Annotated in this window: 62 protein-coding genes and 1 tRNA gene (2 of these 63 running past the window's edge); 24 read left to right on the forward strand and 39 right to left on the reverse strand. The window is 70.4% G+C overall.

The features are described 5' to 3' along the window. Positions 1-218 carry the end of a D-alanyl-D-alanine carboxypeptidase family protein gene (locus tag ABC319_RS11600; RefSeq protein ID WP_413070377.1) on the forward strand. It extends 646 nt beyond the left edge of the window, so only the last 218 of its 864 coding nucleotides appear in the window; its start codon lies off the left edge, out of view; its stop codon occupies positions 216-218. Between the two features lie 161 nt (positions 219-379). On the opposite strand, the gene ABC319_RS11605 is transcribed toward ABC319_RS11600, so the two are convergent. Beyond that, a tRNA-Ser gene (locus ABC319_RS11605) sits at positions 380-469 on the reverse strand. 135 nt (positions 470-604) lie between these two features. Here ABC319_RS11605 and ABC319_RS11610 point away from each other — a divergent pair. Further along, positions 605-1345: a DUF1134 domain-containing protein gene (locus ABC319_RS11610; protein WP_413070378.1), complete on the forward strand. Its 741-nt coding sequence runs from the start codon at positions 605-607 to the stop codon at positions 1343-1345. A 152-nt stretch (positions 1346-1497) separates the two neighbouring features. On the opposite strand, the gene pyrC is transcribed toward ABC319_RS11610, so the two are convergent. After that, a complete protein-coding gene (gene pyrC, locus ABC319_RS11615) occupies positions 1498-2535 on the reverse strand; it encodes a dihydroorotase (protein WP_413070379.1) in 1038 nt (345 codons plus the stop codon). An 84-nt stretch (positions 2536-2619) separates the two neighbouring features. Between pyrC and ygfZ the strand changes: the two genes are divergently transcribed. Beyond that, positions 2620-3327, forward strand: a complete 708-nt coding sequence (gene ygfZ, locus ABC319_RS11620) for a CAF17-like 4Fe-4S cluster assembly/insertion protein YgfZ (RefSeq protein WP_413070380.1) — start codon at positions 2620-2622, stop codon at positions 3325-3327. Positions 3328-3530: 203 nt separating this feature from the next. On the opposite strand, the gene ABC319_RS11625 is transcribed toward ygfZ, so the two are convergent. From ABC319_RS11625 to ABC319_RS11725, 21 genes are all read right to left on the reverse strand, one after another. Continuing rightward, a complete protein-coding gene (locus ABC319_RS11625) occupies positions 3531-4844 on the reverse strand; it encodes an ATP-binding protein (RefSeq protein WP_413070381.1) in 1314 nt (437 codons plus the stop codon). Next, entirely contained in the window at positions 4841-5551 is a 711-nt protein-coding gene (locus ABC319_RS11630) for a response regulator (protein WP_413070382.1), read from the reverse strand. Before ABC319_RS11630 ends, ABC319_RS11625 begins: the two co-directional genes overlap by 4 nt. 355 nt (positions 5552-5906) lie before the next feature. Continuing rightward, the gene (locus ABC319_RS11635; protein WP_413070383.1) at positions 5907-7043 is read right to left on the reverse strand and encodes an OmpA family protein; all 1137 of its coding nucleotides are present in this window, start codon (positions 7041-7043) and stop codon (positions 5907-5909) included. 109 nt (positions 7044-7152) lie between these two features. Beyond that, complete coding sequence (locus tag ABC319_RS11640; protein ID WP_413070384.1) at positions 7153-7587, reverse strand: DUF2793 domain-containing protein; 435 nt, start codon at positions 7585-7587, stop codon at positions 7153-7155. Positions 7588-7606: 19 nt separating this feature from the next. Then, the gene (locus ABC319_RS11645; RefSeq protein WP_413070385.1) at positions 7607-9727 is read right to left on the reverse strand and encodes a phage tail protein; all 2121 of its coding nucleotides are present in this window, start codon (positions 9725-9727) and stop codon (positions 7607-7609) included. Beyond that, complete coding sequence (locus ABC319_RS11650) at positions 9727-10083, reverse strand: peptidoglycan endopeptidase (protein ID WP_413070386.1); 357 nt, start codon at positions 10081-10083, stop codon at positions 9727-9729. The genes ABC319_RS11645 and ABC319_RS11650 overlap by 1 nt, the downstream gene beginning before the upstream one ends. Further along, a complete protein-coding gene (locus ABC319_RS11655; protein ID WP_413070387.1) occupies positions 10080-10889 on the reverse strand; it encodes a DUF2163 domain-containing protein in 810 nt (269 codons plus the stop codon). Before ABC319_RS11655 ends, ABC319_RS11650 begins: the two co-directional genes overlap by 4 nt. Beyond that, entirely contained in the window at positions 10886-13150 is a 2265-nt protein-coding gene (locus ABC319_RS11660; RefSeq protein ID WP_413070388.1) for a phage distal tail protein, Rcc01695 family, read from the reverse strand. The genes ABC319_RS11655 and ABC319_RS11660 overlap by 4 nt, the downstream gene beginning before the upstream one ends. A 364-nt stretch (positions 13151-13514) precedes the next feature. Continuing rightward, on the reverse strand, positions 13515-14087 hold the full coding sequence (locus ABC319_RS11665) for a tail tape measure protein (RefSeq protein WP_413070389.1): 573 nt from the start codon (positions 14085-14087) through the stop codon (positions 13515-13517). Next, a complete protein-coding gene (locus tag ABC319_RS11670; protein ID WP_413070390.1) occupies positions 14080-14283 on the reverse strand; it encodes a phage tail assembly chaperone in 204 nt (67 codons plus the stop codon). Before ABC319_RS11670 ends, ABC319_RS11665 begins: the two co-directional genes overlap by 8 nt. Then, positions 14280-14588 carry a GTA-gp10 family protein gene (locus ABC319_RS11675; RefSeq protein ID WP_413070391.1) on the reverse strand — a complete coding sequence of 103 codons (309 nt, stop codon included), beginning with the start codon at positions 14586-14588 and terminating at the stop codon, positions 14280-14282. Before ABC319_RS11675 ends, ABC319_RS11670 begins: the two co-directional genes overlap by 4 nt. After that, positions 14585-14989 (reverse strand): phage major tail protein, TP901-1 family, encoded by a 405-nt coding sequence (locus ABC319_RS11680; protein ID WP_413070392.1) that lies wholly within the window; start codon positions 14987-14989, stop codon positions 14585-14587. Before ABC319_RS11680 ends, ABC319_RS11675 begins: the two co-directional genes overlap by 4 nt. Positions 14990-15269: 280 nt before the next feature. Next, positions 15270-15656 (reverse strand): tail completion protein gp17, encoded by a 387-nt coding sequence (gp17, locus tag ABC319_RS11685; RefSeq protein WP_413070393.1) that lies wholly within the window; start codon positions 15654-15656, stop codon positions 15270-15272. Further along, on the reverse strand, positions 15653-16156 hold the full coding sequence (locus ABC319_RS11690; RefSeq protein WP_413070394.1) for a head-tail connector protein: 504 nt from the start codon (positions 16154-16156) through the stop codon (positions 15653-15655). Before ABC319_RS11690 ends, gp17 begins: the two co-directional genes overlap by 4 nt. 172 nt (positions 16157-16328) lie before the next feature. Continuing rightward, positions 16329-17330, reverse strand: coding sequence for a phage major capsid protein (locus ABC319_RS11695; RefSeq protein WP_413070395.1), 1002 nt, complete (start codon positions 17328-17330; stop codon positions 16329-16331). A gap of 30 nt (positions 17331-17360) precedes the next feature. Beyond that, positions 17361-17726, reverse strand: coding sequence for an HK97 family phage prohead protease (locus ABC319_RS11700; protein ID WP_413070396.1), 366 nt, complete (start codon positions 17724-17726; stop codon positions 17361-17363). Beyond that, a complete protein-coding gene (locus ABC319_RS11705) occupies positions 17723-18016 on the reverse strand; it encodes a DUF6127 family protein (RefSeq protein WP_413070397.1) in 294 nt (97 codons plus the stop codon). Before ABC319_RS11705 ends, ABC319_RS11700 begins: the two co-directional genes overlap by 4 nt. Next, entirely contained in the window at positions 18013-19143 is a 1131-nt protein-coding gene (locus ABC319_RS11710) for a phage portal protein (RefSeq protein ID WP_413070398.1), read from the reverse strand. Before ABC319_RS11710 ends, ABC319_RS11705 begins: the two co-directional genes overlap by 4 nt. A gap of 306 nt (positions 19144-19449) precedes the next feature. Next, the gene (locus ABC319_RS11715) at positions 19450-20790 is read right to left on the reverse strand and encodes a DNA-packaging protein (RefSeq protein WP_413070399.1); all 1341 of its coding nucleotides are present in this window, start codon (positions 20788-20790) and stop codon (positions 19450-19452) included. Continuing rightward, positions 20787-21377, reverse strand: coding sequence for a hypothetical protein (locus tag ABC319_RS11720; protein ID WP_413070400.1), 591 nt, complete (start codon positions 21375-21377; stop codon positions 20787-20789). The genes ABC319_RS11715 and ABC319_RS11720 overlap by 4 nt, the downstream gene beginning before the upstream one ends. Positions 21378-21780: 403 nt before the next feature. After that, complete coding sequence (locus tag ABC319_RS11725) at positions 21781-21978, reverse strand: hypothetical protein (protein WP_413070401.1); 198 nt, start codon at positions 21976-21978, stop codon at positions 21781-21783. 166 nt (positions 21979-22144) lie between these two features. Between ABC319_RS11725 and ABC319_RS11730 the strand changes: the two genes are divergently transcribed. Further along, positions 22145-23782, forward strand: a complete 1638-nt coding sequence (locus ABC319_RS11730) for a M28 family peptidase (protein ID WP_413070402.1) — start codon at positions 22145-22147, stop codon at positions 23780-23782. Positions 23783-23784: 2 nt separating this feature from the next. Here ABC319_RS11730 and ABC319_RS11735 read toward each other — a convergent pair whose 3' ends face one another. After that, positions 23785-24507 (reverse strand): energy transducer TonB, encoded by a 723-nt coding sequence (locus ABC319_RS11735; RefSeq protein ID WP_413070403.1) that lies wholly within the window; start codon positions 24505-24507, stop codon positions 23785-23787. 64 nt (positions 24508-24571) lie between these two features. On the opposite strand from ABC319_RS11735, the gene ABC319_RS11740 reads away from it, so the two are divergent. Then, a complete protein-coding gene (locus ABC319_RS11740; protein ID WP_413070404.1) occupies positions 24572-26431 on the forward strand; it encodes an ABC-F family ATP-binding cassette domain-containing protein in 1860 nt (619 codons plus the stop codon). 78 nt (positions 26432-26509) lie between these two features. Here ABC319_RS11740 and ABC319_RS11745 read toward each other — a convergent pair whose 3' ends face one another. Further along, positions 26510-27193: an HAD family hydrolase gene (locus ABC319_RS11745; RefSeq protein ID WP_413070405.1), complete on the reverse strand. Its 684-nt coding sequence runs from the start codon at positions 27191-27193 to the stop codon at positions 26510-26512. Continuing rightward, entirely contained in the window at positions 27190-27858 is a 669-nt protein-coding gene (locus ABC319_RS11750) for a YggS family pyridoxal phosphate-dependent enzyme (RefSeq protein WP_413070406.1), read from the reverse strand. Before ABC319_RS11750 ends, ABC319_RS11745 begins: the two co-directional genes overlap by 4 nt. Positions 27859-27879: 21 nt before the next feature. On the opposite strand from ABC319_RS11750, the gene ABC319_RS11755 reads away from it, so the two are divergent. Next, the gene (locus ABC319_RS11755; protein ID WP_413070407.1) at positions 27880-28407 is read left to right on the forward strand and encodes a thiamine phosphate synthase; all 528 of its coding nucleotides are present in this window, start codon (positions 27880-27882) and stop codon (positions 28405-28407) included. Here ABC319_RS11755 and ABC319_RS11760 read toward each other — a convergent pair. From ABC319_RS11760 to ABC319_RS11770, 3 genes are all read right to left on the reverse strand, one after another. Then, a complete protein-coding gene (locus ABC319_RS11760) occupies positions 28393-28878 on the reverse strand; it encodes a heme-degrading domain-containing protein (RefSeq protein ID WP_413070408.1) in 486 nt (161 codons plus the stop codon). The two genes, ABC319_RS11755 and ABC319_RS11760, sit on opposite strands and share 15 nt — an antisense overlap. Beyond that, positions 28875-29942, reverse strand: coding sequence for an oxidoreductase (locus ABC319_RS11765; protein ID WP_413070409.1), 1068 nt, complete (start codon positions 29940-29942; stop codon positions 28875-28877). The genes ABC319_RS11760 and ABC319_RS11765 overlap by 4 nt, the downstream gene beginning before the upstream one ends. A 109-nt stretch (positions 29943-30051) precedes the next feature. Beyond that, positions 30052-30732, reverse strand: a complete 681-nt coding sequence (locus ABC319_RS11770; RefSeq protein ID WP_413070410.1) for a hypothetical protein — start codon at positions 30730-30732, stop codon at positions 30052-30054. A gap of 227 nt (positions 30733-30959) precedes the next feature. On the opposite strand from ABC319_RS11770, the gene ABC319_RS11775 reads away from it, so the two are divergent. Genes ABC319_RS11775 through holA form a run of 4 tightly spaced genes read left to right on the forward strand, consistent with a single transcriptional unit; the run spans position 30960 to position 35504 of the window. Next, positions 30960-31394, forward strand: coding sequence for a DUF3576 domain-containing protein (locus tag ABC319_RS11775; RefSeq protein WP_413070411.1), 435 nt, complete (start codon positions 30960-30962; stop codon positions 31392-31394). 8 nt (positions 31395-31402) lie between these two features. Beyond that, positions 31403-33931: a leucine--tRNA ligase gene (gene leuS, locus ABC319_RS11780; protein WP_413070412.1), complete on the forward strand. Its 2529-nt coding sequence runs from the start codon at positions 31403-31405 to the stop codon at positions 33929-33931. Next, entirely contained in the window at positions 33928-34488 is a 561-nt protein-coding gene (gene lptE, locus ABC319_RS11785) for an LPS assembly lipoprotein LptE (protein ID WP_413070413.1), read from the forward strand. The genes leuS and lptE overlap by 4 nt, the downstream gene beginning before the upstream one ends. Continuing rightward, on the forward strand, positions 34485-35504 hold the full coding sequence (gene holA / locus ABC319_RS11790) for a DNA polymerase III subunit delta (RefSeq protein WP_413070414.1): 1020 nt from the start codon (positions 34485-34487) through the stop codon (positions 35502-35504). The genes lptE and holA overlap by 4 nt, the downstream gene beginning before the upstream one ends. A 6-nt stretch (positions 35505-35510) precedes the next feature. Here the strand turns inward: holA and ABC319_RS11795 are convergent, their stop codons facing one another. From ABC319_RS11795 to ABC319_RS11820, 6 genes are read right to left on the reverse strand one after another with little or no spacing between them, the layout of a single operon-like run. Beyond that, entirely contained in the window at positions 35511-36416 is a 906-nt protein-coding gene (locus tag ABC319_RS11795; protein ID WP_413070415.1) for a ParB/RepB/Spo0J family partition protein, read from the reverse strand. Continuing rightward, the gene (locus ABC319_RS11800; RefSeq protein ID WP_413070416.1) at positions 36413-37204 is read right to left on the reverse strand and encodes a ParA family protein; all 792 of its coding nucleotides are present in this window, start codon (positions 37202-37204) and stop codon (positions 36413-36415) included. The genes ABC319_RS11795 and ABC319_RS11800 overlap by 4 nt, the downstream gene beginning before the upstream one ends. Then, complete coding sequence (locus ABC319_RS11805; protein ID WP_413070417.1) at positions 37201-37806, reverse strand: 16S rRNA (guanine(527)-N(7))-methyltransferase RsmG; 606 nt, start codon at positions 37804-37806, stop codon at positions 37201-37203. The genes ABC319_RS11800 and ABC319_RS11805 overlap by 4 nt, the downstream gene beginning before the upstream one ends. Further along, positions 37803-39638: a tRNA uridine-5-carboxymethylaminomethyl(34) synthesis enzyme MnmG gene (gene mnmG / locus ABC319_RS11810; protein WP_413070418.1), complete on the reverse strand. Its 1836-nt coding sequence runs from the start codon at positions 39636-39638 to the stop codon at positions 37803-37805. Before mnmG ends, ABC319_RS11805 begins: the two co-directional genes overlap by 4 nt. Before the next feature lie 54 nt (positions 39639-39692). Further along, entirely contained in the window at positions 39693-40973 is a 1281-nt protein-coding gene (gene mnmE / locus ABC319_RS11815) for a tRNA uridine-5-carboxymethylaminomethyl(34) synthesis GTPase MnmE (RefSeq protein ID WP_413070419.1), read from the reverse strand. Between the two features lie 10 nt (positions 40974-40983). Next, positions 40984-41220, reverse strand: coding sequence for a DUF6489 family protein (locus ABC319_RS11820; protein WP_413070420.1), 237 nt, complete (start codon positions 41218-41220; stop codon positions 40984-40986). Between the two features lie 93 nt (positions 41221-41313). Between ABC319_RS11820 and ABC319_RS11825 the strand changes: the two genes are divergently transcribed. Together ABC319_RS11825 and ABC319_RS11830 are read left to right on the forward strand one after the other, a co-directional pair. Further along, a complete protein-coding gene (locus tag ABC319_RS11825; protein WP_413070421.1) occupies positions 41314-42015 on the forward strand; it encodes a dienelactone hydrolase family protein in 702 nt (233 codons plus the stop codon). A 79-nt stretch (positions 42016-42094) separates the two neighbouring features. Beyond that, positions 42095-42262 carry a YegP family protein gene (locus tag ABC319_RS11830; protein ID WP_413070422.1) on the forward strand — a complete coding sequence of 56 codons (168 nt, stop codon included), beginning with the start codon at positions 42095-42097 and terminating at the stop codon, positions 42260-42262. A gap of 90 nt (positions 42263-42352) precedes the next feature. On the opposite strand, the gene ABC319_RS11835 is transcribed toward ABC319_RS11830, so the two are convergent. Beyond that, positions 42353-43084 (reverse strand): TerC family protein, encoded by a 732-nt coding sequence (locus ABC319_RS11835; RefSeq protein ID WP_413070423.1) that lies wholly within the window; start codon positions 43082-43084, stop codon positions 42353-42355. Between the two features lie 265 nt (positions 43085-43349). Beyond that, positions 43350-44606: a transcription termination factor Rho gene (gene rho, locus ABC319_RS11840; protein ID WP_413070424.1), complete on the reverse strand. Its 1257-nt coding sequence runs from the start codon at positions 44604-44606 to the stop codon at positions 43350-43352. Positions 44607-44936: 330 nt separating this feature from the next. On the opposite strand from rho, the gene ABC319_RS11845 reads away from it, so the two are divergent. After that, positions 44937-45134: a hypothetical protein gene (locus tag ABC319_RS11845; protein ID WP_413070425.1), complete on the forward strand. Its 198-nt coding sequence runs from the start codon at positions 44937-44939 to the stop codon at positions 45132-45134. Between the two features lie 6 nt (positions 45135-45140). Beyond that, complete coding sequence (locus tag ABC319_RS11850) at positions 45141-45623, forward strand: hypothetical protein (protein ID WP_413070426.1); 483 nt, start codon at positions 45141-45143, stop codon at positions 45621-45623. 4 nt (positions 45624-45627) lie between these two features. On the opposite strand, the gene ABC319_RS11855 is transcribed toward ABC319_RS11850, so the two are convergent. Then, the gene (locus ABC319_RS11855) at positions 45628-46080 is read right to left on the reverse strand and encodes a CopD family protein (RefSeq protein ID WP_413070427.1); all 453 of its coding nucleotides are present in this window, start codon (positions 46078-46080) and stop codon (positions 45628-45630) included. Further along, positions 46077-47099 carry a uroporphyrinogen decarboxylase gene (hemE, locus tag ABC319_RS11860; protein ID WP_413070428.1) on the reverse strand — a complete coding sequence of 341 codons (1023 nt, stop codon included), beginning with the start codon at positions 47097-47099 and terminating at the stop codon, positions 46077-46079. Before hemE ends, ABC319_RS11855 begins: the two co-directional genes overlap by 4 nt. Positions 47100-47428: 329 nt before the next feature. Between hemE and ABC319_RS11865 the strand changes: the two genes are divergently transcribed. The 10 genes from ABC319_RS11865 to ABC319_RS11910 form a co-directional block, all read left to right on the forward strand. Then, a complete protein-coding gene (locus tag ABC319_RS11865) occupies positions 47429-48265 on the forward strand; it encodes a pyruvate, water dikinase regulatory protein (protein WP_413070429.1) in 837 nt (278 codons plus the stop codon). 11 nt (positions 48266-48276) lie between these two features. Next, positions 48277-48867 (forward strand): Maf family protein, encoded by a 591-nt coding sequence (locus ABC319_RS11870; RefSeq protein ID WP_413070430.1) that lies wholly within the window; start codon positions 48277-48279, stop codon positions 48865-48867. Between the two features lie 241 nt (positions 48868-49108). Then, a complete protein-coding gene (locus ABC319_RS11875) occupies positions 49109-49273 on the forward strand; it encodes a hypothetical protein (protein ID WP_413070431.1) in 165 nt (54 codons plus the stop codon). 6 nt (positions 49274-49279) lie between these two features. Further along, positions 49280-50092 carry a shikimate dehydrogenase family protein gene (locus tag ABC319_RS11880; protein WP_413070432.1) on the forward strand — a complete coding sequence of 271 codons (813 nt, stop codon included), beginning with the start codon at positions 49280-49282 and terminating at the stop codon, positions 50090-50092. 10 nt (positions 50093-50102) lie between these two features. After that, positions 50103-50696 carry a dephospho-CoA kinase gene (coaE, locus tag ABC319_RS11885; protein ID WP_413070433.1) on the forward strand — a complete coding sequence of 198 codons (594 nt, stop codon included), beginning with the start codon at positions 50103-50105 and terminating at the stop codon, positions 50694-50696. Between the two features lie 8 nt (positions 50697-50704). Beyond that, positions 50705-51400: a DNA polymerase III subunit epsilon gene (dnaQ, locus tag ABC319_RS11890; protein WP_413070434.1), complete on the forward strand. Its 696-nt coding sequence runs from the start codon at positions 50705-50707 to the stop codon at positions 51398-51400. Between the two features lie 48 nt (positions 51401-51448). Further along, positions 51449-52048 carry a ribosome hibernation-promoting factor, HPF/YfiA family gene (hpf, locus tag ABC319_RS11895; RefSeq protein WP_413070435.1) on the forward strand — a complete coding sequence of 200 codons (600 nt, stop codon included), beginning with the start codon at positions 51449-51451 and terminating at the stop codon, positions 52046-52048. Positions 52049-52124: 76 nt separating this feature from the next. After that, the gene (locus ABC319_RS11900; protein ID WP_413070436.1) at positions 52125-52592 is read left to right on the forward strand and encodes a PTS sugar transporter subunit IIA; all 468 of its coding nucleotides are present in this window, start codon (positions 52125-52127) and stop codon (positions 52590-52592) included. Further along, positions 52582-53034: a PaaI family thioesterase gene (locus ABC319_RS11905; protein WP_413070437.1), complete on the forward strand. Its 453-nt coding sequence runs from the start codon at positions 52582-52584 to the stop codon at positions 53032-53034. The genes ABC319_RS11900 and ABC319_RS11905 overlap by 11 nt, the downstream gene beginning before the upstream one ends. Then, positions 53031-53283 carry the 5' portion of a DUF1491 family protein gene (locus tag ABC319_RS11910; protein ID WP_413070438.1) on the forward strand. Its footprint extends 71 nt past the window's final position, so the window shows 253 of its 324 coding nt (coding positions 1-253); the start codon lies at positions 53031-53033; the stop codon falls past the right edge of the window. The genes ABC319_RS11905 and ABC319_RS11910 overlap by 4 nt, the downstream gene beginning before the upstream one ends.

Consider the following 53283-nt stretch of genomic DNA (forward strand, 5'->3'; position numbering starts at 1 on the left):
TCAAGACCGGCTACACCGTGCCGGCAGGATACAATCTGGCCGCCTCCAGCCTGCGAGGAGGAAAGCGGGTCATCGTCGTGGTGCTCGGCGCAAGAACGGCAGCAGCACGCGACCTGCTGGTATCCAACCTGCTGGAAAGCGGCTTCTCCTCGCCGGTCGTCACGAAAGGTCGCCGGGTCCCGCCCCTCAACCGGCCCGCGCGAAAGAAGAAACGCTGAGAGGAAGTTGCTGCCCGGCTGGCGGCAAAGAATGATCCGCGAGATGGCACAGGACCACGACCGGCGAAGCTCTCCGCAATACGGTTGTACCTGTTGGAAGCCGCAGAATGCCGCCATTCTCCAGCGGTTCACGGCTCAGGGTTCGCCAGTCATTGACTAGCTGGCGGAGACGGAGGGATTCGAACCCTCGGTACGGTTTCCCGTACGACGCTTTAGCAAAGCGTTGGTTTCAGCCACTCACCCACGTCTCCGGGTTGGCAGGGGGTCAGCCTATAGCCAGCGTCGCGGTTGCGATCAACTGTCGGTTGCGGCACCGTTCAGGGCACGGCAAGGCGGCGATTGCTCTATGCCGGGACAGGTCGGTGGATCGTCGAAGGGGGAATTGCATGCGCAGCGTCTGGATGAACCTGGCCCTCGCCGTGGCGGTGATGGCCGCGCCGGTCGGGGCGCAGGTGCGGACGATCGATCCCGATCGCGCGGTCGATGGCGACCTTGCCGGGCCGCCGCCGCCCTCCTCGCCCGACTATGTCCCCCCTGCCGCCGCCACGCCACCACCACCACCGGTGCGCCAGGCGCCGCCGCCCGCCACCACGGCGACGGACCAGGGCGCGCAGACCCGTGCCGAGGTGACCACCGCCGCCTCCGAGACCTATGAGCGCGACGACCTGCTCGCCGCCGGCGAGGGCGTGTTCGGCAAGGGGGCGGAGGGCCTGGCGGGCCTGCTCGAGAAGATCCTGAAGGAGCAGGGACGCCCCAACGCCTATATCGCCGGGCGCGAGGCGGCCGGCGCCTTCGTCGTCGGTGTCCGCTACGGATCGGGCATCATGACCCACAAGGTGGAAGGGCAGCAGCCCGTCTACTGGACCGGCCCGTCGGTGGGGTTCGACGTCGGCGGCGATGCGAACAAGGTCTTCGTGCTGGTCTACAATCTTTACGATACCGAGGATCTGTACCACCGCTTCCCCGGTGCGGAGGGACGCCTGTACCTGGTCGGCGGTTTCGCCGCGACCTATCTGCGGCGCGGCAACATCGTGCTGATCCCGATCCGCCTGGGCGTCGGCTGGCGTGCCGGGGTGAACGTCGGGTACATGAACTTCACCCACAAGAGCCGCTGGCTGCCGTTCTAGGTGGATGGTTCGGCCGCGCAGCCGGCCCATCCACCCGGCCGGCGGCGCTGCAGCGCCGACCGACGACGCGGGCTTTGCCCGCGGCGCTTTGAACGATCAGCCGTTGACCCTGTCTTCACAGACGAGGGTGACGATCCCCCGGTCGCGGCCGGTCAATCCACGAACCGCCACGCCACCATCTCCCCCGCCAGGAACGGCACCACCGCCGCGGCCCCCTCGCCGACCACCGCCGGCACCTCGGTCGCCACCCGCTCCAGCGTCACCGTCCCGGTGTTGAGCGGCAAGCCATAGAAGCGCGCGCCATGCTCCGCGGCGAACCCCTCGAACCGGTCGATCGCGCCCTCCTCCTCGAACACGCGCAGATATGCCTCCAGCGCGAACGGCGCGTTGAAGATGCCGGCGCACCCGCACGAGGATTCCTTGGCCCCCACCACGTGCGGCGCGCTGTCGGTGCCCAGGAAGAAACGGGCGCTGCCCGACACCGCCGCCGCGCGCACCGCCAGCCGGTGCCGCTCGCGCTTGACGACCGGCAGGCAATAGGCGTGCGGTCGCAGGCCGCCGTCGAACAGCGCGTTGCGGTTGTAGATCAGGTGCTGCGGCGTGATCGTCGCGGCGATCGGATGCGCCGCCTCGCCGACGAACGCCGCCGCCTCGGCCGTGGTGATGTGTTCCAGCACGATCTTCAGCGCCGGATGGTCGCGGGTCAGCGGCGCCAGCACCCGCTCGACGAACACCGCTTCCCGGTCGAAGATGTCGATGGCGCGATCGGTCACCTCGCCATGGATCAGCAGCGGCATGCCGATCCGCTGCATCGTCTCCAGCACCGGGCGCAGCGCCGCGATGTCGGTGACGCCGTGCGCCGAATTGGTCGTCGCATGCGCGGGGTACAGCTTGCACGCGGTGAACACCCCCTCGGCATGCCCGCGCTCGATCTCCGCCGGGGCGATCCCGTCGGTCAGGTAACAGGTCATCAGCGGGGTGAAGTCGGCCCCCGCCGGCACCGCCGCCATGATCCGCTCGCGATAGGCGCGCGCGGCGGCGACCGTGGTCACCGGCGGCGTCAGGTTCGGCATGACGATCGCCCGCGCGAACTGTCGCGCGGTATGCCCCGTCACCGCCTGCAACATCGCGCCGTCGCGCAGGTGGACATGCCAGTCGTCGGGGCGGCGGATCGTCAGGCGCTCGGTCATGGCCCCGTGTCCTATAGCCCGAACGGGGCGGTGGGAAGCGTCGCCGCGGTTGCCCCCGCGCCTCGCCGTCCCTAGCTAGGCGCCATGACCATGCTGGCGAACCGGGCGGTGCTGCGCGTGCGCGGCGAGGATGTGCGCGGCTTCCTCCAGGGCCTTGTCACCAACGACGTCACCGGGCCCGGCCCGGTCTGGGCCGGCCTGCTCACGCCGCAGGGCAAGGCGCTGTTCGATTTCGTCCTGTGGCCCGACGGCGACGATGTGCTGGTCGATGCGGAGGCCGATGCCGCCGACGCGTTGCAGCGCCGTCTGGCCATGTACCGCCTGCGCCGCGCGATCACGATCGCGCCCGAACCGGCGCTGGCGGTCCACTGGTCGCCGGCCTCAGGCGCCTCGCCCGATCCGCGACTGCCCGCGCTGGGCGATCGCTGGCTCGCCGCACCGGGCGGGGATGCGGTGGATGCGGCCTGGCGCGCGCACCGGCTGGCGCTGGGCGTCGTCGAGGGGGTGGGTGAGCTGGGCAGCGGCGAGACGCTGTGGCTGGAGTGCAATGCCCGCGAGCTGAACGGCGTCAGCTTCGCCAAGGGCTGCTATGTCGGTCAGGAGAATACCGCGCGGATGCATCACCGGGCCAAGGTGAACCGCCGGCTGGTGGTCGCGCCTTTGGGGGACACCGGAGACCGTACCCGTGCCGCCTATCCCGATCTCGGCCTGATGGTCGAGCATCGCCGGGTCGAGGCGCTGGGCGATGCCCTGCGCCCAGACTGGTTGCAGCGCGCGCTGGCGAGCGACTGAGCGGCGCTCAGCGCGTCCGCCAGACGCTGACCATCGCGAAGACGCAGAGCACCAGCAGCACCAGCAGCGCGCTCTGCAGTTCCAGCCAGTTCAGGTCGAAATTGAACGCCATCGCCACATCTCCCAACATCGATCCGGAGATATAGCGGCGTAGTTTTGCCGCATCGCACCAGCTGTGTAACATTTTGTTGCTGCTGCAACCGTCAGCCCGGCAACCTCACCTGCGCCGACAGACCGCCTTCCGCCCGGTTGGCCAGCGTCACCGTGCCGCCCTCCGCCGCGATCGCGCGCGCCACGATCGACAGCCCCAGTCCGAACCCGGTCGTGTCGCGCCGCCGCGCCGCGTCCAGCCGGACGAAGGGCTCGAACACCGTGTGCAGCGCCTCTTCGGGGATGCCGGGGCCGTCGTCCTCGATGCGGATGTCGATCCCGCCGGCGTCCACCGCCAGCCGGATCTCCACCCGCGGCGCGTGGTGGACCGCATTGTCGACCAGATTGACCAGCGCGCGCTTGAAGCCGACGGGCCGGACCGATACGTCGAGATGGTCGGGCCCGGCATAGCGCACGTCATGCCCGTGATCCTGCGCGTCGTCCGCGATCGTCGCGCACACGACGGCGAGATCGACCAGGCTCGGCACCTCCGCATCGTCCTCGCCGCCCAGAAAGGCGAGCAGCGACGACACCATCACCTCCATCTCGCTGACCTCCTCGCGCATCGACCAGCGCAGCTCGGCGTCCGCGATCGCATCCATCCGCAGCCGCAGCCGCGCCAGCGGCGTGCGCAGGTCGTGGCCAACCGCCGCCAGCGCCCGCGTCCGCTCGTCGATCAGGCGGACGATCCGCTGCTGCATGCTGTTGAACGACTGGGTCAGCCGCCGGACGTCGCCCGCCCCGCGTTCCGGCACCGGCGCCGGATGCGCGCGGCCGATCCGCTCGGCCGCGTCGATCAACTGGCGCAAGGGGCGCAGCGTGCGCCGGATCAGGATGACGCCGATCGTGGTCAGCGCCAGTGCCGGCACCAGCGCCAGCAGGATCCGGCTCAGCGCCAGGTTCAGCGTCCGCACCGCCTCCCGCGTGCGAAACTGCATCCAGCTGCCGTCCTGCAACCGGATATGCCCCGCCACCACCGATCGCGATCCCGGCGTCGCGAAGCGCAGCCGCAGTCCGTCGTCGCCCAGCGACGGTTCCCACGCGACGATCTGGTCGTACATCCCGTCGAGCGCCGGCGCGACCGGCGGCAGCAGCGGCGGACGCGGGCTCCACCGCACGATATAGCGGCTGGTGGTCAGCTCGTCGGCGGTCGCGATCCGCTCGGGCGGCGGCCGTTCGGACAGGATGCGGCGCGCGATCACCAGATGCTCCGCCAGCCGCCGCGCCTCGTCGTCGCGGACCGAGAAGGCGCTCGCCTGCTCGTACAGGATCGCGCTCACCCCGAATTCGATGGCGCTGGTCAGCAGCAGGATCGCGATGATCTGGCCCAGCAGGCTGCGGGGCAGGTGCAGCGATCGCCGCGTCACGCGCGCTCGACCGGCACGTTCAGCATGTAACCGATGCCGCGGATCGTCACGATCGGCGCGGGGTGCCCGGCGCTCGACAATTTGCGCCGCAGCCGGCTGACCAGCACGTCGACGCTGCGGTCGGAGGCGTCGCCGATCCGGGTGCGAGACAGCTCGATCAGCTTCTCGCGCGCGATCACCCGCTGCGCCTGGTCCAGGAACACCACCAGCAGGTCGAACTCGGCACCGGTCAGGTCGACGATCGCGCCGCTCGGCGACAGCAGCTCGCGCCGCGGCAGGTGGACGGTCCACCCGTCGAAGCGCAGCCGCCCGGCACTCCGCTCCTCCGCCATCGCCGGCGCATGGGCGCGGCGCAGGACGGCGCGGATCCGCGCCACCAGCTCGTGCGTGCCGAACGGCTTGGCCAGGTAATCGTCCGCGCCCAGTTCCAGCCCGACGACCCGGTCGGTCTCGCTGCCGCGCGCGCTGACGAAGATGATCGGCACCGCGCTCTGCCGGCGCAGCTGGCGGCACAGGTCGATGCCGCTGGTGCCCGGCAGCATGATGTCCAGCAACACCAGGTCGACGCCGCCCAGCTCCATCGCCTGCCACATTTCGGGCGCGGCGGCCGCCTGCCGCGTGGCGAAGCCGTTCTCCTGCAGCAGCCGCGCGGTCAGCGTCCGCAGCGCCGGGTCGTCCTCCACGATCAGGATGGTCTGCGCGGTCATCCGCCCCGTCCCGCCCCGCGCCGGATCATGGCCGCATGGGAACCGCGGCGCACCGGGACTGATCCTCGTCGATCGATCAACCTCTTCGCCCCATTCCGATGGGCGCCGGTCGACGCCGCCGAGCACCCGTCATCCCTGCGCAGGCAGGAATTTCGCACCGCGAGGCACGACATCGTCTCGATCGGTACATCGACACGCGGGCGCGACCGACGGCCGGCGCCCCTGCGATCCGCCCTAGGTTCGGGCCGATCCCCGGTCAACACGCCGGCGGGTCCGCGGCCGGACCGCCCGCAACGAAAAAAGGGAGGCCGGCTTTCGCCGACCTCCCTCTTTTTCGTCGCCGAAGCGGTGAAGCTTACTGGCCCGAACCCGGACCGTAAGTGATCTCCACGCGACGGTTCTGCACTTCGCGGACGCCATCGGCAGTCTGCACGCGCAGGTTGGTCTCGCCGAAGGCGCTCGTGGTCACGTTGCCTTCCGGGATCGAACGCGATGCCATGTACGCCTTCACGGCGTCGGCACGGCGCTGCGACAGGCCCTGGTTGTACGAAGCCGTACCCGAGGTGTCGGTGTAGCCCGCCAGCATGACCTGCGCATTGCCGCAGCTCTGGTACTGGGTGACGGCGTTGTCGAGGATCGACGCGGCCTCCGGGGTGATGTCCGACTTGTCCCACTCGAAGAACACGATGAACGGACCCGGCGAGCAGACCGTCTCTACCGGCGGCGGCGGAGGCGGCGGCGGGGGCGGCGGCGGGGGCGGCGGCGGCGGGGGCGGCGGGGGCGGCGGCGGCGGAGGCGTCGGCTCGCCGAAGTTGTAGGTCAGGCCACCCAGGATGCTGTGCGAGCGATAGCGCCCGTCCAGCGTACGGCCACCGGCGTCGACCAGGTTCACGTCTTCCGCGTTGAAGAAGCGATACTTGACGGTCGCGTCGATGCGGTCGGTCAGCGGTGCACGGATGCCCGCCAGAACCTGCCATGCGAAGCCGGTGTCGCTGTCGTTCAGGAAGCTGGCCGAGTTGTTCAGCTTGTAGTTCGCCTTGACGCGAGCCACGCCGACACCGCCGCCGACGAAGCCCTGAATGGCGTCGTCGTCACCGAAGTCGAGCAGGCCGTTCAGCATGAAGCTGAGCGCCGAGCTGGAACCGCCGGCATAGTCATACGAACCTGCCGCAACCGTGCCGGCACCGATGCCGGTCGGGGTCGCGCTGGTCGCCGAGAAACCGTCGACGGTCGCCTTGCGATAGCCGACCTCGGTCTCGACCCGGAAACCACCGAAGTCATAGCCGACGACGCCATCGACGTCATAGCCATAGTCGTGGTCGATGGTGCTGGTGCCGGCGGCAACGCCAGCGGCAGTGGTGATGTCGTAGTCGATGTCTTCTACGATCATCGCGCCGCCTTCGATGCCCACGTACCACGAATTATCGCGGGCGAGGGCAGGCGAGGCGAGTGCGGTGGATGCAAGTGCCAGAACGACGGCAAGCTTCCGCATAATAGTCCCCTTTCCTGATTGTCACTACGGAGTGCGCAAACCCACTATAGAGGGGTTGGTTTCCAGGCAAGATGACAAAGTTCCCGACTGTGGCCGAACGGCCACAGATTCAGGGAACGACCAGTCCCTGCGCCCGCAGGGCATCGGCCAGCGCGGCGATCGCCGCCCGGGCCTCGACGTCGATGACGGTACCGCCCGCGGGCGCCGCCAGGGTGTTCGCCCGGCGCCAGCCGCCACCGGCGTAGCGCGCCGTCGTCCGCGTGGCGATGTCCCACACCGCCATTCCCTCGCGCGCGGCGACGAAACGCCAGCCGCCCGCCGTCCACGCCGCCAGCGCGCGCGGCTGCCCCGCCCATGCCCCCGTCGGCGCGGCGCCCGCGATCCACGCCTGTCCCGCCAGCGGCGCGGCCGGCGGCACGTCGATGCCGATCGCCTCCACCGCCGGCTGCACCGCCGCATCCAGCAGCACCAGCGCCTCGTTGTGGGTCAACTCCTTCTGCGCCTGCCCGGGCTCGATCATCGGCAGGGTGAGTCGTGCGGTCATGCTCGCCATCATGGTCTCCTCAGATCGTCACATACAGCGGCAGCGAGTCCGCCAGGGTACCGCGCTGCCGGATCTCGATCGCGGTGCCCGGCGCCAGCGGCCCGGGCAGCGCGGGCGCATCCAGGTCGATCGCCGCCGCGGCGCCTCCTGCGGGCGTGACGACGACGCGGTATCGTTCCGCCTCCTCGCCCAGCGGCACGTCGCCACCGTCGCGCCACGGCCATCCCGTCCGGCTCCGCCGGGTCCAGCCGAGCCCGCCGTCCGCGGTCCGCACCGGCCGGACCGGCGACGGCGGCCTGATCGACGCCCCGTCCAGCACGACCCGCGCCTCGACCGGCGCGGCATCCCCCGCGCCGCTGGCGATGACCCGGACGGAGCGTCCGACCGCGGCGGTCGGCAGGTCGATCGTCCGCGCCGCATCGGCCGTCACCAGCGCGAAGCCATCGCCCGCCGCCATCCGCATCGCCTCGGTTCCGCGTCGTCCGTGCAGCAGCCTGGTCAGCCGCCAGCGGCGGCCGCCGATCGGCTGCGCCCGGCCGAACTGGATCAGCGCGCGCCCGGCGATCGCCAGGTTGGCGCCCCGGTCCAGCGCCGCGTCGTCCGCATCGGCCAGCGTCATGTCGCCGCGCGCCAGCCGGACGATCAGTTCGCCCGCCTCGTCGCGCAGGCACGCCGTCGCCGGTGGCGGTGCCGCCTCTATGATGCCCAGCACCGCCGGGGTGCCGGTCGCGCCCGCCCCGGTCCAGCTGGCGCCGTCGTCCGCGCTCCACAGCAGCGTCGCCGATCGCCAGCCCGCCCCCGTCCCGGCCGCCAGCACCGTCAGCCGCGGCACCGCCGCCGGCGCATCGTCCAGCGCCGGCAGTTCCGCCACCTGCAGCAAGGTGATGCCGACCGGCTCGTCCAACGCTGCCGCCACCCGCCCGCTGTCGGTGGCCGCGGCCGGTGCGACCACGACGGGCAGCGGGGCGAGCAGCAGCCGGGTCGCCATCGCCTCGACATTGCTCTCCATCACCCGCCATCGCCCCGCCTCTCCGGCGATCGCCACGACCGCGCCGGGCGCGACCGCCATGCCGGCGAAGCCCAGCGTCACCGTCCGCCGCACCCGGTCCGCCGCCGCTGCGCCCAGCAGCGCCGCCGCCAGCGTCCGCGCGGCATCCGCGGTCATCGCCGCCGGCATCTCGACCCGCCCGGTGCCGCCGCCCGCGCCGGTGCGCTCGGCCCGCTGCACGCCCGCCTGATAATCGCGCGCCGGATCGTAATGGCTGACCGCCACCGCACGCGGCACCGTGTCGATCGCCGCCGTCTGCCGCGCCCGCGACGGCCCGCGCAGTCCGCGCGCGCCGATGCCCTCGTCGCGCAGCGGCACCGCCCGCCCCTCGTCGCGGCGCAGCGCCAGCGCGCCGCCCGCCGGCGCCCACCATCCGCCACCCGCCTGCGCCAGGACCTGCAGCACGCCGCCGACGCTGCCGGTCGCCGCGAACCCGTCCAGCGCCGGTCCCGCTCCCGCGCCTACGTCGTCCGCCACCGCCCGCGCGATCGCGCCGACCCCGACCGGCGCCGGGTCGGCGATCACCTCGACGGTCATCTGCGGAATGCGGTTGCCGAACTCGGCCAGCGGCAGGTCCTCCCACACCAGATAGGCCATGCCGCGATACGCCGGCGCCGCACCCTCGGCACTGGCGATCAGCGGATCGACCCGCTGGTCCTCGTCGCCCCTGTGGACGCGCAGGCCGGCCTTCACCTTCAGGTCGCCGGCGCGACCCCGGATCAGCCGGCCGTCCGCCCAGATCCGCCCGATGCCCGCGATCGCCCGCCCCGACAGCAGCACCGCGAACGACGCGGAATAGCTGTACGTGGTCGCCGCCGGTTGCCCCTTGCCGCCGCCGCTGCGCCCGCGCGCCTCCTTCAGGTCGGTCGACCAGATCACCGTGCCGGCCACCCGCATCGTCCCGAACAGCAGCGGGATCGGCGTGCCGTAAGACGAGGTCTGCACCGCCAGCTCGGTCAGCCGCGGCCCCTCCCGCTCGCGCCCGCCGCCCAGCAGCCGCCGGTCCAGCGCATTGCCCAGCAGTCCGCCGATCGCCCCGCCCACCGGGCCGCCCGCCGCCGTCCCGATCGCACTCAGTACCAGCGTCGCCATCAGCCTCTCCTCCAGCAGCCCAGCACCGGCCAGGGCGGCACGCCCGGCCGCTCCACCACCCGCCCCAGCGCGACATCGGCATGGACCAGCGCGTCGCCCGTCCAGATGCCCAGGTGCAGCTGCCCCGGCCCCGTCGTCATCAGCAGCAGGTCGCCGGCACCCCATGTCGCCACCCGCCGCAGCCGCGCGTCGAGCACTGCCGTCCACCGCTCCGGATCGCCGCCGCGCAGCGGATAGCCGGTCGGCACATCGTCGATCCCCAGTGCCAGCGCGACGACGCCGACGCAGTCCAGCCCCGTCGCCGCATCGCGCCCGTGCAGCCGGAACCGCGCGCCGACCAGCGCGCGCGCCGTCATCCCCCCACCCAGCGCGTCACCAGGTCCATCCCCGGCAGGTGCGGCTCCCCGCGAAAGTTCGCCGCATTCCCGAACCGGCCCGCGCACGTCGCCAGCGTCCGGTCGCATCCCTCGATCACCTCCACCAGCACCCCCGCCGCCGCCCGCCGCACCGGCGGCGCGACCAGCGTCACGGTGTTCCCCGCCGACGCCGCGATCCCCTGCGACGATCCGCCATTCCCGCCGTCCAGCCATCTGAGCATCCCCCCGGCATAGCCGTTCGCCACCGCCTCGCCCGTATCCAGGGTCAGCACCCCGCCGTCCGCCGCCGTCACCCGCGCCAGCCGCCGCCGCCCCGCCATCGCCACGCGGCAGCGCCGGTCGCCCAGCGTCGCGCGGCACGTCGGCGCCGTCTCCTCGGCCACCGGCCGGTCCAGCGCGGCGCCCGGCCCGGCCAGTTCCGCCGAGAAGCGCCCGTCCGCCATCTCGACCGCGCCGATCGTCCCCTCGCCCAGCTCGACACGCCCGGCGCTACCCGTCCAGTCGACCGCGAACAGCCGCACCCGGGCACCGTCCCACCGCCCCTCCAGCAGGTCGCGCTCGCCGATCGCGTCGCTCGCCAGCGCGCCGGCCACCTCCATCGTGTCCGCCGCCAGCCCCACCTGCCGCCGGATCGCGGAGGGGACCATGCCCGGCGCCGCCCGGTGGACCAGCCCGTCGATCGTCAGGTCGCGGTCGTGCGCGGTCAGCCCGATCGCCACCCCGTCGCGCCGCTCGATCCGCCAGCACAGCGCGATCGTCGTCGTCGCCTCCTCCAGCCAGCTCATGTGAAGTCCTCCCGCAGCTCGACCAGCGGGACGGACGCGGCCACCCCCGCGCGGAACGTCGCCCGGCTGACGCTCAGCCCGTCCTCGGCGAAGCGCACCGGCACGTCGAAGTCGAAGCTCGCGGTCACCGCCGCCCCCGCCGCCGGTGCCGTGTCCAGCACCACCCAGCCGCCCGCCTCGCTCGCGAACCCCCGCGCCACTCCCGCCACCTTCACCGCGACGCTGCCCACCACCGGCCGCGTCACCCGCCGCACGCTCGTGCCGTAATGCCGCACCAGCGCGAAGCGCCGCGTCGTCCCGTCGCCGGTTCCGATCGCCTCGTCCGCCCCGTGCCAGTCGAACGGATCGCGCAGCCGGAACCCGCGCGCCGGCCCCATCCGCGCGCGGAAGAACGCCAGCAGCGCCGCGATATCCTCCTCGGACCGCACCCCCGGCCCGACGTCGTAGCGGCAGCGCGCCTCCGCCCAGCTCGCGTTGCGCTGTTCCGCCCCGCCCGCGGCGGTGACGATCTGGGTCGAGAACCCCGGCGTCACTTCCGCCTCGCGCCCCAGTGCCAGCGGGAACGCCACATCGTCGAACGCCTGCATCGCCTCACCCTCCTCGCCGCTGTCGAAATGGACGAAGCCGTCGCGCATCACCTGCGGCAGCGCCCAGACGATCGTCGCCGCCACGCCGCGCGCCCGCGCATCGGCGGCGGCGCGGTCGATCGCCGCCCACTGCCCGGCCTCCTCGGGCCGCAGCACGAAGCCGCTCAGGTAATGCTGGCGCCCCGGCGGATAGCCCAGCCGCGCTTCGGCCGCCGCCACCCCGCGCGCGGTCGACACCCGGTCGCCCGCCGCGGCCCAGTCGTAATCCTCCAGCTGCAGCACGTCGAACGCCGGGCTCGCCCAGCCGAGCGGCAGGTTGGCGCGCTTCGCCTCGGGCGCCTGCGGGTCCAGGATCGTCGGCAGATACGCCAGCAGGTGCACCACGCACCCCGGCGCCGCCGCCCGCACCGCCGCGGTCAGCGCCGCGGTCGACGCCGCCAGGCACATGCCCGCCCGGTCCAGCGTGTCGCGCTGCGCCGCCGTCGCGACGGCGCGCATGCTCGCGATCGGCACCGGCGCGAACGCCGCCACCGCCGCCGCATCGTACAGGCACGGAGCCTGCGTCGCCGGATCGACCCACCACCACGGCTCGCCGATCTGGAACCTTGGGCGCAGCCCCGCCGCCTGCCCGATCGCCAGGAACGCCCGCGCCACCGCTGCCAGATACGCCATGGCGTCGCCGTTTGCCGGGCTCAGCAGCGTCGACGGCGGCACCCAGCCGGTCAGCGCCGGCGCCCCGTCCGCCCGCCGCTGCTTCCACCCCGCCGGGCAGTGCGCGTCGAACAGCTCGTAGCTCAGCGACCAGATCACCGCGTAACCCAGCCGCTTCGCCACCGCCGCGAAGTCGCGGTGCCACGCCGCGCACGGCGCGTTCAGCACCCCGGTCACAATCCGTCCGGCGTCGAGCCGGAAATAATGGCTCATCCCCACATAATGGACCAGCGTCCCGCGATACCCCAGCTGCAGCGCGTTCCTCAGCAGCCGCGCCGGCGTCAGGTGGTAACTGTCGTCATACCCGCTCGCGATCCCCAACCCGTGCGGCGGCACCACCACGTCGCCGATCGCCAGCACCGATCCCGGCCCCGCGCACGCGATCCCGGTCATCTCGGCCCAGCCCTCGACCGGCGCCGGCAGCGCGGCATCGCTGCCGTCGTAACCGGGCGCGACCAGCGACACGAACATCCGGTCGACGTCCCCGGCCCACACCGGCACCGCCTCGCCCGGATGCGCGAACCCGCCCGACACGGTCGCGAAGTCGATCGTGACCACCGCATCCTCCGGCGTGCCGGCCGCATAGTTCCACAATCGCACGTACCACGCCCGCGTCGCGCCGGCGGCGTCGCGCCCCTCGATCGTCAGCACCGGGCCGTTCACGCCGTCCAGCGCGATCACCCCGCCCGACCGCCACCGGAACCGCAGCCGGCACCCGCGAAAGTCCCGCGCCGTCTCGTACGCCAGCAACGGATGGTCGAACCGGTCCTCCGCCTCCCAGATCAGCCCGGCCAGGTCGTTCCGCCGATAGAAGACGCAATCCACCCGCAGCGCATCCGGCGCCGTCACGGTGACCGCCGCCATCATCGGCCGCGGAAAATTCACCGTCCAGAACCGCGGATCGAACCGTGACACGACCCCCGCCTCCTGCACCGTCCGCGTCCGCGCCAGCCAGTGTCCCATGCTATCCTCCCCTTCCCGCCCCCCACCTCACCCCACCCACGTCATCCCCGCGCAGGCGGGGATCCAGACGCGCTATCGCCGCGATCTAAGAGCCACCGTCACATCTCTGGATCCCCGCCTCCGCGGGGATGACGACCAAGGGGCAGGCACACCCCTCCACCATCCCTCACACCTCACCGCACCCCGAAAGGGTAAGCCTGTTCCGCGCGCCCCACCCCACCACCTCCGTCATCCCCGCGCAGGCGGGGATCCAGACGCGCTGCCGCCGCGAAACGCAGAACCACTATCGTCAGCGTTCTGGATTCCCGCCTCCGCGAGGATGACGATCGAACGCCCGGCGCTCTCCGCCCCGCCATCCCGATCCTCACCCCTCCAGCGCCGCCTTCACCGCCCGCGCCACCTGCCGCGACGATTGCGCCAGCAGCCCCGCCGCCTCGCCGCCCGCCCCGTTCCCGCCCGCGTTGACGGTGATCGCCACCCGCACCTCGCGCACCCCACCGCCACCGGCCACCGGCTCGATCCGCCCGGTCGCCGCCGGCACGAACAGTTCGGGCCCCCGCTCGCCCACCATATACGGCCGGTTCGCGACCACCGGCCCGCCCGTCGCCCGCCCCGGCGCGCCGAGCAGCCCCGCCAGCAGCCCGCCCAATCCACCGGCCAATCCACCGCCCCCGCCGCCCAGCGCGTTCAGCCCGCTGCGCAGTCCCGCCGCCGCGATTGCGTCCAGCGTGCGCAGCGCCACCCCGCGCAACTCGTCGAAGCCCAGCTTGCCGCTCCTCACCGCCGCCAGCAGCGATCCCTCGATCGCCCGCCCCGCCCGTGCCGCACCCTGGCCCAGCCCGTCGTCCAGCGCCGCGCGCATCGCCGCCACGTCGCGCACGAAGCCGGCGGTGTCCGCGCGCACCTCCACCAGCCGCTGGTCGAATTCGTCATCCATCGGGAAACGCCTCCCTCAATCGCGCCATCGTCGCCGCATCGGGCGGATCGCCGCCCCCATGCGCGCCGCCCGCCGTCAGCGCCGCCACCACCGCCGCCAGCTCGGCCGGCGTCGCCCGCCAGAACGCGCCCGGCGACCAGCCCAGCACCGCCCCGGCGACCCCCGCCAGCCGCCCCGCGCCCTCCGCGAACGTCACCGCCCGCCCAGGATCTGGCCCATCAGCACGCGCAGCACCGGCGTCGCCGCGGCCAGCCCGCCCGCGACCACCGCCTCGCCCAGCGCCTCGCGGGTCAGCCAGCCGGGCCGCTCGTGGACCGTGTGCCAGAACAGCCCGGCCACCTCGGCCAGCGCCAGCCGCCCCTCCGCGGCGCGCTCGACCAGCGCGAACAGCGGCCCCAGTTCCGCCTCCGCCGCCACCAGCGCGGCAAAGCTCGGGCGCAGCACCAGCATCTCGCCCGCCACCCGCAGCGCCGCCTCGCCCCTCACCGGATTGGCCGTCATGCCGCCACCACCTGGCCGCTGCTCTCCAGCGACAGGGTGTAGGAACGCTCGCCGTTGAAATCGCCCGCATAATCCAGCCGGGTCACCAGAAAGCGCCCGGTCATCGATCCGCCGCTCTCGAAGCTCAGCCGGTAATCGTCGATCGTCCCGGCCAGCGCATGGCCGCGGATGCGCTCCTCCGCCGCCGATCCGGTGAACACCCCGGCCCCCGACACGCTGACGCTCCGCACCCCCGCGCCCGACAGCAATTGCCGCCAGCCGCCCGAATCCTTGCTGGTCACCACCACCGCCTCGCCGTTCACCGACAGCTGCGTGGTCCTCAACCCCGCCACCGTCGCGAACGCCGGCGACGCCGCGCCGTCACCCACCTTCAACAGAAACGCACTGCCCCGCTCGATCATCGTCCAACTCCCTCACAACCACATCACATCGGTTCCCACCCCGGCGAAGGCCGGGGCCCAGTCGGGGGACGCCGCCGCATCGTTCGGCCGGCCTTCCCAGCTGGACCCCGGCCTCCGCCGGGGTGGAGAAGGGGGCGAGTTCCCCCGACTTCCCGCCCCTCACGCATCCGCGCGGTACAGGCGCGACGTCGTCATCCCCCACCCCGTGCCCCCGCGCAGGCGGGGGCCCAGTACCTTGCTCACCGTCCGGACACGGGTCCCCGCCTGCGCGCGGGGACGCTCACGCATCCTCCCGGTACAGCCGCACCACGAACTCCGCCGTCCCCCGCCACCGGCCCGGCGCCGTCGCCGCCAGCCGGCTGCGCACCAGCCGCAGGTTGGCGATCCGCCAGCCCTGGCCCAGCGCCGGCCCCGCCGTCGGCACCAGCTCCTCCACCATCGCCAGCAGCCCGCGCAGCCGCCGCGGCCGCTCGCCCTCGTCGACCAGCGTCACCGCCAGCCGCCCCTCGCGCCCGCGCCAGCCGCTGGCGCTCCAGTCGGCCAGCACCGGTTCCTCGACGATCGCATGGGGCACGCCGCCGCGCACCGGCGGGGCGTCGAACACCGTCGCCGGCACCGGCTTCAGCGCCGCCGCCACCGCACCGACCAGCAGGTCGCGCGCGCTCATGCGCCGATCCCGACGCGCCGGTACGGCCGCCACAGCGCCATCACCGCGGCCGGCGGCGCCGCGTCGGCACCCCGGTTCTCGAACCAGTGCACCGCCAGCAGCACCACGCCGTGCGCGATCGGCGCGGGCAGCGCGGTCCATCGTTCCGCCAGCCCGGCCCGGTACGTCACCAGCGCGCGCACCCCGGCGGGCAGCCGCACCCGCCCGATCCCGTCCGCGACGTCGATCGCATAGGCATCGACCGCCAGCGCCCCGCCGCCGGTCGCCGCGACATCGGCGATCGCCGCCACCGGCCGCTCCGCCAGCGACTGCCACGCCCCCGTACCCGTCACCGCCCCTGTGACGTCGCGCGCCACGAAGCGTTGCCCGCAATACGCCTCCCCCGCCTCGATCGCCGCCGTCGCCAGCCGGATCAGCACGCCGTCCTCCGCCGTCCCCTCCAGCCGCAACAACCCCTTCGCCGCCGCCATCACGGCCGCGACCACCCCTGCCTCGCTCATCCCGGTTCCTTTCCGCCCCACCCGTCGTCATCCCCGCGCAGGCGGGGATCCAGAAACGCCGACGGTCCGGGCATATGCGCCGATGTCGCGGCTCTGGATTCCCGCCTGCGCGGGAATGACGGTGCGGATGGCTCCACCCGCACCGTCGTCTTCCACTCGACCGCGCCCGGCCTCAGCTCGCGCTGAACCGCATCACCTTGATCGCCTCGGCGTTCATCACCGCGCCGCCGATCCGCTTGGTGGCGTAGAAGCTGACGAACGGCTTGTTCGAGTACGGATCGCGCAGGATCGCGGTCTCGCTCCGCTCCGCGATCAGGTATCCCAGCCGGAAATTGCCGAACGCGATCGACAGGCTGTTGGCGGCGATGTCGGGCATGTCCTCCGCCTCGACCACCGGGTATCCCAGCAGCGTCTGCGGCTGCGCCTGCGACAGCCCGGGCTGCCACACGAACGCGCCGTCCGCGGTCTTCAGCTTGCGGATGCGCGCCAGCGTCGATGCGTTCATCACGAAGCACGCGCCCTGCCGGTACGGCGCCTTCAGGCTGTGGACCAGGTCGATTAGCCGCGCATCCGCCCCCGCGGCGAAGTCGCCCGCCGCGCCCGATGCCAGATACTGCATCGTCCCGAACGCGCGCGCCGCATCCCCCTCGGCGGTCACCGGCCCGCTCAGGAAGCCGCGCGGCCGGTTGGTGCCGTTGCCCGTCACGAACGCCTGCCCCTCGGCGCGCGCGAACTCGGCCGCGATCTCGCTCGCCAGCCACTCCTCGACGTCGAACGCCGCGTCGTCCAGCATCGCCTGGCTGGCGCTGGGATTGGCATAGAGTTCGCCCGACGGCGGCGCGATCTCCTGGAACACCGGCGATGCGGTCGCCGGCCGCGCGCCCGTCTCCGCCGCCCAGCCCGACGGCGTGCCGCCCGTCGTCACCAGCTTGCGGTACCCGGCACTGCCCACCTTCACGACATTGGCGATGCCCCGGATCGGCGAGGTCGCGACCAGCAGCCGGTCGATCGCCGCATCGATCTCGCGCGGCACCGCGAAGCCGCCCTCGGCGCCGGTCACCCCCGTGAACGCCTTCATCTCCAGCGTGGTGCCCGTCCGCACGAAACGGTCGAAGCCCATATCCCCCTGATGTGCCCGCGCGCCGTCCAGCGCCGGTCGATCGACCACGTTCATCTCATTCTCCTCGGTTGAAACCCGTGTCAGTCAGAAAACCCGCGTCACCCGCGCGTGCGCCTGCATCGGCACCGCGACCAGGCTCACCTCGGCCAGCGCCACGCGCAGCAGCTCGCGCCGCGCGCCCTGGCGCACCGCCAGCGGGCGATAGCCGACCGACAGCCCGGCGACCGCGCCCGCCCGCACCAGCCGCGCCGGCTCGGCCGCGTCGATGCGCGCGACGATGCGCAGCCCGGTCGCGTCCTCGCCGATCGCCTCGATCGTCCCCACCGGCGCGCCGCTGTGCCCCCACAGCAGCGGCACCGGCCCGGCGCCGGCGAAGGCACCCGCGCGGAACACGTCGCCCGCCCGGTCGACCCGGTCGAACACCGCGGCATATCCCTCGATCCCCATCATCGCAGCAGCCCCTCGAAGCCCAGCCGCATCGCCAGCATCGCCAGCAGCGCCGCGGCGGCCCATTGCACCGCCGCCTTCCACGCCGACTTCTTGGCGTCGCGCCACGCGCCCAGCAGTTCGCGCAGCTCCGCCAGGTCGGCCTGCGCGCGCGCATCGGCCAGCCCCAGCCGGGTCATCGCCCGGCTCGCCCCCAGCTCGCCCGCCTCCTCCGCGATCGCGCGCAGCGTCGCCAGCTCCGCCCCCGCCGCCGCGCCCTCGGCCATCAGCTGCGCCAGCACCGCGCCGCTCATGCCGCGTCCTCCGTCCGCGCCGGCGCCAGCCCCAGCAGCCGGCGCTTCTCCGCCTCGCTCAGGAAATCGGCGCCGCCGATCGACCGCCACTGCAGCGCGCGGTCCTCGGCCAGCACCGGCACCCGGTCCAGGTCGATCGCCAGCGTCGCGCCCTGGAACCAGCCCTCCAGCCCCTGCGCGATGCTGCCCAGCACCTCGGCCGCCAGCGGCAGCACCGTCATCCGCCACAGCGCCCGCCCCGCCTCGCGGTAATTGGCATAGGTCGCATCGCCCGGCAGCCCGAGCAGCATCGACGGCACGCCGAACGCCAGCGCGATCTCGCGCGCCGCCGCCGCCTTCGTGCCCGCGAAGTCCAGCTCGGCCGGCGACAGGCTCAGCGCCTGCCACTTCAGCCCGCCCTCCAGCAGCATCGGCCGCCCGGCATTGCCCGCCCCGGCAAAGGCATCCAGCTCCGCCTTCAGCCGGTCGTACTGCGCCGGCGACAGCGTCGATCCGTCGCCCGGATCGTACACCAGCGCCCCCGACGGCCGCGCCGCATTGTCCAGCAGCGCCTGCGCCCAGCGCGCCGCCGCATTGTGGATCGCCACCGCGCCCGCCGCCGCCGCCAGGCACCCGGCGCCGTAATGATCGTCCAGCGGGTTGAAGCTGCGGACATGGATCACCGCCGGCCGCACCGGATCGGCGGCCAGCCGCTCCACCCGCTCGCCCACCCGGTACCGGTACGCCGCCGGCCAGCCGCCCGCATCGGTCTCCACGCTCACCCGCTCGGGCCTGAGCGCATAGAGTTCCGCGACGCCCCCCTCGGCATCGTGCAGCACCTGGATGTACGCGTTGCCGTGCAGCATCAGGTGCGCCGCCACCGTCGCCAGCAGCGCCTGCCCGCCCGACCTGACCGACGCCAGCGTGATCAGCGCCGGGTCCGACGCGGCCAGCGGCGCGCCGGCCAGCGCGTCCGCCACCACCCTGACGGCGCGCTGCACCACCGCATTGCCCGCGAACCCCTCGCGCAGCTGCGCCTCGTACGACCGCGGCCACCCGCCCGTGATCGGCACCCCCGACCGCGACACCGCCCCCGACAACGCCGGACGCGACCCGTCGCGCCCGGTCCTTCGACCGAACAGTTTCATGTACCTGTCTCCTGAAAAAGGCGGGGCACCGCCCCGGCCCGAACCGTCATCCCCGCGCAGCCAGGGATCTTCCCCCACCCCCTTCCCCCCGGCGAAGGCCGGGGCCCAGTTGGGGGACGGTCGCGATCAACCACCACCGACGTTCCACCTGGACCCCGGCCTCCGCCGGGGGGGCAGGAAAGAGGGCATTTACGATCCCGTCAGGCTCCCCTCCGCTTCAGGGGAGGGGCCGGGGGTGGGGCATCGCCCCAAGCACGCCGCCCGCGGCAACGCCCCGCCCTGTCTCTCCCCGAAGGCAGGGAAGGATCACCCCACCGCCCGCACCCGCGCGTCGCCCGACCGGCCCAGCATCAGCGCCGCCGCCGCCCACACCAGCGCGTCGGCGCGGTCGGGCGAGCGGCCCGGCCCCTCGTACCCGACCAGCGTCAGCCCGCAGAGTTCGTCCTCCAGCGCCGCGAACTCGCCGGCGTGGAACATCCGCCCCGCCTCGTACAGCGCCGCCACCGGCTCGGCCCGCGCGCCCTTGGCGCGCACCGCATGCTCCAGCCGGATCGGCAGGTTGGGCGCTACCGCGCGCAGCACGCTCTCGACCATGTCGCCGCCCTGGTTCTTCTCGACGACGACGCGGTCCGCGCCCAGCCGGTCGGCGCACGCCGCCACCGCCCGCGCCCATCCCTCCGGGCTCTGCCCACGTACGCTGGCATCCTCGACGACATAACCGTGCCCGTCCCGGCCCAGCGCGACCGCGACGATCCCGCACGCATCGCCGCCCTCGCCCCCGGCCGTCCCGGCGGGGGGATCGACCCCCACCACCACCCGCACGAACGGCGGCGGCATCGTCACCCGCTGGCGCGCCAGCACCGCCCTCGTCCACAGCGCGTTCGCCAGATCCTCGACCAGCTCGCCGTCCAGCTCCTGCCGGCCCAGCCGCGATCCGCCGTACAGGTCGCGGTACGTCGCCCGCACCGCCGGGGCCAGGTGCGGGTTGTCGAACGTCCGCCCGCGCGTCTCCACCGCGCCCTTCGCCGTCATCACCCGGCGCATCAGCACCGTCGGCTGCGGCGTCGTCGTCACCACCACCTGCGGCCGCGCGCCCTCGCGCAGGCCCAGCATCAGATTGTCCCACGTCGCCACGCCATGACGCCATTTGGCCAGTTCGTCGCACCACGCCGCGCCGTGCTGCGGCCCGCGCAGCTTGTCGGGGGCGCCGGCGGAATAGACGAACGCCCGCGCCCCCGATGCGAAGGTCACCTCGCCCGCGTCGCGCCGCCACCGGATCGGCTCGCCGTGCCACGCGGTCGCCAGCAGCCCGGCCGGCCCCTCGATCATCACCTGCCGCACATCGTCGACGGTCGCACCGACCAGCGCGATCCGCGCCGTCACGTTCGCCCGGGCATAGGCCTGCACCCACTCCGCCCCCGCCCGCGTCTTGCCGAAGCCGCGCCCCGCCCGGATCAGCCACAGGCTCCAGTCGTCATGCCCCGGCAGCTGTCCCGGATGCGCCCATGCCGGCCAGCAATCGTGCAGCGTCCGCACCGTCTCCTCGGGCAACGCGCGGACCAGCGGCCCGCGCTCCGCCGCCGGCACCCGCACCAGCCGCGCGATCACCGCGCGCAGCGCCCCCACCTCCCCGCCCACCCCGTTCATCGCCCCTCTCCCTCCTCCCGGCCGTGCGGGTCCAGCGCGTCCAGCCGGCGCAGGATCTCCGCCCGCACCGCGCCCAGCGGCACGTGCCTTACCGACCCCGCCGGCATGCCGGATGCCCGTCCGCCGGCACCGCTTCGCGCCAGTTCCGCCTGGATCTTCAATGCCGCCAGCACGACCTTCGGATCGGCGCCGTTGCCCGGCGGCGCGTCGGCCGCCTCGCGCAGGGTAGAGATCAGGTCGCCCGCCATCATGTCCGCCGCCTCGGCCAGCGCACGCTGCCACGCATCGGCGAACGCCCCGTCGCGCTGCCTGAGCGCATAGAAGGGCCGTACCGACATCTGCACTGCCTGCGCCGCCAGCCGGACGTTGCTGGTCTGCGCCAGCACCTCCAGGAACCGCTCGCGCGCGCCTGCGTCGGGCACCGTCGCCGCCCGTGCCCAGCGCGTCCGTTCGCCCGGATCGACATGGAGCACCAGCGCCCCGCCGGTTCCCGCCGCCGCGGTCTCCGCCGGCCCTTCCGGCGGCCCCCACCGGCACCAGTCACCCGTGCCGCCCGCCCCCGCTTCCGTCTCCGTCCCGTCGACCATCGCACCCTCCCCGCCCCGGACGCGAAAAGGGCCGGAAAACCGCCCGGAAAGGTCACACCCTCCCGAACCGCTCCAGCCCGTTCACACCATCTCGACGTTCCTGTTTTGTACACAAACAGCGTGACGCTGTCAAGCGCTTTCGCAGCAGCACCGGTCGCCGCGCGTCGCCTCGCGGCAGGTCACGGCCTCTCACCGGCCTCGTTCCGGTCACGTCTCCGGATGGATCACACTACAGGACCGATCGACGTTCAGGTTTCAACGGCAATCATGGCCCGCAAAATCCTCGTCATCCCCGCGCAGGCGGGGATCCATACACGCCGACGAACGAGATCGAGCCGAACGCGCTGCGTCTATGATTTCCCACCTGCGCCGGACCACGATGGATCACGCACCGCCGCTCCCATCACTCCCTGTCGAGCGGCCCCTTGCGGGCGGCGACGCTCCCATGGATCTTCTGCAGCAGGGCCAGCGTCCGCCGCGTCGTGGCGGTCGCCCGCGCCGCATCGCCGGCGCTCTCCTCCTTCACCTGCAGCGCGCTGTCGATCGCCTCCATCGCCTGATCATGCGTCAGCGCGCCGTTGTCGAGCAGGCTGTGGATCATGCTCTCGATCATCCATCGCCCTGATCCGGTCGCCTCACGTATCGAACCGGAAATGATCGTCACCCCGACCGGTTCCGTCCCGTCCGGCGCCGGGCTTGCGCGCAGCCGGCCGCCCTCTATCCTCGCCGCGCCCGTGTTCGTCCGGGCCGACAGGATATTTCCACCAATGCGTCTTCGCCTCTTGCCGCTGCTTTCCGCCACGCTGCTCGCGCTCGCACCGGCCGTCGCCCGAATGGCTCCGGTACCGGCACCGGCGCCGGATCAGGAAGCCGCGATCCGCGCCGATGTCGGCTTCCTCGCCGCCGATGCGCTGCGCGGGCGGGAAGCGGGAACGCCGGATTTCGACGCCGCCGCCCGCTACATCGCATCGCGCATGGCCGCCGCCGGGCTCGCCCCCGGTGCCGGCGACGGCCGCTGGCTCCAGCCGGTCGCGCTCGCCGTCGCCACCGCCGATCGCCAGCCGCAACTCGCGCTGGTCCGCGGCCGGACTGCGCAGCCGCTCGTCTTCGGCACCGATTTCGGCGGCGCGCCGATCCTCGGCCGGGCGACCGCGCGTCCGGTGACGCACACGATCCAGGGCCGGCTGGTGTTCGCCGGCTACGGCATCGCCGATCCGGTGTCGGGCCGCGACGACTATCGCGGGCTGAACGTGCGCGGCGCCATCGTCGTGATGATGCGCGGCCGCCCCGCCGGGCTCCCCCTCCCCGTCGCCGCCGCGGTGGCGGACATGGCGGAACGCGCCCGCGCCGCCGCCGCGCGCGGTGCCCGCGGCGTCATCTACGTCACCACCGGCTTCCCGCCCGCCGATTTCGCCCGCATCGCCGCGGCCGGCTGGTCGTCCAGCCGGATGACCTGGCTCGCGCCCGACGGCACCGCGCGGGACGAGGGCGCGCCCGCGCTCGCCACCGTCACGGAAACCGGCGCCGCCCGGCTCTTCGCCGGCTCGTCACTGTCGCTGCCCGCGATCGTCGCTGCCGCGGCGGAGGGCCAGCCGCTTCCCACCGGCCCGCTCGCCACCACCCTGCGCTACACCGCCGCATCGCGCACCCGCCGCGTCGCCAGCAGCAACATCGTCGGCCTGCTCCGCGGCAGCGATCCCGCGCTCGCCGGCCAGTATGTCGTCATGACGGCGCATGCCGATCACCTCGGCGTCACCCCCGGCCCCGATGGCACCGACCGGATCAACAACGGCGCGCAGGACAATGCCATCGGCGTAGCACTGATGCTCGACGTCGCCCGTCGCTTCCAGGCCGCCGGCACCCGCCCGCGCCGCTCGATCCTGTTCGTCGCGCTGACCGGGGAGGAAAAGGGGCTGCTCGGCAGCAGCTATCTCGTCGCGCATCCGCCGGTGCCGCGTGCGGCGATCGTCGCCGACCTCAATCTCGACATGCCGGTCCTGCTGTCGCCGCTGCGCGACGTGGTGGCGCATGGCGGCGACCGGTCCTCGCTCGGCACGATCGTCGCCGCCGCGGCGCAGGCGAACGGGCTGACGGTCGCGCCCGACTGGGAACCCGAACAGGGCCGCTTCGCCCGCTCCGACCAGTTCAGCTTCGCGCTCGCCGGCATCCCGGCCGTGTCGCTGAAGGCCGGGCCGGCCGGCGGCTCCGACGACCGCCAGCGCGCCTTCGCCCGCACCACCTATCACACCCCCGCCGACGACCTGACCCAGCCGATCGAATGGGCCAGCGCCCCGCTCTTCGCCCGCCTCAACGCCGATATTCTCCGCCGCATCGCCGATGCCGACGACCGGCCCGCCTGGAACCCGGGCGACTTCTTCGGCGAGCGGGCGAAGCGGAAACGCTGAGTTCAGCGTTCCTCGAACCACGCCTGGTCGATCAGGATCGTCGACTCGACCGGGCGGCCCCGTCCGTCCCGCCACGGCGTGTAGCGGAACCGCTCCTCGACCAGGTCGCACACCCGCGAATCGAGCGCCGCGATCCCGGTCGACTTCGCCACGACGCAGCCGGTCAACCTTTTGTTGACGGTCAACGTACACCTGACGGAGATCGACCGCCCGATCACCGCCTCGCCCGCGACCCGGTATCCATCGTCGAACGACAGCTTGCCCCGGATCCACCGCGGCTCGGTCTCGTACCCCTCGCCGCCGTCCCCGTCGCCCTCGCCGCCACTCCCCCGCCCGTCGCCGATCCCGCCCGCGCCCGGCCCCGGCCCCGGCCGTTCCGCCGCCCCTTGCGTCGACGCGCTGCCGGTCCCCGCAACGGGCGCGGCGACCACCGGCGGGGGCGGAACGATGGCGGGAGGGGCAACGATTTCAGTGGCCTGCGATCGCAATCCGGCCGGCGCCGCGCGCCCTTCCGGCCGCCGGCTGCGCTCCCTTTTCGGCACGATCCGCACCGTCGGCTCGGGCCGCGGCGGCACCACGTCGAACGTCGCCAGCCCCTCGCCGACGGGTGCCATCGGCCCGATCCGGAGCCCGCTGATAAGCGCCCAGCCGATCGCCGCGACCAGCGCCGCGGTCATCACCGCCGATCCCACTCGCTCGCGCCCGGGCACATGATCGCCATACATGCCGCTAAAGCTGGGACTTTCTCGCCAAGAGACAAGCGCCCGCATCCCTGCTAAGGGCCGCGCCATGCTCAACCTGAACGGAATCACCGTGCGCCTCGGCGGCCGCACGATCCTCGACGGCGCCTCGGCCTCGCTTCCGCCGGGCAGCCGCGTCGGCCTGATCGGGCGCAACGGCGCGGGAAAATCCACGCTGGTCCGGGTAGTTGCGGGCATGCTCGACCCCGATGACGGCCAGGCGGAGATGCCCCGCGGCAGCCGCCTCGGCTATATCGCGCAGGAGGCTCCCTCGGGGGAGGCGACGCCGTTCGACACCGTCCTCGCCGCCGATACCGAACGCGCCGCCTTGCTCCTGGAAACAGAGACTTGCGAGGATATGGACCGCCTCGGCGACATCCACGAACGCCTGCTCGCGATCGATGCCTGGGCCGCCCCCGCCCGCGCCGCCCGCATCCTCGTCGGCCTCGGCTTCGACGACGAGATGCAGCAGCGCCCGCTCGACAGTTTCTCCGGCGGGTGGAAGATGCGCGTCGCCCTCGCCGCCCTCCTCTTCTCGCAGCCCGACGTGCTGCTCCTCGACGAGCCGTCGAACCATCTCGACCTCGAAGCCGTTCTATGGCTTGAGGATTTCCTGAAGGGCTACCGCGCCACGATCCTGCTGGTCAGCCACGAACGCGACTTCCTGAACAACGTCGTCGACCATATTCTCCACCTCCAGGCCGGCAAGCTGACCCTCTATCCCGGCGGCTACGACGCGTTCGAGCGCCAGCGCGCCGAACGCCTCGCCCAGCAAGAGGCGGCGCGCGCCAACCAGGCGGTCCAGCGCGAGAAGCTGCAGGCCTACATCGCCAAGAACTCGGCCCGCGCATCGACCGCCAAACAGGCCCAGTCGCGCCAGAAGATGCTGTCGAAATTGCAGCCGATCGCAGAGGCTTACAACGATCCCACGCTGTCGTTCGGCTTCCCCAACCCGTCCGAGCTGCGCCCGCCGCTCATCACCCTCGACATGGCCAGCGTCGGCTATTCCGAAACGCCGATCCTCAAGCGGCTGAACCTGCGCGTCGACCCGGACGACCGCATCGCGCTCCTCGGCCGCAACGGCAACGGCAAGACCACGCTCGCCCGCCTCCTCGCCGCGCAACTCGCTCCGATGGCAGGGGAAATGAACGCCTCGGGCAAGATGAAGGTCGGCTATTTCACCCAGTATCAGGTCGAGGAGCTGGACAGTTCCGATACCCCGCTGGAACACATGACCCGCACGATGAAGGGTGCCACCCCCGCCGCCATCCGCGCCCAGCTCGGCCGTTTCGGCTTTTCCGGCGACAAGGCGACGACGATGGTCGGCAAGATGTCGGGCGGCGAGAAGGCACGCCTCGCGCTCGCCCTCATCACCCGCGACGCCCCCCACCTGCTGATCCTCGACGAGCCCACCAACCACCTCGATGTCGACGCAAGAGAGGCGCTGGTTCAGGCACTTAACGATTACACCGGCGCGGTCGTCGTGGTCAGCCACGATCGCCACATGCTGGAAATGACCGCCGATCGCCTCGTGCTGGTCGATGGCGGACAGGCCAGCGAGTTCGACGGCAGCCTCGACGATTATATCGGCTTCGTCCTGAAGGGCGACAGCGCCGCGCCGGGCGCCACCAAGGCGGAAAAGAAGGCCGGCAAGAAAGCCGCCGCCGACGCCCGCGACCGCGAGGCGGCACTCCGCCGTACGATCCGCGATCTGGAAGCCGACACCGCCCGCCTCACTACCGAGCGCAACGCCATCGATCGCGCGATGTTCGACCCCGCCAGCGCCGAACCCCGGTTCAGCCGCCTGAGCATGGGCGACCTCGGCAAGCGCCGCGCCGAAGTGCAGGCCAAGATCGAGGCGGTGGAGGCCGAGTGGCTGGAAACCAGCGAGCAATTGGAGACGGCCTGATCGCGGTCACCGGGTGCCCTTTTCAGGGCGGCTCGCCAAGCACTGGACTCCCGCCTTCGCGGGAGCACGGGCAGGCCGTCAGTCGTCGAGCCCCAACACCCCCGCCACCGCGGCAAAATTCGCCGCCACTATATCGGCCCCCAGCTCCAGCAGCCGCTCGCCGTGATCGACGGCGCAGTGGCGACCGGCACACAGCCCGATCACGAACGCGCCCGTCTTCGCCGCGCCGGTGACCCCGACCGGCGAGTCCTCGATGATCGCGCAGTCGGCGATCGGCACGCCCAGCTGCGCCGCCGCGTACAGGTACAGGTCCGGCGACGGCTTGCCGTGCTCGACATGTTCCTGCCCCGAATACAGATGCTTGCCGAATGCCTCGCGCAGTCCTGCATGGCGCAGATGCGCCTCGATCCACGGCGTCCGGCTCGACGAGACGATCGCCCGCGGTAGCCCGTCGGGTAGCGCACGGACGAACGCCACTGCGCCCTCCACCTCGCCGACGCCCTCGCGAACCGCCCGCTCGTTCTCGGCCTCGCGCGCGGCCGCGAAGCCGGCCGGCAGCGGCGCACCGATTCGCCGCTCGATCGCGTCGATGAAGCCGGAACCCGACAGGCCCATGAAGTGCGTCATCGCATCGATCGGCGTGGTCGGATGCCCCGATGCGGTCAGCCATTCGGCGAGATGGCGATTCCCCGCCTCCTCGCTCTCGACCAGCACGCCGTCGAAATCGAACAGCAGCGCGCGCGGCCGGAACGCCGCGCTCACGTACGCGCCCCGAACAGCGCGGTGCCGACCCGCACCTCGGTCGCGCCCAGCGTCACCGCCGTCTCCAGGTCGGCCGACATGCCCATGCTCAGCCGCGCCAGCCCATGATCGCGCGCCAGCTTGGCGAGCAGCGCGAAATACGGCGCCGGCTCGACATCGGCCGGCGGCACCGCCATCAGGCCGACGACCGGCAATCCTGCATCGCGGGCAGCGGCCAGCAGCGCCGGCAGGTCGGCGACCGCGCAGCCGCCCTTCTGCGGCTCGTCACCGATGTTCACCTGCACGAAGCAGTCGGGCCGCCGCCCCGTCTTCGCCATCGCCGCCCCCAGCGCTGCGACCAGCGAGGGCCGGTCGACCGAGTGGATCGCATCGAACAGCATCACCGCATCCGCCGCCTTGTTCGACTGCAACTGCCCCACCAGATGCAGCGCGACATCGGGGTAGCGCGCCTTCAGCGCCGGCCATTTCGCCTCCGCCTCCTGCACGCGATTCTCGCCGAACGCCCGCTGCCCGGCGGCGAGCAGCGGCTCGATCGCCTCGGGTCCTTGCGTCTTGCTGACCGCCACCAGCGCGACGTCGTCCGCCCGCCGTCCGGCCATGGCTGCCGCTGCCGCGATACGGGCCCGGATCGCATCCAGCCGGCCGGCACTGTCCTGTTCGTCCATGCGCGCGCTATAGGCAGGCGGATGCCGCGCGCCTACCCCGAGAGCTGGCTGCTGACCGACGAGCGGGTCGCCGACGCGCTGTGGGTGATGCTGCGCCGCGTGCTGCCGGGCAGCGGCGTGATCTTCCGCCATCACGCCACCCCGCCGCGGCAGCGTCGCGCGCTGTTCCTGCGCGTCCGCCGCATCGCGCAGGCACGCCGGCTGCTGCTGCTGGCGGCGGACCCGCCGCTTCCCGGTGCGGCCGGCCGTCATGGCCGCGTTGCCGGGGCGACCAGCTCGCCGGCGCATACCCGCGGTGAAGCGCGCGCCGCGCAACGCAACGGCGCCGCTCTGGTCCTGCTGTCACCCGCCTATGCCACCCGATCGCATCCCGGCGTCCGCCCGACCGGCCCTGCCGCGCTCGCCCGTCTGGCGCGCGACACCCGCCTGCCGATGATCGCGCTCGGCGGGATGACCCGGCGCCGCTATCGTCGACTGCGCCTGCTGGGCTTTACCGGATGGGCCGCCATCGACGCCTGGCTTCCGCCGCCGTCCCTATTGGGGCGGTAGATCCTCGACCTCGATGCCGAGCAGCCTGCCCATCGCCCATACCACGGCGGCATGATCCTCGCGCTGGGGCAGGCCGCTGATCGTCGCCACGCCGATCACCCCGGTGCCGCGCACCGCGATCGGCACCGCCCCGCCATGTGCCGCATAATCGGCCGCGGACAGGCCGTAGCGGCTCTCCAGCGTGCCGCCCTTCACCTGCAACTCCAGCCCGACCGCATAGCTGCTGCGGTGATAGCGGGTGACGACATTGCCCTTGCGCCGGGCCCAGTCGACATTATCCGGCGACGAGCCCGGCAGCGCGGCGAGGAACAGCGGGCCGGCGAAGGTGCGGATGTCGATCACCACCGGCCATCCCTCCGCCACCGCCCGCTCGCGGAGCAACCCGCCCAGCCGCCATGCCCGATCCTCGTCGAACCCGTCGAACAGCAGTGCCTTCTCCTGCCGCGCGATCGTCGCGATGTCGTCGCTCACCGCCATCCGGCGCGCTCCGCATCGGTCAGGTCCAGCGTCGCCGTCCGCCCCGTCGCCGACGACCGCTGCGCCGCCTCGATCACTGCCATCACCGCCAGCGCCTCCAGCGGCGGTACCGGGTTCTGCCCTTCGCCGCGGAGCGCCGCCGCGACCTGCGCGTAATAGCCGCGCTGGTCGCCGGTCAGCGCCGGCCGCTCCGTGACCGCGCCGTCGGCGTCACAGACCAGCAGCGGATCGTCATCGTCGCCCCAGCCGGCCGCGCCCGGCTTCATCCCCGCCAGCAGCTGCGACTCCTGCCGGTCGATCCGCTGCTTCACCACGCTGCCGCGGTCCCCATGCACGGTGAAGCGCGGCGATCCGCCCGCCACCAGCATGCTCGCATGCAGCACCACCCGCCGCTGTCCGTAATCGAGCACGACATGCGCCCAGTCGTCGGCCTTGGCGCCGTCGCGTTGCAGCACCAGCGACGCCGTCACGGCGTGCGGCAGGCCGAACAACTGCAGCGCCTGATCGGCCAGATGCGGCCCCAGGTCGAACCACAGCCCGCTGCCCGGGCCATCCGCCTCGCGCCAGCGCTGCCTGACCTCGGGGCGATAGCGATCGATGTGCGATTCGAAGTGCGCCACCGTCCCGACCAGCCCGTCGCCGATCGCCTGCCTGACGGTGACGTAGTCGCTGTCCCAGCGGCGATTGTGGAAGACCGACAACAGTCTGCTCCCCTCGTCGGCCAGCGCGATCAGCGCCCGCGCCTCCGCCATGTCGAGCGTGAACGGCTTGTCGACAACCACATGCTTGCCCGCCGCCAGCGCCGCGCGGGCCAGTGGCGCGTGGCTGTCGTTGGGCGACGCGATCACGACCAGATCGATGTCCGCCGCCGTCGCCACGGCGATCGGATCGTGATCGACGGCCACGTCGGGCCAGTCCGCCTGCACCTTGCCGGCATCGCGCGACGATGCCCGCACCAAGTCCAGCCCGGGTTCGGCCGCCAGCAGCGGTGCGTGGAATGTCTTGGCCGCGAAGCCGTATCCGATCAGGCCGACGCGTTTGGGAGAGTGTTCGCTCATGCCGCCAGCATGCGCCGATGCCCCGGCGAAAGGCAAATCGATCGAAGTCCTAGACCCGTGCGACCATCGATCGTCCTAACCGCCGCACCGACCCGACGCGGCATTCGCGTCAGAAGCGGAAGGCCGTTCCCACGTACACCGCCTGGCTGTCGCGCCGCTGGTCGAAGCGGGTCAGGCGGTCGCGATCCGCTCGGTAGCGGACGCCTGCCGTCACATCGAGGTTGTGCGTCAGCGAATAGGAACCGCCCAGATCGACCGAATAGCCCGGCAGATCGGCGACGAGCCGCGGCGATCCGTCAGTCGGCCGATCGGCCTCCGCCTTCACGCGGCCGCTCCAGCGTGGCGCGGTATAGCTTACCGCGACATCCGCCGATTCGCGACCACCCGGCTGGGCGACCATGTCGATCCGGGTCAGGTCGCTGGCAATGGCGAACCGCTTCCAGCCGACGGCGACGCCCAGATTATACGCAATCGGCGCGATTCCCGTCGTCGCGTCGCTGACCGCGGTGCGGCTTTCCGCGCCGCGCGTCGTCCGGGCCCGGACCGCGACGGTCACGGCACGCGAGTCGCGGCGCGACTCGGCCGGCGTGAAGCGGAACGTGTTGTTCTCGAACCCGCCGCGCGACAGCAAGGCGGCAAGCCGCGGATCGCCAGCCGCCGGGGTGAAGCCACCCACGCCGCGGGCCGCCGGCTTCTGCACCTGACGGGCGGCCGGGCGGTCGATCGCACCGAAGGCGGGCGCGACGAGAGCGCCGGCAGCGACAAGCGCTCCCGCGGCAATTCCCATCATCCAACGCCCAGCATTCACTGTTACCGCTCCAAACGATCCTCTGTCCCCGAACATCGCCTAGCATCAATCGATCCTGACGCACCATGGCGGACGGGCAATTTTGCCCGGCTGTTGCATACATCCCACAATCTTGCGCAAACCGCGTCGCCGGCCACCATGCTTGCCGGCCGCCGGAGAGGGCGGTACAGGCTGGGCTTCGCCCTCCTCCGCGCTAAGGTTACCCGCCCATGTTCCGCCGTTCCGTCCCCCTTCTCGGGGTGGCCATCGCCCTCTCGCTCACCGCCTGCGCCGGCAAGAGCGGCCGGCCCAAGGGCGATCTCGCCGCGTCGAAGGTGACCACGATCGGCGTCAATTCCTATCTGTGGCGCGCCACGCTCGACACGCTGTCGTTCATGCCGCTGGTCCAGACCGACTCGAACGGCGGCGTCATCGTCACCGACTGGTATGCAAATCCGCAGGCACCGACCGAGCGGGTCAAGTTCACGGTGACCATCCTCGACCAGGATCTGCGCGCCGATGCCGTGCGCGTCGCCGGCCTGCGCGAGGTCAATCGCGGCGGTCAGTGGGTGGCAGCGCCGGTCACCGCCTCGACCACGATGAAGCTCGAGGATCTGATCCTCACCCGCGCCCGCGACCTGCGCCGGTCATCGATCGCCGGCTGAGCCACCGGATGAGCCGCTACAATGCGCTGAAGGCGGATGCCCATTGGCAGGCCGTCTGGGACGAGCGCCGCACCTTCGCGGCCGACGATCATTCGCCCAAGCCCCGGTCCTATGTCCTAGAGATGTTTCCCTATCCGTCGGGCCGCATCCATATGGGGCATGTCCGCAACTACACGATGGGCGACGTGCTGGCCCGCTATCGGCGGATGATCGGGCACGAGGTGCTCCACCCGATGGGGTGGGACGCGTTCGGCATGCCGGCCGAGAATGCGGCTATGGAAAAGGGCGTCCATCCCGGCTCGTGGACCCGCGCCAACATCGCGACGATGAAGGCCCAGCTGAAGCGGCTGGGCTTCGCGCTCGACTGGTCGCGCGAACTCGCCACCTGCGAGCCCGATTACTACGGCCACGAACAGGCGCTGTTCCTCGACCTGTTCGCCGCGGGCCTCGTCTATCGCAAGGAATCCTCGGTCAACTGGGACCCGGTCGATATGACCGTGCTCGCCAACGAACAGGTGATCGACGGGCGCGGCTGGCGGTCGGGCGCGCTGGTCGAGAAGCGCAAGCTCAGCCAGTGGTTCCTGCGCATCACCGACTTCGCCGACGAGCTGCTCGATGGCCTGGGCGACCTGAAGGACTGGCCCGATAAGGTCCGCCTGATGCAGGAGAACTGGATTGGCCGCAGCCAAGGGCTCACCTTCGACTTCGAGGTCGTCGATGCGCAACCAAAGCTTGACCAAACCATCGATGACGAACGGCGCATAGCAGTCTATTCAACGCGTCCGGACACTATCTTCGGCGCAAGCTTCGTTGCGATCGCGGCAGATCATCCGATTGCGCGTCAACTGGCGAACACCGATCCCCTCGTCGCCGATTTCATCGAGCGGTGTAAGGCGGGCGGCACCACCGCCGCCGAGCTGGAAACGCAAGAAAAGCTCGGCTTTGAAACCGGCCTTGATGTCCATCATCCGTTCGACCCTAACTGGACGCTTCCCGTCTACATCGCGAACTTCGTGCTGATGGACTATGGCACGGGCGCGGTAATGGGCGTACCCGCGCATGATCAGCGTGACCTCGATTTCGCACGGAAATATGGGCTCGACGTGCGCCGCGTCGTCTCCGACGGTGACTGTAGCGACCCGATCTTCGAGGGCGACGAGGCCTATACCGGCCCCGGGACAATCGTGAACTCGCATTTCCTCGATGGCATGGACGTCGCCGAGGCGAAGCGTGCGGTCATCGAACGAGCCGAATCGGGCTTCTGGGGCACCGGTACCACCGTGTTCCGCCTGCGCGACTGGGGGGTCAGCCGCCAGCGTTACTGGGGCACGCCGATCCCGATCATCCACTGCGCCGCCTGCGGCGCAGTGCCGGTGCCGCAGGATCAGCTGCCGGTCGTCCTGCCGGAGGACGTGTCCTTCGCCGTCCCCGGCAACCCGCTCGACCGGCACCCGACATGGAAGCATGTCGCCTGTCCGGCATGCGGCGCCGATGCGGTGCGCGAGACTGACACGCTCGATACCTTCGTCGATTCCAGCTGGTACTTCATCCGCTTCGCCAGCCAGCCCGACGACAAGCCGTTCGATCGCGCCGTCGCCGAGAAGTGGCTGCCGGTCGGCCAGTATATCGGCGGCGTCGAACACGCGATCCTCCACCTGCTCTACGCCCGCTTCTGGACGCGGGCACTGCGCCATATCGGCAAGCTCGACGTGGCCGAGCCGTTCGCCGGCCTCTTCACGCAAGGGATGGTCACGCACGAGACCTACAAGGCGGCGGACGGCCGCTGGCTGTCCCCGCCAGAGGTCGAGAACGGCGTCGAGCGCGCCTCCGGCGATCCCGTCACGGTCGGTCGTGTCGAGAAGATGTCGAAATCGAAGAAGAACACCGTCGATCCCGAGCCGATCGTCGACCAGTACGGCGCCGACGCCGTTCGCTGGTTCATGCTGTCGGACAGCCCGCCCGAACGCGACCTGCCATGGTCGGAGGCCGGGATCGAGGGATCGTGGCGCTTCGTCCAGCGGCTGTGGCGCATCGTCACCGGTGATGACGCCGGCGCCGGGGGTGAGGACATCGCGCTTCGCAAGCTGGCCCATCGTACCGTTCGCGACGTCGCCGGCGATATCGAGGGATTGCAGTTCAACAAGTCGGTCGCCCGCCTCTACACGCTGGCCTCGGCGATCGAGAAGGCGGCGCCGTCGGCCGACCGTCGCGACGCCGCCCACACGCTGCTGCTGCTCGTCGCGCCGATGGTCCCGCATGTCGCCGAGGAGGCATGGTCCGCCGCGGGCCATGACGGCCTGATCGCCGATGCCGAATGGCCGGTGGTCGATCCGGCGATGCTGGTCGACGATGAGGTCACCGTCGCCGTGCAGGTCAACGGCAAGCTGCGTGACACGCTGCCGATGGCCAAGGGCACCGCACGCGAGACGCTGGAAGCCGCCGCGCTGGCCAGCGACAAGGTGGTCCGCGCCCTGGAGGGCAAGACGCCACGCAAGATCGTCGTCGTCCCCGACCGCCTCGTGAACATCGTCGCATGACGCGCATTCCCCGGCTCCCGACCATCCTCGCGGTCGCCATCGCGCTGGCCGGCTGCGGCATGCATCCGCTCTACAGCGGCGGCAGCAACGGCGCCGTCGCCATGGCGCTGTCCGGTATCGAGGTCGGCCCGATCGAGGGCAAGGCCGGCTGGCTGGTCGGCAATGCCCTGCGCGACCGGCTGGGCGCGCCCGATGGTGCGCCCCGGTACCGGCTCGACATCCGCCTCGACGATCAGATCAGCGGCCTAGGCGTCCGCCGCGACGACAGCGTCACGCGTGAGCGCCGCATCCTGCGCGCGCGCTACCAGCTGGTCGACCTGACCAGCGGCAACCAGACGGTGTTGCTGGACACCACCGCCGGATCGGATGCGGGCATCGACGTCGTCCAGTCCGAATACGCGACCATCGCTGCCGAGAACACCGCGCTGGAACGCCTGTCGACCATTGTCGCGGACGAGATCGTCGCCCGCATCGCCCTCTATGCGCGCCGCCCGACGCCGCCACCGCCCCAGCCGACGCCCACCGCCACCGCCACGCCGGTCGTCGGGAAACCGTGAAGGCCAACGCCAACCAGATCCGCCAGGCGCTTTCCGCGCCGCGCCCCGCCGTCCGCCTCTATCTGCTCCACGGCCCCGACGAGGCCGGCGCCAGCGCCCTCGCCGCCCTGCTCGGCACGGCGATGGGCCAGGGGGCGGAACGGATCGACCTCGACGGTGCCACGCTGCGGAGCGATCCTGCCCGCCTCTCCGACGAGGCGTCGTCGATGTCGCTGTTCGGCGATCCCCGCTGGATCCGGATCAGCCAGGCCGGCGAGGAATGTCTCGCCGCCTTCACCGCCCTGCTGGAGGCGGACGGTGCCGCGAATCCCGTCGTCGCGCTCGCGCCGTCGGTCCGCACCACGGCGAAGATCGTCAAGCTGGCGATCGACTCGCCCCACGCGCTGGTCTATGGCAGCTACGCGCCGACCGCGCAGGATGCCGAGCGGCTCGCCGTCACGTTGGCCGGCGAGCAGGGCCTGCGCCTCGCCCCCGGTGTCGCCGCCCGTCTGGTCGCAGCCACCAGCGGCGATCGTGCGGTGATGGCGCGCGAGGTCGACAAGCTCGCCCTCTACCTCGATGCCGCACCCGATCGCCCCCACGACCTCGATCACGACGCCCTCGATGCAGTCGGCGCCGACCTCGACGAAGCCGAGGCGACCCGGGCGGTGGAGGCACTGGTGGAGGGTCGCCCCGATCACCTAGCCGAGGAACTGGCGCGCCTGGCCGAAGCGGGTACGTCGCCCATCCCGTGGCTTCGCCAGCTCGCGCGGCGCCTGATCGCGCTGGGCGAAATGCGCGCCGACATCGCCGCCGGCGAATCTCCCGATGCGGTGATGAAGCGCCACCGGGTCTTCTTCCGTGACGAGCCCGCCACCGGCCGGGCCCTGCGCCGCTGGACGCCGGCGATGATCGCCCGTGCCCTGGTCCGCGTGCGCACCGCCGAACGCGCGATCATGGCACCGGCCAATGCCGGCGGCGTGCTGGCGGAGGATGCCGTGCTGCACATGGCCCGTGCCCTCGCCAGCCGTGGCTGAACCGCTCTAGATACCTTCGCCGGTCAGGCGCTGGCAGATCATGTCCAGCTGATCCAGGGTTCCGTACCCCAGAGTCAGCGTGCCGCCCTTCTCGCCGTGCGCGATCGTCACCGCGACACCCAGCAGGTCGGCGAGCTGTCGCTCCAGCGCGGCGATATCGGCATCATGGCCCTCGCCACCGCTGCCGTTCCCGCGTGGCTTGCTTCCGGTCGCGGCGCGCGGCGCCTTGCTGTCGCGCGTCAGCTTCTCGGTCTCGCGTACCGACAGTCCGCGCCGGACCACATCGGCCGCCAGTCCCTCCACATCCGGAGCGCCCAGCAGCGCCCGCGCATGGCCCATCGACAGGCTGCCATCGACGACCTGCGCCTGTACCGTGTCAGGTAACTCCAACAATCTCAGCAGGTTGGCCACATGACTGCGTGATTTGTGGACGATCTTCGCCAGCGCTTCCTGCGTATGTCCATATTCGCCGGCAAGCCGCTGATAAGCCTGCGCTTCTTCGATCGCGTTCAGGTCCTGCCGCTGGATATTCTCGACCAGCGCGATTTCCAGCGTCTCGGAATCGCTCAACTCGCGGACGACGACCGGCACCTCGGCCAGCTTGGCCCGCTGCGCCGCGCGCCAGCGCCGCTCGCCGGCGACGATCTGATACTGGTGTCCATGCGGGCGGACGACGATCGGCTGGATCAATCCCCGCGCCGCGATCGATCCGGCAAGCTCGTCCAGCATCGCCTCGTCGAAGCGACGGCGGGGCTGGTCGGGATGCGGCGCCAGCGCACTGACCGGCAGCATGCGAACGCCGGTCGGCTGCTCCGCAGCCGGGTTGACCGGCGCCTCCCGCGCCATCTCTCCCAGCAGCGCATTCAATCCCCGGCCCAGTCCGCCGCGCGGCCGCCGCCCGATGTCGCTCATGCCGCCGCCGCCGCTGCGGCAGCCGCCCGCGGCAATCGCCCGATCATCTCGCGCGCCAGCGCCATATACGCCTCCGATCCCGAGCAGCGATGATCGTAGATCAGGGCGGGAAGCCCGTGGCTGGGTGCCTCCGACAGGCGGACGTTGCGCGGGATGACCGTTTCGAACACCACCTTGCCCAGCACCGCCCGCACATCGGCGGACACCTGCTCCGTCAGGCGGTTGCGCCGATCGTACATCGTTAGCGCGACGCCCAGGATCGACAGGCCGGGATTGAACCGGGTCCTGATCCGCTCGACGGTGCTCAACAGCTGCGACAGGCCCTCCAGCGCGAAGAACTCGCATTGCAGCGGTACGAACAATGCGTCCGAGGCAACCATGGCATTGATCGTCAGCAATCCCAGCGATGGTGGACAATCGATCAGTACGATGTCCCAGCTATCCTTCACGGCGGCCAGCGCCTGATCCAGGCGGTGGGTCCGGGCGTCGAACTCGACCAGCTCGATCTCGGCACCCGACAGGTCGACCGTGGCCGCGACGATATCCAGATTGGGAACGCGGGTAGGGATCCGAGCCTCCTCGACACTCGCCTCTCCCATCAGCACGTCATAGCTGGATTTCACCCGCAACGAGTGGCCGATGCCCAAGCCGGTCGATGCATTCCCCTGCGGATCCAGATCGATCAACAGCACACGCTGCCCGGTCGCCGCCAGTGCCGTTCCCAGATTGATCGCACTGGTCGTCTTGCCGACGCCGCCCTTCTGATTGGCGATCGCGATCGTGATCATCGGCGAAACCCTTCGATAACGAGAATGGCCGACTCGGGATGTGTAAGGCTTTGTTCCACGTGAAACACCGTCTGTCGGGCGGTCAGGAAGGAGCGAGCGGCCGCATCGACCGTGCCCCTCGGCAGCAGCCACCGCGTCGATGTTGTGGCGCAATGCGCCGCGCCAAGCAAAAGCTTTTCGACCGGCGCCACTGCGCGCGCGGTGATGATGCCCGCCGTGAACGCCAGTTGCCCCACCTTCATGCATGCCACGGCAGCATCGGCGATCCCGAGATCATCCACGCACCTGCCAAGAAACTCCGCTCGCTTGCGGCGAGGCTCGACCATTGTGATCGGCGTGCAACCGGCGATCGCCAGCACGATTCCCGGGAAGCCGCCCCCCGTACCGATGTCCAACCACGGCCCGGCATGATTCCCGGCGAGCAGCATCAGCTGCATCGAATCGACGACATGACGTGCCCAGATAAAATCGATCGAGGCAGGCGAGATCAGATTTTGTCGCCCATTCTCCTCGATGACCATGCCGACAAAGTCACTCAACCGGTCGAACGCCTCCACCGATAGATGCGCCCGGCACCAGTCCTGCGCGTCATCCTCGGTCATGCCGCTACCTTCCGGCTATGCAGCAGGACGGCTGACAAGGCAGCCGGCGTTACCCCCCTCACCCGCGCGGCGGCCGCCAGCGACCGCGGACGAACCGCGCTCAACCGATCGATCATCTCGTTCGACAGGCCGGGGATGCTCGCATAATCGATCGCCTCGTCCAGCAGCAGTTCCTCCTCCGCGCGCAGGCGTTCCACCTCCTCCGCCTGCCGCTCCAGATACGGGGCATAGCGGGCATCCTGCAGTACCTCGCCGACCACCGTCGCCTCGATCCCCTTCGAGGCATCCGGTGCCACCTGCGCCAGCGTCACCCCCTCGAACCGCAGCCATTCCCATGCCGCCCGCCGTGCGCCATCACGGCTGACCGGCCCACCGGCATCCGCCACCTGCGACGCCGTCAGCGTGGTGGCGAGCCGATCGCGGAACAGTCCTCGTGCTGCAGCACGTCGATCCTGATGCGCGATCCGCGCGTCACTCAGGCAGCCTGCCGTCCGCGCGATCTCGCCCAATCGCGTCTCGGCATTGTCGGCTCTCAGCGACAGGCGATACTCCGCCCGCGCCGTCAGCATGCGGTATGGTTCGGTGACACCCTGCAGCACGAGGTCGTCGACCATCACGCCCAGATAGCTCGACGCGCGGTCCAGGATCACCGGGGCCAGACCCAGTGCCACCCCCGCCGCGTTCAACCCGGCGAGCAGGCCCTGCCCCGCTGCCTCCTCGTAACCGGTCGTTCCGTTGATCTGCCCGGCACAGAACAATCCCGGGAGCACGCGCACCGCCAGTGTCGCATCGAGCGCACGCGGATCGATATGGTCATACTCCACCGCATAACCAGGCTGGATGATCCGCGCCTGTTCGAGGCCGGGGATCGACGCGATCATCGACGCCTGCGCTGCCTCCCCGATCGAGGTCGACAGGCCGTTGGGATAGACGGTCGCATCGTCGAGACCCTCGGGTTCGAGGAATACCTGATGCCCGTCTCGATCGCCGAACCGGTGCACCTTGTCCTCGATTGATGGGCAATAACGTGGCCCTGCTCCCTCGATCGCCCCCGAGAATAACGGCGACTGCGGCATCGCCTCGCGGATCAGGTCATGGGTCGCGGCCGTCGTCCGGGTGATCGCGCAGGCGACCTGCGGCAGGATCCGTCCAGCCGTCATGGCCGACATCGTCCAGTCGTCATCGTCCGACGGCTGCGCCTCCAGCGCCGCCCAGTCGATCGTCCGCCCATCCAGCCGTGGTGGCGTACCCGTCTTCAGCCGCGCCATGGGCAGCCCCAATGCGCGCAGATCGGCCGCCAGCGGCCCTGCCGCTCGTTCACTCACACGCCCGCCCTCGTCCCGATCGCTGCCGCGAAACAGGCGTCCCCCCAGGAACGTACCGGTTGCGATCACCACCGAACGCGCCTCGATGATCGTTCCATGACCCAGGCGAACGCCGGCGACCTTCCCGGCCGCGATCGTCAGTCCGACGACTTCGCCGATGACGACCATCACCCGGTCCTCCGCCGCCACCATCGCTCTTACCGCCGCAGCATAGAGGCGACGATCGGCCTGGATCCGCGGTCCCTGTACGGCGGCACCCTTGCTCCGATTGAGCATGCGGTGATGGATGGCCGCGGCGTCCGCCGCCCGCGCCATGATCCCATCGAACGCGTCGACCTCCCGGACGATATGCCCCTTGCCGAGCCCGCCGATGGAAGGATTGCAAGACATCATGCCGAGGTTGCTCGCGTCGAAGGTCACAAGCGCAGCCGTCGTACCGCGCCGGGCTGCCGCCATGGCTGCCTCTACCCCGGCGTGGCCACCGCCGATCACCACCACATCGATCATGCCCGGCGCCTACTCACACCAAGCCGTCAGGTCAAAAAGGTTCCACGTGGAACATCACTTTCCCAGGCAGAAGCGGGTGAACAGCGCGTCCAGCATCAACTCGGTCGCGTCCATGCCCACGATCGCCGCCAGATCGACCCGCGCCCGGCGCAACTGCTCGCCGAGCAACAACGGATCGCGGGTCTCCTCGCGCAGCGCCGCTGCCGCTTTCCTGCACAAGGCACGGTGCCGCTCGCGCAAGGGCAGATCGTCGACCCTCGGCAACAACGCCGTCGCGCGGTCTGCGATCGACGACCACAGCCGATCGATCCCGTCATCGTTGTCCAGCCGGATCGCGAGCGCCCGTCCGGCGGGTATCACCTCCCGCCCCGGCACGTCGGCTCGCGCATGCACCCAGATCGCATCCTCGCGCGGCGGCCGATCGTCGCCGAGCCATAGCAGCAAGTCCGCTGCCTCGATCGCCGCGGTCGCCCGCTCGACCCCGATCGCTTCGACCAGATCGTCCGTCCGGGTGAGCCCCGCCGTGTCGCACAGCAGATAGGGCATGCCGCCCCGCGTCACCGCCGCCTCGATCCGGTCGCGCGTTGTCCCGGCGATCGGTGACACGATCGCCATCTCGCGCTCGGCCAGCCGGTTGAGCAGCGTCGACTTGCCCGCGTTCGGCGGCCCCGCGATGACGACCCGAATACCATCGCGCAGCCGCTCGACACCCGGCACCATCGCCATCGCGGCGATGGCACTGCCCAGCCGTCGCGCGCCGTCCGCGATCGCTGCGATCTCGCCCTCCCCACCGGTGACATCGTCCTCATCGTCATGATCCAGGATCGCCTCGATCCGCGCCGACAATCCGGCAAGCTCGTCCAGCCAGGTCCCGACCTGGCGACTGAGCCGCCCTTCCACCGCAGCGATGGCGGCGACGCGTTGCGCCTCGGTCTCCGCCTCCAGCAGGTCGGCAAGCCCCTCGGCTTCGGTCAGGTCGATCCGCCCATGGGCCAGCGACCGGCGCGTGAACTCCCCGGGCTCGGCCAGCCGACATCCCGGCACCGCCGCCAGCGCCCGCTCGACCGCCGCGACCACGGCCCTTCCGCCGTGGCAGTGCAGCTCGACCAGATCCTCGCCCGTGGCGGTATGCGGACCGTCGAAGCGGATCACCATCGCTCGGTCCAGCACCGCACCCGATCCATCGCGCAGTACCCTCAGCCGCGCCTCTCGGGGCGCTGGCAGTCGCCCTGCCAGCGCCTCTCCCGCGGCGATCGCCGCCGGCCCGCTGATCCGGACAACGCCGATCGCCGCCGGCGGACGGCCGCTGGAAACGGCGAAGATGGTATCCCTCATCGGCCGGCGATCAGCTGCCGGTCCGCTTGGTCGCCTGATCCATCAGCTGCCGCCAGAACGACATGCCCGCCTCCCCCATCGGTGCCCAGTTGCGCATCATCGCCTCCAGCATCTCCGGCCGGACATTGCCCTCCATCGCCTTGGTCGTCATCTGCAGGTATCGCTCGTGCACCGCCGTCAGGTCGGGCAGGCCCATCGCCGCCCGCGCCTCTTGCGGCGTGCAGTCGATCTCGATCGTGACTTTCATGACGGCCCTTCCCTGTGCGATGTGCCAGTGCCCATCGCATAGCGCCACGCACGGTGGCCAGCGTCAACCAGCCCCGCCCGGAGAACTGCCCAGATGTCCGATACGATCTCCATCGATACCCTGTCCGGCAACGATCGCTTCACGGCCTATCGTGCCACGCCCGCCGGCGAACCGACCGCCGCGATCGTCGTCATTCAGGAGATCTTCGGCATCAACGCCGGCATCCGGCGCAAGTGTGACACCCTGGCAGAGGCCGGCTATCTCGCCATCGCGCCGGAGCTGTTCTGGCGTTTCGCCCCCGGTGTCGAGCTGGATCCCGACATTCCCGAGCAGCTGCAACAGGCGTTCGATCTGATGGGCCAGCTCGATCAGGATGCCGCGATCCGCGATATCGAGGCGACGATCCGCGCCGCACGCGATCAGCTGCCGGACGGCGGCAAGGTCGGCGTGGTGGGTTACTGCCTCGGTGGCCGCCTTGCCTTCATGACGGCGACGCGAACCGATGTCGACGCGGCGGTCGGCTATTACGGCGTCGGCATCGACGGCCTGCTGGGCGAGAAGCATGCTATCGCTCACCCGGTTCTGCTCCACGTTCCACAGGACGATCACCTCGTCGACCACGAGGCGCAGGCACGCATGCACGCCGGGCTGGACGATCATCCGCGCGTGACGATCCACGACTATCCCGGCGAGGACCACGGCTTCGCCACCGAGTTCGGCAACCGTCGCTCCGATGCCGCCGCCATCCTCGCCGACCAGCGTACCGCCGCCTTCTTCGCCGAACATCTCGGCTGACCCGACCGAAACGGACCAGTCTGCTTCTGACCGGACTTATCTGCTGGCCTATGTCGCCATCTCCTAAATGGAGAGCGACATGTATTTTCAAAAGTACCAGCAGGCCGGTCAGTGGCGGTGGCGGCTCAAGGCCGCCAACCACGAGATCATCGCGTCAGGCGAGTCGTACGTCTACGAGGCGGACTGCGACAAGGCGATCAACCTGGTAAAGAGCACCACGTCCGCAACGCCGGTCTACAAGGTCTGACGATCACGGCATCCCAGGGCCGCCATGCGCCGGCGTGGCGGCCCCAGATCCGGTTTGGAAACGCGCCGTGGCGAGTTTTCAAACAAGCTCTCAGAACAGCGACGCAATTCCCAGCGTCTCGCCGCTGCCGACCCAGCCCTCGTAGATCATCTTGAACGCGACGAACACGATCACCGCGAGGCCGAAATACGCGATCCAGCGATAGCGATCGATGATCCGCGCGATGAAGTTCGCCGCCAGCCCCATCAACGCCACCGACAGCAGCAGCCCGACCACCAGGATACCGGGATGCTCGCGCGCCGCGCCGGCCACCGCCAGCACATTGTCCAGGCTCATCGACACGTCCGCCACCGCGACGGCCCAGGCGGCGCCTGCGAAGCTCTTGGCGGGTTTCAGCCCGGCCGCCTCGTCGCCATCGACCTCGGCAGACCCCGGATTGTGCGCGCCGGCGCGGATCTCGCGCCAGAATTTCCAGCTGACCCACAGCAGCAGCAGGCCACCCGCAAAGATCAGCCCGACGATCCCCATCAGCCACGTCACGATCAGCGCGAACAGGATGCGCAACACCAGCGCGGCGCCGATGCCGATCAGGATCACCTTCTTGCGCTGATCCGCCGGCAATCCCGCCGCCAGCGCGCCGACCACAATCGCGTTGTCGCCCGCCAGCACCAGATCGATCATCAGGACCGATCCGAACGCCGCCAGCGCCGCCGGTTCGGTGATGTTGGAGAAATCGGCGACGATATGCTGCCAGATCTCGGCCGGCGATCCGGGGCCGGCGGCAGCGGCCCCCGCGGCGGCGAGCAGGGTGGTGAGGATCAAGGTCGTGGCTCCCGGTTGGTCTCTGGCGGCAACGGTCCGCCGCGCCCCTGGTTGCTCATACCGCAACGCTCGCGCGATGCCATCCGCCCCGCTTTCCCGGACGGCCCCACCCACGCCACGTCATCCCGGACTTGATCCGGGATCCCGCTGCCTGGCCAGGGGCCGAACGGAGCAGCTATCACGGGCCTGCCGCGGGCAAAGCCCGCGTCGTCGGTCAGTGCTGCGCACCGCCGGCCGGCATGAACCAGTAAGGCGCGGGGGCGCCTTACTGGTTCATGCTGTCGAAGAAATCCTCGTTGGTCTTTGAGTTCTTCATCTTGTCGAGCAGGAACTCCATCGAATCGATGGTGCCCATCTGCATCAGGATGCGGCGCAGGACCCACATCTTGGACAGCTTGTCCTTCTGGACCAGCAGCTCCTCCTTGCGGGTGCCCGACTTGCCGACGTCCAGCGCCGGGAAGATGCGCTTGTCCGCCACCTTGCGGTCCAGCACGATCTCGGAATTGCCGGTGCCCTTGAACTCCTCGAAGATCACCTCGTCCATGCGGCTGCCGGTATCGATCAGCGCGGTGGCGATGATCGACAGCGAGCCGCCCTCCTCGATGTTGCGGGCCGCGCCGAAAAAGCGCTTGGGCCGCTGGAGCGCGTTGGCGTCGACACCGCCGGTCAGGACCTTGCCCGACGACGGCACCACCGTGTTGTAGGCACGGCCCAGGCGCGTGATCGAATCCAGCAGGATCACCACGTCGCGCTTGTGCTCGACCAGCCGCTTGGCCTTCTCGATCACCATCTCGGCCACCTGCACGTGGCGCTGCGCCGGTTCGTCGAAGGTGGAGGAGACGACCTCGCCCTTCACGCTGCGCTGCATGTCGGTGACTTCCTCCGGCCGCTCGTCGATCAGCAGCACGATCAGGAACACCTCGGGGTGATTGTCGGTGATCGCCTTGGCGATGTTCTGCAGCATCACCGTCTTGCCGACGCGCGGCGGGGCGACGATCAGCGTGCGCTGCCCCTTGCCCTGCGGCGACACGATGTCGATCACGCGGGCCGACTTGTCCTTCTGCGTCGGATCGAACGGGTCGAGCGTCAGCTTCGATTCCGGATAGAGCGGCGTCAGGTTGTCGAAATTCACCCGGTGGCGGACCGCGTCGGGATCGTCGAAATTGACGCTCGTCAGCTTGGTCAGCGCGAAATAGCGCTCGCCGTCCTTCGGCCCGCGAATCTCGCCCTCGACGGTGTCGCCGGTGCGCAGCCCGTGCTTCCTGACCTGGTTGGGCGAGACGTAGATGTCGTCCGGCCCGGCCAGATAATTCGCCTCGGGGCTGCGCAGGAAGCCGAAACCGTCCTGCAGCACCTCGATCGTGCCCAGTCCCATGATCTGGTCGCCCTGCTCCGCCTGTTCCTTCAGAATGGCGAACAACAGGTCCTGCTTGCGCAGCGTCGAGGCGCTCTCGACGCCCAGCTCCTCGGCGAGCTGCACCAGATCGGCCGGAGTTTTCTTCTTAAGGTCTTTGAGATGCATGGATATTTCCGGATGCAGGCAGGCAGGGGAGTAGCAGGGACCGGCGATCGAACGCGCAAACGGCCAAAGCTGGAGAAAACGCGGATCGGCAGGACGCCGCTCTACGCGAGATGAGGAGGTAAGCAGGACGAAACGTATCGTCAAGTGGCAAGACGATACTGGTTGCTCTGTCCTTCGCGTCTTGCGACATCGAAGACGGTGTTGGGGGTATGATCGCTGCCAATTTTCGGGCCGTTCCATCGCGTCAAAAGCAGAACGCAAACAGCCGATGATGCTCATCGCATCATCGACAGTGGTACTCTTTGGGGGCGGTGTCCGCGAGGCAGTGACGTGCCGCAGGTTCAAGCCTATGTCGGCAATCTTCCCGAGGGGCGGAGGGGTATCGAGTTTGTCACCGAAGTTCCACCATCTCCCGGCACCCCGCCGCACGAGGCTCGGTGGCGCGCCGGACATTCAGGCGTGAAGATCAGCGACGATGAAGAATTTGCTATCATCACCATCGTTGTCATCAAGAGCACGCAAGGGTAAGAAGCTATGGTGATGCAATTCGATCAGATCCCGATTGATCGATGGCCGCAGAAGCTCGATCAAGACGCCGCCTTTCTTGCAGTGGAGCCTGCGGAATTGACGGCTCGGAGTGCTGTCCGGTTCGCGCACGACGTGGATGGATTGGACGAGTTTGAAGGAGCGTTGGTCAGGCTTGAAGGGCAATTTACATTTGCTCTGCTTCACCATCTTGGGTCACCCGTTCCAGGAACGAAGCTCGTGATGCAGAAGTTGGACAATGCCGTTTTCGGTCGCATCCTCCGCTTTCTGGCAGTTCAGGCCAATGACATACTTTGGACAGCCGACGCGTTGAAAACTGGTTCGGTTGCAGGTGCGCCGGCTCCGTTGGGGATCATCGCGAAGATGCGGCTGGAACGATCGATAGGTCGCCGCAACGGATCGGTCATCCCCCCTCGTCATCAATCACTTCATGAACGGATCGCCACTCGTCGCCATCGGCGGCGCGCCTGAGTTCTCACGCCAGCGGCTTCACGAACACCAGCACCACGATCAGCGTCGCCGCCAGCGCCGGGATCTCGTTCAGCATGCGCAGCCCCCTGCCCGTCAGCGTCGGCTGGCCGCGCGCCAGCTTCTTCGCATAGCCGACCGCCCAGCCGTGATAGCCCGACAACAGGATCACCAGCAGCAGCTTGGCGTGCAGCCACCCCGCCCCCCAATGCTGCCCCACCGTCGCCAGCGTCAGGCCCAGCCCCCACACGACGATCATCGCCGGGGTCAGGATGATATGGCGGATCTTCGCCTCGCGATCGACCCACAGCGCCGCCTCCTCGGCCCGCCCGGCCGCCAGCGCCTCCTGGTGATAGACCAGATAGCGCGGCAGCATGAACAGCCCCGCCATCCAGAAGATCACGAAGATCACATGCGCCGCGACGATCCACAGATACGCGGCGCCCAGCATCTCGATCATCCCTGTTTCCTCACGCGGGCGATCAGCCGCTCGACATGCGCGATCGGCGTATCCGGCAGGATGCCGTGGCCCAGGTTGAACACGTGCGGCCGCTCGGCCAGCGCGGCCAGAATACGGTCGATCGCCCGGTCGAGTTCCTCGCCCCCCGCGATCAGCGCCAGCGGATCCAGATTCCCCTGCGCCGGCATGCCCGCCGGCAGGTTCGCATGCGCCCAGGCGGGATCGACCGTCTCGTCCAGCCCCAGCGCGTCGACGCCGGTCTCGCGGGCATAGGCGGGCAGCTTGCCCCCTGCCCCCTTCGGAAAGCCGATCACCACCAGCCCGGGTCGTCTGGCCTTCAGCGCCGCGACGATCGCCGCATTGGGCGCGATCACCCAGCGTTCGAACTGCGCCGGCGACAGCGACCCCGCCCAGCTGTCGAACAGCTGCACCGCCTCGACGCCGGCATCCGCCTGCGCGATCAGGTAATCGACCGTGACGCCCACGATCGCGTCGACGATCGCGGCGAACGCCACCGGATCGTTGTACGCGAAGCGCCGCGTCTCGCCCTGGTCCTTCGATCCGCGCCCCGCGACCATGTACGTCGCCACCGTCCACGGACTGCCCGCAAAGCCCAGGAAGGTCGTCGTGGCCGGCAACAGGCCCGCCACCGCCCTCACCGTCGCATAGACCGGCTCCAGCCGCGCCGGCGCCCGTTCCAGCGCCGACAGCGCATGGTCGACCAGCGGCGGCTCCAGCCGGGGCCCCTCGCCCACTCCGAAGCTCAGGTCCTGCCCCAGCGCCCACGGCACCATCAGGATGTCGGAGAACAGGATCGCGCCGTCGAAGCCGAAGCGGCGGATCGGCTGCACCGTCACCTCCGCCGCCGCATCCGGATCGGTCGCCAGCGCCAGGAAGCCGCCCTTCTCCGCCCGCAAAGCGCGATACTCCGGCAGATAGCGTCCGGCCTGACGCATCAGCCAGACCGGCGGCACCGGTGTGGACGCGCCCTTCAGCGTGGCGAGCAACGGCTTGGTCACGGGATCGGTCAGCGTCCTTCTTCCTATAAAGAAGATTCTAGAAAAGGATGATGTAGGGATTGGCGCGTTGGTTGCGGGGCTTATTCCCGGGTGCCGGAAATGCCAACAGCTTGACGGTTCGGGGCCCGCAGAAAACCGCGCGATTCGACCACGCCGTCCCCGTTACCCACAGGCTGTGGACAATTCCATCGGCTGTTGGCGGGATTGTGGATGGATGCCGGGTTGTCCACGGCGTTCCGGCCGGTTGGCGGACCGGGCGGGTTACGCTAGGTTTCGTCCCCGACTTATCCACAGATCCGCGAGACCCAGCCTTTCATGGCCTCCCCTTCATGACCCTCACGCGGCTCCACCTCCACCTCCTGTCGGACTCCACCGGCGAGACGCTGGAGAACATCGCCAAGGCCGCGCTCGCGCAGTTCGACGATGTCGAGACGGTGCGCCATTTCTGGCCGATGGTCCGGACCGAGGCGCATCTGGATCGCATCCTGCAGGAGATCGCCCAGAACCCCGGGCTGGTCGTCTACACACTGGTCAATCCCGCCACCCGGCGCATCCTCGAGACGCGTTGCGGCGCGCTCGGCCTGCCCGCGGTGGCGCCGCTCGATCCGGTCAGCGACGCATTGTCGGCGATGCTGGGGCAGCAGGCGAAGGCGCGGCCCGGCCGCCAGCATGCGCTCGACGCCGCCTATTTCGCCCGCGTCGATGCGATCCAGTGGACCATCGCGCACGACGACGGCATCGCGTGGGAGGAATGGGAGGAGGCCGACATCGTCCTCGCCGGCGTGTCGCGCTCGTCGAAGACGCCGACCTCGATCTATCTGGCCAATCGCGGGTTCAAGACCGCCAATATCCCGATCGTGGTCGAAAGCCCCCCGCCCCCGGTCCTCTACCGGCTGCGCAACCCGCTGATCGTCGGCCTGACGACCAGTGCCGATCGCCTGATCCAGGTCCGCCGCAACCGCCTCCTGTCGCTCAACCAGCAGCCCGACACCCCCTATGTCGAGGAAGAGGCCGTGGCCAAGGAGATCGCCTTTGCCCGGCGCATGTTCGCCGACCATGGTTGGCCGGTGATCGACGTCACCCGCCGCTCGATCGAGGAGACGGCCGCCGCGATCGTGTCGCTCGTCAACCAGCGCCGCGCCGCCGCCCCCGCGGCCGACGTCTGAGGGACCGCACGATGGATCTGATCCTCGCCTCGCAGAGCGCCTCGCGGCGCGCCATGCTCGATGCCGCCGGCGTCGCCTTCACCGCGGTCGCCGCGCGCGTCGACGAGGATGCCGCCAAGGCGGCACTCGCCCACCTGTCGCCCCGCGACCTGGCCGATGCGCTTGCCGAGCTGAAGGCGCTGAAGATCGCCAGCCAGGTCACCGGTGCGCTCGTCCTCGGCTCGGACTCGCTGGTCGCGCTGGCCGACGGCACTCGCCTCGACAAGCCGACCAGCCGCGAGGAGGCGGCCGACCACCTCGCCCGGATGGCGGGCGGCAGCCACGATCTGTGGAGCGCCGCCGTCATCGCCGAGAATGGCCGCGCCGTCTGGCGCCAGGTCGATCGCGCCCGCCTTCACGTCCGCCCCCTGTCCTACGCCTTCATCGACGCGTATCTGGATGCGGAGTGGCCGGCGATTTCGGGGTGCGTCGGCTGTTTCCGGATCGAGGGCAGGGGGGTGCAACTCTTCTCGCGGCTGGAGGGCAGCCACTTCACGGTCCTGGGCATGCCGCTTCTCCCCGTGCTCGGCTATCTCCGCGAACGCGGGGTGATGCCGGCGTGATCTCGTCATCCCGGCGAGTGCCGGGATCCATGGATAGGGTGAACCGCGCGATGACGTTCCACCGGCCGATCCCGATCGTGATTCCCGATCGACCATGGAAACGATGTCGCGGAACAAGCGCCGGTACGCGTCTGGATTCCCGCCTGCGCGGGAATGACGGAACGGCGCGGCAGCGATTGAACTGCGTCAGCCTGACTGTCGCAACATCCACCGCGGTATTAGGCCCGCCGCTTTCCCCGCCTTGCTCGTCATCCCCGCGAAGGCGGGGATCCAGACGCGCTTTCGCTGCGATTCGACCGGCAAGCTCGACGCCACGACCCTTGATGTCGGTGTCGAAACGACAGCTTTCCTGTCGAAACACTCACCCGCCGCAATCCGCAACTTCCTCAACATTCGCGAAGGCTGATCCGTCATGACCCGCCCTTATGCCGAGGTGATCGGCGACCCCATTGCGCAGTCCAAGTCCCCGATCATCCACGGTTTCTGGGCCGAGGCGCTGGGTCTCGACGTCGAATATCGCCGCCACCACGTCACCGCCGACGCGCTGCCCGGCTATTTCCGCGACCGGGCGGCCGATCCGGCCTGGCGCGGCTGCAACATCACCGTACCCCACAAGGTCGTCGCGCTCGACCACGTTGCCGACCCCGGCGATGTCCGTGCCTCGATCGGGGCGATCAACACCGTGTTCCGCCAGGCGGACGGCACGCTGGCCGGCACCAATACCGATGCCGCCGGCTTCTGGACGCCGATCGCCGGCCTCGATCTGGCCGGCCGGCCAGTGACGGTGGTCGGGGCAGGGGGGGCGGCCCGCGCGATCCTGTGGGCGCTCGCCCGGGTCGGTGCCGGCCCGGTTACCGTGCTGAACCGCAACGTGCTGAAGGCCGCGGCACTGCTGTCCTCCTTCGGCCTGAAGGGGCAGGCGCTGCCGCTCGGTGCCGCCGCGCCGTCCGCCGCACTGCTCGTCAACGCCAGCAGCCTGGGCATGACCGGCCAGCCGCCGCTCGACCTCGACCTGTCGGCCCTGCCCGACGATGCGGTGGTGTACGACATCGTCTATGCTCCTCTCGAGACGCCGCTGCTCGCCGCTGCGCGGGCGCGGGGGCTTGATACCGTCGACGGTCTGGAAATGCTCGTCGGTCAGGCCGCGGTCGCGTTCGCCATCCTGTTCGGCGAGGAGCCGCCGCGCGACCGCGACGACGAGCTGCGCGCCCTGCTGACGGCGTGATCCTGCCCCTATGATCCTTCTGGGCCTCACCGGGTCTATCGGCATGGGCAAGTCCACCGTCGCGGCGATGTTCGCGGACGAGGGCGTGCCGGTGTTCGACGCCGATGCCGCCGTCCACCGGCTGCAGGGGCCCGGCGGGCCGGTCGTCCCCGCGATCGAGGCGGCGTTCCCCGGCACCACCGGTCCTGCCGGCGTCGATCGAGCGCGGCTGGGTGCCGCGGTGCTGGGCGACGATGCGGCGATGAAACGGCTGGAGGCGATCGTCCATCCCGCCGTCGCGGCGGAGCGAGCCGCCTTCCTCGCCGCGCATGCCGACTCCCCGCTGGTGCTGCTCGACATCCCGCTGCTGTTCGAAACCGGGGGCGACGCCCGTGTCGACCGCGTCGCCGTCGTCTCCGCCGATCCCGCCGTCCAGCGCGCCCGCGTGCTCGATCGCCCCGGCATGACGGCCGCGAAATTCGACGCGATCATCGCCCGTCAGCTGCCCGATGCCGCCAAGCGCGACCGCGCCGATGTCGTCATCCCCACCGACGTCCCGCTGGACGAGACCCGCGCCGCCGTGCGCGCCGTCATCGCTTGCATGACGCCCGGCGAGCGCCGATAACATTCCCGATGCGCGAGATCGTCTTCGATACCGAGACCACGGGCTTCAAGTTCAGCGAGGGCGACCGGCTGGTCGAGATCGGCTGCGTCGAACTGGTCAACCGGGTCGAGACGGGGCGTACCTTCCACGCCTATTACCATCCCGAGCGCGACATGCCGGCCGATGCGGAGCGGGTGCATGGCCTGTCGGCGCAGTTCCTGTCCAAATTCCCGGTCTTCGCCGCCGGTGCCGCCGAGCTGCTCGACTTTCTCGGCGATGCGCCGCTGATCGCGCACAATGCCAGCTTCGACTTCGGTTTCCTGAACGGAGAGCTGGGCAAGCTGGGTTTCCCGCCGGTCTGCCACCGTACCCGGATGGTCGATACGCTGCAGATCGCCCGGTCGAGGCATCCGGGCGCCAAGCACACGCTGGATGCGCTCTGCACCCGGTTCGGAATCGACCGCTCGCACCGCGTCGTCCACGGCGCGCTGCTCGACGCGCAGCTGCTATCGCAGGTCTATGTCGAGCTGATGGGCGGGCGTCAGATCGGCCTGGGGCTGATCGACGAGACGATCGCGGTGTCGGTCGGTCCGGTCGTCGCATCCGCGCCGCGGCCCGTCCGGCCGCCGCGCCTTTTCACGGTTCCCGAGGGAGAATTGGCGGCGCATGCCGCGTTCATGTCCGGGATCAGCGATCCGATTTGGGGGGCCGTGGCGTCCGGATGACGCCGCACGGACGGAGCCAACAGGACCGTCCCGTCCAAGGAGAAGAAGATGGATATCCGGATTTCAGGTCACCAGGTCGAAACGGGCGATGCGCTCAAGGCCCATGTCACCGACCGGCTCCAGGGTATCGCCGACAAGTATTTCAGCCGCGCCATTTCCGCCGAGGTCACCTTCGGCAAGGGCCCGCATGATGTCGGTTTCAAGTGCGACATCGTCGCACATGTGATGAAGGGGCTGGTCCTGAAGGGGCGGCACGATGCACATGACGCGCATCCGTCGTTCGACGGCGCCGCGGAGAAGATCGAGAAGCAGCTGCGCCGCTACATGCGCCGCCTGCGCGACCACAATGCCAGTGCCGCGGTCGAACTGGCCGAGGCGAGCGGATACGACAATGCAGGCTATACCCTGTTCGCCGAATCGACCGACGAGAACGAGGCGGGGGATGCGCCGCTGATCGTCGCCGAGACCCGCGTCGACATCCCCGATGCCAGCGTCGGCGACGCGGTGATGATGCTCGACCTGCGCAACACCGCCGCCCTGATGTTCCGCAATTCGGGAACGGGGGCGTACAACATGGTCTATCGTCGCGGCGACGGCACGATCGGCTGGGTCGAGCCGCAGCGCGTCAGCGCCGGCGCCGCGACCTGACGCGCAGCGCGCGCTTGCTACCCCCGCGCCGCCTTCGTTAAGGGGCCGCGCGGGGTCTTTCCTGTAGAGTTGAGTGATGACCGATTTCAGCGACCTGCTGCGCCCCGATGCCGTTCTGACGGGCCTGACGGTCGCATCGAAGAAGGCCCTTTTCCAGCAACTTGCCACTACCGCGCAGATGACCGCAGACATCGATGCCAAACTGGCGGCTGAACGGCTGACGCTGCGCGAGAAGCTCGGATCGACCGGCTTCGGCGGCGGTGTCGCAATCCCGCACGCCAAGCTGCCGGGGCTGGAGGTGCCGGTGGGCGTCTTCGCCCGCCTTGCCCAGCCGCTCGCCTATCAGGCGGTCGACGACCTGCCGGTCGACCTGGTCTTCGCGCTCTTCTCGCCGGAGCGGGCCGGATCGCTCCACCTGAAATCGCTCGCCCGCATCTCCCGCCGGTTGCGCGATCGCGGATTCCTCGCGAAACTGCGCGGCGCCGGCTCGCACGACGCGGTCTTCGCCCTGTTCACCACCGCCGAGAGCCGCAATGCCGCCTGAGGGCGAACTGGCCCATTTCCGCGCGCTGGAGGGGCTCTACGCACGCGCGCCGATCAATCGCTTCTTCGAATCCACGCTCCAGATCATGGGGGAGGGGGTGGCGACGATCCGCTTCACCCTCGACGAACGGCACTTCCACGCCGCCGGCGCGGCGCACGGCACCGGCTATTTCAAGATGCTCGACGATGCCGCCTTCTACGCGTGCAACAGCCTGGTCAGCGATCGTTTCCTGCTCACCACCGCCTTCAACCTCCTCCTGACCAAACCGCTGAAGGCCGGCCCCGTCGTCGCGGAGGGACGCTGGATCAGCGGGCGCCGTCGCGTTCTGGTCGGCGAGGCACGGCTGGTCGATGCGGAGGGGGAGGAGGTCGCGCGTGGCACCGGCACCTTCATGCGATCGCGGATCGCACTCGCCACGCTGCCCGGCTACGCCGCGCCATGAGCGACCGGTTGCCCAGCGGGTTGCTGGTGTCCGCCATGCTGCGTCAGGCCAACGATCGGGGTGGGTTCGGTGCCGTTCTGGCAAAGGGCGATCCGCAGGCCGGCGCGATCCTCGTCGTCGTCGTCGAACAGGGTGTCGAGCGGCTGTTCGAACGCGGGATCGGTGCCGCGGGCCTGCCGTCGCTGATCGAGTCGACTCCGGCCGACGACCTTCCCGGCTATTGGCGACGACGGCGTCAGCGCGATCCCG

Origin of the sequence: Sphingomonas phoenicis, assembly GCF_047238005.1 — a bacterium.
Classification (GTDB): Bacteria; Pseudomonadota; Alphaproteobacteria; order Sphingomonadales; family Sphingomonadaceae; genus Sphingomonas.

What these genes read in the sequence shown, in the direction of transcription:
- ABC319_RS11610 (WP_413070378.1), top strand. Translation starts at nt 605, where the DNA reads ATGCGCAGCGTCTGGATGAACCTGGCCCTCGCCGTGGCGGTGATGGCC.
- pyrC (WP_413070379.1), bottom strand. Translation starts at nt 2,535, where the DNA reads ATGACCGAGCGCCTGACGATCCGCCGCCCCGACGACTGGCATGTCCAC.
- ygfZ (WP_413070380.1), top strand. Translation starts at nt 2,620, where the DNA reads ATGACCATGCTGGCGAACCGGGCGGTGCTGCGCGTGCGCGGCGAGGAT.
- ABC319_RS11630 (WP_413070382.1), bottom strand. Translation starts at nt 5,551, where the DNA reads ATGACCGCGCAGACCATCCTGATCGTGGAGGACGACCCGGCGCTGCGG.
- ABC319_RS11635 (WP_413070383.1), bottom strand. Translation starts at nt 7,043, where the DNA reads ATGCGGAAGCTTGCCGTCGTTCTGGCACTTGCATCCACCGCACTCGCC.
- ABC319_RS11640 (WP_413070384.1), bottom strand. Translation starts at nt 7,587, where the DNA reads ATGACCGCACGACTCACCCTGCCGATGATCGAGCCCGGGCAGGCGCAG.
- ABC319_RS11645 (WP_413070385.1), bottom strand. Translation starts at nt 9,727, where the DNA reads ATGGCGACGCTGGTACTGAGTGCGATCGGGACGGCGGCGGGCGGCCCG.
- ABC319_RS11650 (WP_413070386.1), bottom strand. Translation starts at nt 10,083, where the DNA reads ATGACGGCGCGCGCGCTGGTCGGCGCGCGGTTCCGGCTGCACGGGCGC.
- ABC319_RS11655 (WP_413070387.1), bottom strand. Translation starts at nt 10,889, where the DNA reads ATGAGCTGGCTGGAGGAGGCGACGACGACGATCGCGCTGTGCTGGCGG.
- ABC319_RS11660 (WP_413070388.1), bottom strand. Translation starts at nt 13,150, where the DNA reads ATGGGACACTGGCTGGCGCGGACGCGGACGGTGCAGGAGGCGGGGGTC.
- ABC319_RS11665 (WP_413070389.1), bottom strand. Translation starts at nt 14,087, where the DNA reads ATGGATGACGAATTCGACCAGCGGCTGGTGGAGGTGCGCGCGGACACC.
- ABC319_RS11675 (WP_413070391.1), bottom strand. Translation starts at nt 14,588, where the DNA reads ATGACGGCCAATCCGGTGAGGGGCGAGGCGGCGCTGCGGGTGGCGGGC.
- ABC319_RS11680 (WP_413070392.1), bottom strand. Translation starts at nt 14,989, where the DNA reads ATGATCGAGCGGGGCAGTGCGTTTCTGTTGAAGGTGGGTGACGGCGCG.
- gp17 (WP_413070393.1), bottom strand. Translation starts at nt 15,656, where the DNA reads ATGAGCGCGCGCGACCTGCTGGTCGGTGCGGTGGCGGCGGCGCTGAAG.
- ABC319_RS11690 (WP_413070394.1), bottom strand. Translation starts at nt 16,156, where the DNA reads ATGAGCGAGGCAGGGGTGGTCGCGGCCGTGATGGCGGCGGCGAAGGGG.
- ABC319_RS11695 (WP_413070395.1), bottom strand. Translation starts at nt 17,330, where the DNA reads ATGAACGTGGTCGATCGACCGGCGCTGGACGGCGCGCGGGCACATCAG.
- ABC319_RS11700 (WP_413070396.1), bottom strand. Translation starts at nt 17,726, where the DNA reads ATGATGGGGATCGAGGGATATGCCGCGGTGTTCGACCGGGTCGACCGG.
- ABC319_RS11705 (WP_413070397.1), bottom strand. Translation starts at nt 18,016, where the DNA reads ATGAGCGGCGCGGTGCTGGCGCAGCTGATGGCCGAGGGCGCGGCGGCG.
- ABC319_RS11710 (WP_413070398.1), bottom strand. Translation starts at nt 19,143, where the DNA reads ATGAAACTGTTCGGTCGAAGGACCGGGCGCGACGGGTCGCGTCCGGCG.
- ABC319_RS11715 (WP_413070399.1), bottom strand. Translation starts at nt 20,790, where the DNA reads ATGAACGGGGTGGGCGGGGAGGTGGGGGCGCTGCGCGCGGTGATCGCG.
- ABC319_RS11720 (WP_413070400.1), bottom strand. Translation starts at nt 21,377, where the DNA reads ATGGTCGACGGGACGGAGACGGAAGCGGGGGCGGGCGGCACGGGTGAC.
- ABC319_RS11725 (WP_413070401.1), bottom strand. Translation starts at nt 21,978, where the DNA reads ATGATCCACAGCCTGCTCGACAACGGCGCGCTGACGCATGATCAGGCG.
- ABC319_RS11730 (WP_413070402.1), top strand. Translation starts at nt 22,145, where the DNA reads ATGCGTCTTCGCCTCTTGCCGCTGCTTTCCGCCACGCTGCTCGCGCTC.
- ABC319_RS11735 (WP_413070403.1), bottom strand. Translation starts at nt 24,507, where the DNA reads ATGTATGGCGATCATGTGCCCGGGCGCGAGCGAGTGGGATCGGCGGTG.
- ABC319_RS11740 (WP_413070404.1), top strand. Translation starts at nt 24,572, where the DNA reads ATGCTCAACCTGAACGGAATCACCGTGCGCCTCGGCGGCCGCACGATC.
- ABC319_RS11750 (WP_413070406.1), bottom strand. Translation starts at nt 27,858, where the DNA reads ATGGACGAACAGGACAGTGCCGGCCGGCTGGATGCGATCCGGGCCCGT.
- ABC319_RS11755 (WP_413070407.1), top strand. Translation starts at nt 27,880, where the DNA reads ATGCCGCGCGCCTACCCCGAGAGCTGGCTGCTGACCGACGAGCGGGTC.
- ABC319_RS11765 (WP_413070409.1), bottom strand. Translation starts at nt 29,942, where the DNA reads ATGAGCGAACACTCTCCCAAACGCGTCGGCCTGATCGGATACGGCTTC.
- ABC319_RS11770 (WP_413070410.1), bottom strand. Translation starts at nt 30,732, where the DNA reads ATGATGGGAATTGCCGCGGGAGCGCTTGTCGCTGCCGGCGCTCTCGTC.
- ABC319_RS11775 (WP_413070411.1), top strand. Translation starts at nt 30,960, where the DNA reads ATGTTCCGCCGTTCCGTCCCCCTTCTCGGGGTGGCCATCGCCCTCTCG.
- leuS (WP_413070412.1), top strand. Translation starts at nt 31,403, where the DNA reads ATGAGCCGCTACAATGCGCTGAAGGCGGATGCCCATTGGCAGGCCGTC.
- lptE (WP_413070413.1), top strand. Translation starts at nt 33,928, where the DNA reads ATGACGCGCATTCCCCGGCTCCCGACCATCCTCGCGGTCGCCATCGCG.
- ABC319_RS11795 (WP_413070415.1), bottom strand. Translation starts at nt 36,416, where the DNA reads ATGAGCGACATCGGGCGGCGGCCGCGCGGCGGACTGGGCCGGGGATTG.
- ABC319_RS11800 (WP_413070416.1), bottom strand. Translation starts at nt 37,204, where the DNA reads ATGATCACGATCGCGATCGCCAATCAGAAGGGCGGCGTCGGCAAGACG.
- ABC319_RS11805 (WP_413070417.1), bottom strand. Translation starts at nt 37,806, where the DNA reads ATGACCGAGGATGACGCGCAGGACTGGTGCCGGGCGCATCTATCGGTG.
- mnmG (WP_413070418.1), bottom strand. Translation starts at nt 39,638, where the DNA reads ATGATCGATGTGGTGGTGATCGGCGGTGGCCACGCCGGGGTAGAGGCA.
- mnmE (WP_413070419.1), bottom strand. Translation starts at nt 40,973, where the DNA reads ATGAGGGATACCATCTTCGCCGTTTCCAGCGGCCGTCCGCCGGCGGCG.
- ABC319_RS11820 (WP_413070420.1), bottom strand. Translation starts at nt 41,220, where the DNA reads ATGAAAGTCACGATCGAGATCGACTGCACGCCGCAAGAGGCGCGGGCG.
- ABC319_RS11825 (WP_413070421.1), top strand. Translation starts at nt 41,314, where the DNA reads ATGTCCGATACGATCTCCATCGATACCCTGTCCGGCAACGATCGCTTC.
- ABC319_RS11830 (WP_413070422.1), top strand. Translation starts at nt 42,095, where the DNA reads ATGTATTTTCAAAAGTACCAGCAGGCCGGTCAGTGGCGGTGGCGGCTC.
- rho (WP_413070424.1), bottom strand. Translation starts at nt 44,606, where the DNA reads ATGCATCTCAAAGACCTTAAGAAGAAAACTCCGGCCGATCTGGTGCAG.
- ABC319_RS11850 (WP_413070426.1), top strand. Translation starts at nt 45,141, where the DNA reads ATGGTGATGCAATTCGATCAGATCCCGATTGATCGATGGCCGCAGAAG.
- ABC319_RS11855 (WP_413070427.1), bottom strand. Translation starts at nt 46,080, where the DNA reads ATGATCGAGATGCTGGGCGCCGCGTATCTGTGGATCGTCGCGGCGCAT.
- ABC319_RS11865 (WP_413070429.1), top strand. Translation starts at nt 47,429, where the DNA reads ATGACCCTCACGCGGCTCCACCTCCACCTCCTGTCGGACTCCACCGGC.
- ABC319_RS11870 (WP_413070430.1), top strand. Translation starts at nt 48,277, where the DNA reads ATGGATCTGATCCTCGCCTCGCAGAGCGCCTCGCGGCGCGCCATGCTC.
- ABC319_RS11880 (WP_413070432.1), top strand. Translation starts at nt 49,280, where the DNA reads ATGACCCGCCCTTATGCCGAGGTGATCGGCGACCCCATTGCGCAGTCC.
- coaE (WP_413070433.1), top strand. Translation starts at nt 50,103, where the DNA reads ATGATCCTTCTGGGCCTCACCGGGTCTATCGGCATGGGCAAGTCCACC.
- dnaQ (WP_413070434.1), top strand. Translation starts at nt 50,705, where the DNA reads ATGCGCGAGATCGTCTTCGATACCGAGACCACGGGCTTCAAGTTCAGC.
- hpf (WP_413070435.1), top strand. Translation starts at nt 51,449, where the DNA reads ATGGATATCCGGATTTCAGGTCACCAGGTCGAAACGGGCGATGCGCTC.
- ABC319_RS11900 (WP_413070436.1), top strand. Translation starts at nt 52,125, where the DNA reads ATGACCGATTTCAGCGACCTGCTGCGCCCCGATGCCGTTCTGACGGGC.
- ABC319_RS11905 (WP_413070437.1), top strand. Translation starts at nt 52,582, where the DNA reads ATGCCGCCTGAGGGCGAACTGGCCCATTTCCGCGCGCTGGAGGGGCTC.